Raw genomic sequence first — 56917 nt, 5'->3', positions numbered from 1 at the left:
TTCCCTTAGTATAAAAGCGGGTAATGGCTCGCAACCAACCATGCAACCACTGCAACAACAACACATTTAATCAACACTGCGCCGAGCAATGATTTCCCGCTAATTCAGACAGTTGCAGCAAAACCTTATTCTGGCCCCACAACATTTTTCACAGTGGTTAGTGATTGACTTAATAAGGAAAATTCGATGAAAAAGCAAAAAGGTTTTACGTTAATAGAGTTGATGATAGTGGTGGCGATTATTGGCACTTTAAGCGCAATAGCCATTCCTGCTTATCAAAACTATGTAAGCCGAAGTGAAGCCGCTTCTGGTTTAGGAACACTTAAAGCGCTAATTACACCAGCAGAATTGTTCATTCAAGAAAGTGGGGATCTAGAAACGACAACTACTCTCGATAATATTGGAACAACAGGTCAAGCAAACTCATTAGGAGCAGTAACAATTTCAGCTCAGAACACATTAATGTTTGAATTTAATGCAACTAGTTCAATTAATGGCGAAACATTTACTTTAGAAAGAGACCCTGATACTGGTTGGGGATGTACAGCATCAGCAACTATGCCCGATGTCGACGGCTGCTCATAATCAATGCACACCAACCTTGCCTCAATCCTGCACCAAGCTGACTTGATCAGTGCGGTGCAGCAACAACAGGTGGTGGATTTTGCCCAGGCGGAAGGTGCCTCGGTGCCTGCAGCCTTGGTGCAGCTCGGGATCATCGGCAGTACCGAGCTGGCCCGCCAGCTTGAGTTGATCTTCGCGATAGCCTTGGTGGATGTTCACCAATACGATTACGGCGCATGCTGCAAGCACCTCAACCTACGCGACTTGGTGCTTCAGCACAAAGTGCTGCCCCTGCACAGCAACGACAGCACTATCTTCCTGGGCTTGAGCGATCCCACCCAGATGCATGCGCTCGACGAGCTCCGCTTTGCCAGCGGCAAGAATATCGAGCCATTGCTGCTGGATAACAAGCAGTTGGAGGCAGCCATCCGCCGGGTGTACGGCAGCGATATCAAAGGGGCGGAGCAAAGCCAGCGCAGTGTCAGCGATGCCGACTTGGTCGAGCTGGTCGACTTGAGCGACGGCGAGCTTTTGGATGATGCCACCGATCTCAGCCAAGACAGTGCGCCTGTCACCCGCTACATTAACCAAGTGCTGATGGATGCCGTGCGCAAGAAAGCCTCGGATATCCACTTTGAGCCCTATGAAGAGACCTTTCGTATCCGCTTTCGCTGCGACGGGATCTTGCACCAGCATGCGACCCCGCCCGCCCACTTGTCCCGGCGGCTTTCAACCCGCTTAAAGGTAATGTCGCGGCTCGATATTGCCGAGCGCCGCCAGCCGCAGGACGGCCGGATCAAGCTCAAGCTTTCGGCAGCACTGGCCATAGACTTGCGGGTATCCACCCTGCCAACCCTGTGGGGCGAGAAAGTCGTATTGCGATTGCTTGATAGCTCGGGGGGCAGCCTGGATATCGATATCTTGGGCTATAACGAAAAGCAGAAAAGCGACTACCTTGCCGCCTTGCAGCAGCCGCAAGGCATGATCTTAATGACCGGGCCAACCGGCAGTGGTAAAACCGTCTCGCTCTATACCGGGTTGAGCATACTCAATACCGACGAGCGCAATATCTCAACGGCCGAGGATCCGGTTGAAATCAACCTGCCGGGGATCAACCAAGTCCAGATCAACAGCGCTATCGGGGTTGGCTTCGCCGAAGCCCTGCGAGCCTTCCTCCGCCAGGATCCGGACGTTGTCATGGTTGGCGAAATCCGTGATTTGGAAACCGGCGGCATTGCAGTCAAAGCCGCACAAACCGGCCACTTGGTACTCTCGACACTCCACACCAACTCCGCGGCAGAAACCATTACCCGTTTAACCAATATGGGGATCGAGGATTTCAACCTTGCCTCTTCCCTAAGCTTGATCATTGCCCAGCGCCTGGCGCGCCGTTTATGCCCCGGCTGCAAGGCTCCCCATCATATCGACCACTACCTTCGCCACAGCCAGTCGATCCCAGCTGACGCCAACCTATACCAAGCCAGTGATCTTGGCTGCGATGAGTGCAACAAAGGCTATATCGGGCGAGTGGGGATATATGAAGTGATGCCCTTCACCCGCCCTTTGGCCGAAGCGCTGATGCGCGGGGCGAGCACCATCGAATTACAAGACATCGCCTGCCAGCAGGGAATGCAAACCCTGCAACAATCTGGCATTGAAAAGCTGTGCGAGGGGATCACCAGCCTCAGCGAGTTGCAACGGGTACTCCATTTCAGCAACTGATACACAACCCGTAGCACTATCAATACCAGCTACATCAACCACTATTGAGGACGACCCCTATGGCACAAGCCAGTAAAATTCGCTATTACCACTGGCGTGGTGTCAACCAGGCAGGAAAAAAGCTCTCAGGTGTGATCCTCGGCTTCCAGGAGCAAGAGGTCAGGGCCAAGCTGACCGAGCAGATGATCCAGGTAAAGAAGATCAAGCACCGCAAGCCTTCTACCCTGAGTAAGCTGAAAAACCAGCTCAAGCCAACCGATATCACTGCCCTAACCCGCCAGTTATGCACCATGATCGCTTCCGGCGTGCCTGTGGTACAGGCACTAAAGCTGATGGCCGACAGCCACCATAAGGCCGAAGGGCGTGCCATCCTGTCACAGGTTACGATTCAGGTAGAAGCCGGGGCATCGCTCTCCCGGGCGATGCGCAATAGCTCACCGATGTTCGATAATTTTTATTGTGATTTGGTCAGCACGGGCGAGCAAACCGGCCACCTCGCCGAAGTCTTTGATCGTATTGCGACCTACCGGGAAAAAAACGAAGCGATGCGCAAGAAGGTGATCAAGGCCATGATATACCCCGCCATGGTCACTATCACCGCCATCGGTGTGACCATCATGATGCTGGTTTTTGTGATCCCGCAATTTTCCAACATATTTAGCAGTTTTGGTGCCGAGCTGCCTTGGTTTACCCGCCAAGTCATTATCCTGTCCGACTGGGTACTCAATCATGGGGCCTACCTGTCTGCCGCGATTGTCTTGGCCTTGTTTTGCCTAACCTACAGTTACAAGAAATCGGCACGAGCAAAATTTGGCATCCATCGGCTTAACCTCAAACTGCCAATCGTTGGCTCGGTGATCCTCAAAGCCACCATCGCCCGCTTTGCCCGTACGCTGGCAACCACATTCAGCGCCGGGATCCCGCTACTCGACGGCCTGCACGCCGCGGGCAAAACAGCGGGCAACCAATATATCGAAACTGCCATGATGGAAGCCCATGCCAACACGGCTGCGGGCATGCCCCTGCATATAGCCCTGCGCCAAAGTGATGTTTTTCCCGAGCTCATGCTACAGATGACCATGATTGGTGAAGAATCCGGCTCGCTAGATGAAATGCTCAACAAGATGGCGGCCCTGTACGAAAATGATGTCGACAATACCGTCGACAACCTTGGCAAAATCCTTGAGCCGCTGATCATTCTTTTTCTCGGCGGCTTGATCGGCGGATTGCTGATCGCTATGTATATGCCCATCTTCAAGCTAATGAGCGTCATCGGCTAGTTACAGCCCATTGAAGACAGGTGTGCATCTAGGATCTCATAGTCAATTCCCCTACAATAATCGCAACGAATGATATGAGATGTTTTTCATGGAACTACTGACATACTACCCTTGGCTATTTCCCGTTTTCGCTGCTGTTTTTGGCCTGCTGGTCGGTAGTTTTCTTAATGTGGTGATTTATCGCCTGCCAATCATGATGGAAAGGCAATGGAAGTCAGACTGCGCGGAATGCTTCCCGGAGTTTGGCAGTGCCGAAGCCACACCCACCTTCAACCTCAGTGTTCCCCGCTCCCGTTGCCCGCATTGTGAGCACCCAATCAGCATGTGGGAAAACATTCCGGTGATCAGCTGGCTATTACTCAAGGGGCGCTGTAAAAATTGCCAGGCAAAAATCAGTGCCCGCTACCCCGCAGTAGAAATACTCACGGCGGTCGTTGCCGCCACCGTTGCCATCATGATCCCGGCCTCTGAATGGTCAGTGGCGGTTATCCTGTTTAGCTTTGCCCTGATCGCCCTGACCTTTATCGATATCGATAAAATGCTGCTGCCAGACCAAATCACCCTGCCCTTGCTCTGGGCTGGCCTGCTAACCGCCACGCTTGGCTGGTCGCCGGTTTCGCTTCAAGATGCAGTCATCGGTGCAATGGCGGGCTACCTGGCCCTTTGGAGTGTCTACTGGGCTTTCAAGCTTCTGACAGGCAAGGAAGGCATGGGCTATGGTGATTTCAAGCTGCTGGCGGCACTTGGCGCATGGCTAGGCTGGCAATTATTGCCTTTTGTTGTGCTACTGTCTTCATTGGTGGGGGCTATCTGTGGCATCATCTTGATGCGCGTCCAACAGTCAGACAGCCAAACTCCTTTCTCTTTCGGCCCTTACCTTGCCATTGCCGGCTGGGTAGCCATCTTGTGGGGCGAGCCACTGCTCAACTGGTATCTGACGGCTTACTTAGGATTATAAATTATGACAATGGTCATCGGCCTAACCGGCGGTATCGGCAGCGGTAAAACAACAGTTGCCAACTTGTTTGCTGACTATCACATCGACATCATCGATGCCGATATCGTCGCAAGGGAAGTGGTCGCCCCCGGCTCCGCCGGACTGAAGGCCATCGAGGACAAACTGGGTTCTGACATCCTACTGACAGACGGCAACCTTGACCGCAGTAAGCTAAGAGCAGCAATATTCAGTGATAACACATTGAAAGATTGGCTAAATGGCCTGCTCCACCCTATGATCAGGGAAAAAATGCAGGCTGATATCCAGCAAGCCACCTCGCCGTATTGCCTATTGGTGGTACCGCTGATGGTTGAAAACAACTTGCAGGCCATGACGGATCGCCTGTTGGTCGTCGATGTCGACGAACAGACCCAAATCGCCCGAACCACCCAGCGCGACGGGGTTGATGCCGAGCAGGTAAAAAGTATTTTAGCAGCGCAAGCCTCCCGCCAGGAGCGCCTTGATGCTGCCGACGACATCATCAATAACAACAATGACGGTGCCCAGTTAAGCAGTCAGGTCGCCACACTACACCAGCAATACCTGGCCATGTGCCAGCAGCAACCATCTTAACAATGCGCCGCTACGCCCAGCGAATATTTAGCCGCGCCGACTGACACTCAGGTAAATCGTTATGCAAATTAACCGCTATGAGCACCCACTGAATGAGAAGGTTCGCATTTACCTACGTCTGGAGTATTTGATCCGCCAGATGACCCATGCCAGCCAACTTAATGATCAATGGCAGCACCAGGTCTTTTTCCGAGCCTTGTTTGATCTGCTGGAGATCCTCGATCAAATTCAACTCAAGGGCGAACTCGCCAAAGATCTTGATAAGCAGCGCGACAAGCTCAAGAGCTGGCTCAATATCGAAGGCGTGGATCAAGCGGCACTGCTTGAGCTTCTCGACCAACTGGAAGCGACCCACCACCAGCTACTAACGGCCAGCCGGTTGGGCCAGGCATTACGGGAAGATCGCTTTCTTGGCAGTATCAAGCAACGCTTCTCGATCCCCGGCGGCAGCTGCTGTTTCGATCTACCGGCATTGCACCACTGGCTGCACCTGCCGTTAGCGCATAAGCAAAGCAATATGAAGGGGTGGCTACAGCATATTCACGAGCTAACCACCGCGCTAAACTTATGGTTAAGACTGGTACGCGAGTCGAGCCATTTCCAGCCACAAGTGGCACGAGGGGGCTTTTTCCAGCATGATGCTGACGACGCCTGCCTGCTTCGCTTAGATATTTGCCCAAGCCATGGCGTTTACCCTATGATATCGGGCCACCGCAGCCGCTTTGCTGTTCGCTTCTTGCCTTTCGAAGAAGGAGCGGCCATTGCGGAAGCGATTGAATTTAAAATAGCCATTTGCTGAGGTTTACCGTGACGCAATCACATACGCCATCTGCCCAAATCACCATTGTGAAATGCCCGACCTGCCAGGCCGAGGTTGAGTGGGGAGAGCAGAGCCCTTTCCGTCCATTTTGCAGCAAACGCTGCCAGTTGATTGACTTGGGTGAATGGGCTGAAGAAGAGAAGGCGATCCCTGGCGCACCAGATATGTCTGATGCCGATGGGTGGTCTGAAGATATGGGGTACTAATAACGCCCCGTTGCACTGCAGTGCTATGGTACCCAAATACCATAGCCACTGCAGAACCCCAAAACGAGTTACAGGCTCATCAGCTTTTCAAGCACGACATCGTTCGCTTCCGGGAAGGCATAGTTGGCCAGCTCGTCCAATCGCACCCACTCGCCCGGCTGCCCTTCCTTGCCAAACGCTTCTCCTTCAAACCCCTTTACCAGAAAAAAGTCGAACTTCAGCGCCTTCTCCGGGTAATCATGCTCTAGCGCCATGAAGTGTTCCAACGCCGTCGCATGGATCCCCACCTCTTCTTCAAGCTCGCGGATCACGGCCTGCTCGGCTGTTTCGCCATCTTCCACTTTACCGCCCGCAAATTCCCAAAAGCCCCCCTTGTGGGCCTTGGCTGCGCGCTGGGTGATAAACACCTTATCCTGCTCGGCATTGAGAATGATCCCTGCCGATATCCATACTTGTTTCTTTTCCAATGCCGTACCTGTGCGTTCTACTTAAATCAATTACTAATCCAGATTGGTATAAAAAAGGCCGCTTACGCGGCCTTTCACTGTAACAAATATCAAGGGTCGATCAATTAGTTGATCTTACCGTGACACTGCTTGTACTTCTTACCAGAGCCACATGGGCAAGGTTCGTTACGGCCAACCTTGCGCTCTTCGCGCTGGTATGGTGCCGCTTCGCCTTCTTGCTCTGAGCTTTCATCGGCGATCTGGTTTTCGGCATTCTGGTGCTGGAACTGCTGGCGACGGGCTAGCTCTTCCGCTTGGCGGCGGCGCTCTTCCTCGACACGCTCAACTTCTTCCTGCTGCTGAACACGGACTTTACTCAAAATCATGATTACATCAGACTTCAAGCTCTCAAGCATCTCTTCGAACAGCTCAAACGACTCGCGCTTGTATTCCTGTTTCGGGTTCTTCTGTGCGTAGCCACGCAGGTGGATACCCTGGCGTAGGTGGTCCATCGCCGCAAGGTGTTCTTTCCACAGCGTATCAAGGTTTTGCAGCATTACCGTCTTCTCGAAGTTGCGCAGTACTTCCGCACCCACCACTTCTTCTTTCTGACGGTAAATTTCTACTGCTTGCTCGTAGATACGCTCACGCAGTGCTTCTTCGTATAGCTTCTCTTCGGTATCCAGCCACTCTTGGATAGGCAGCTCCATATCGAAGTCGGCTTTCAGGCGCTCTTCAAGGCCTGGGATGTCCCACATTTCTTCTAGCGACTGCTGAGGAATGTACGCATCGATCACCGCTTGGATCACGTCTTCACGGTTTTGCTCGATCATCTCGCTGATGTCTTCAGCAATCATCAGTTCGTCACGCAGCTCGTAGACCACCTTGCGCTGGTCGTTTGCCACGTCATCAAATTCAAGTAGCTGCTTACGGATATCGAAGTTACGGCCCTCAACTTTACGCTGGGCATTCTCGATAGCCTTGGTTACCCATGGGTGCTCAATCGCTTCGCCTTCTTCCATCCCCAGCTTCTTCATCATGTTAGACACACGATCAGAAGCGAAGATACGCATCAGGCCATCTTCCATCGATAGATAGAAGCGAGATGAACCGGCATCACCCTGACGGCCAGAACGGCCACGCAGCTGGTTGTCGATACGACGGGATTCGTGACGCTCGGTACCAATGATGTGTAGACCACCAGACGCCAATACTGCATCGTGACGCTCTTGCCACTTCGCCTTGATACCAGCAATTTGATCGTCGGTTGGATTCTCGATCGCCGCCACTTCGGTCTGCCATGAACCACCCAATACAATATCGGTACCACGGCCTGCCATGTTGGTTGCGATGGTCACCGCGCTTGGCGCACCCGCCTGGGCAACGATGTCAGCTTCACGCTCGTGGAACTTGGCGTTCAGTACTTCGTGCTTGATGCCTTGTTTTTTCAGCGCGTTAGAAAGCAGTTCTGACTTCTCGATAGAAACCGTACCCACCAATACAGGCTGGCCGTTGCCTACGCGTTCCTTGATGTCTTCGCTGATGGCAGCAAACTTCTCAAGCTCTGTCATGTAAACCAGATCACCCATATCATCACGGATCATCGGCTTGTTGGTTGGCAATACCACGGTTTCCAAGCCGTAGATAGACTGGAATTCGAATGCTTCGGTATCCGCAGTACCTGTCATGCCCGACAGTTTGTTGTAGAGACGGAAGTAGTTCTGGAAGGTAATCGAAGCCAGCGTCTGGTTCTCATTCTGGATCTTAACGCCTTCTTTGGCTTCAACAGCCTGGTGAAGACCTTCAGACCAGCGACGACCCGGCATAGTACGGCCAGTGTGCTCATCGACGATAACCACTTCGTTGTCTTTGACGATGTAGTCCACATCGCGCTCAAACAGAACATGGGCACGCAGCGCGGCATTCACATGGTGAAGCAAGCTGATGTTAGCTGGCGAGTAAAGCGTATCCGCTTCTTCCATCATGCCGTTTTGCTTGAGCAAGTCTTCCACAAACTCCTGGCCGTTCTCGGTCAAGTGGGCCTGCTTCGACTTCTCATCCACCGTATAGTGGCCTTCACCGCGGTATTCTTCGCTGTCTTCCTGATCTTGCTTCACCAGTTGCGGGATCAGGGTATTGATCTTGGTGTATAGCTCAGAGCTGTCTTCGGCAGGGCCTGAGATAATCAAAGGGGTACGGGCTTCATCGATTAGGATGGAGTCAACCTCATCGACTACCGCGAAGAATCGCTCGCGTTGTACGCGGTCTTCGGCACGGAATGCCATGTTGTCACGTAGGTAGTCGAAACCGAATTCGTTGTTCGTACCGTAAAGTACGTCGGCTTGGTAGGCTTCTTTCTTTGCCTGCGGTGGCATGTTTGGCACGTTCACGCCAACAGTCATACCCAGGAATTCAAACAGTGCACGGTTGGTTTCGGCATCACGCGCAGCCAGGTAGTCATTCACAGTAACGATGTGAACACCCTTGCCAGTCAGTGCGTTCAGGTAGGCAGGTAGCGTTGCTGTCAGGGTTTTACCTTCACCGGTACGCATCTCTGCGATCTGGCAGTTGTTCAACACCATACCGCCGATAAGCTGCACGTCGAAGTGACGCATACCAAACACACGCTTGGACGCTTCACGTACCGTGGCAAAAGCTTCAGGTAGTAGCTGGTCAAGGTTTTCACCTTGGTCTAGACGCTCACGGAACTCAACCGTTTTGGCTTTTAGCTCTTCGTCTTGCAGGCTTTCGAATTGAGGCTCTAGTTTGTTGATTTGGTCAACAATTTTGCGCATACGACGCAGTGTGCGGTCGTTACGGCTACCGATAACTTTGGTCAGTAGTTTTGATAACATGGCGATGCCGTTTTCTCTTTGTTATTTCAGCTACATAAATGGCTGAATCGCGTAAATCAGAATTTTTCAACCGGGATTGTCCGTACCAAGCAAGTGCCAGCGTGAACATTTTTCATCCCTGTCCCGTCTAAATCCGTCACTAAGGTGACAACGGAAGCCGACCCGAAAAACAGTGGTTAATAATGATATTGTGGCCTTAACCGACAATTTCAAGGGGAGTATGTAAACAAGATCAGAATTAGCTTAAAGTTGCTGCCCAACCAGGCCATCTATGCTTGCTTACAGAAGGCACTCCCTTATTGAGTAATACCCAAACAACCTCAACATACAAGTTTAAGCAGAAACACGCATCTTGAGGTAGCTTGGGTATAATAAGCCATATTGTCAGTGTCGCCTACGGCAAATCCCCTAGGTATACTTACCATATGCGAAAAATTAGAACTTAACCCCTACTTTTTGCCCAGGAACGATTAGCAATGCGCGATCATCGCCCCCAAACCACTGCCGACCTGCTCGATGACAGCCAGCTTGGCAACATCCAGCAACGTGCCATCGCTCTAAGCAAGCTCAACAAAGCGGTCAAGCAACACCTCGATTGCGCCGAGTATTGCCGGGTCAGCAACTACCGCCAAGGCACGCTAATCATCGAAACCGCCTCCGCTGCGTGGTCGATGCGGCTGAACTATGAGCGCAATAGCCTGATCAGCAAACTGAGGGAAAAGTTGCTCCCCAACCTGGTGAAGATTGACATCAAGGTGAACCCCGAACTGGCTGCGGTGAAGGTGGAAAAGAAAGACAAGACCCCGGACATTGTGCGCAAGCCCATTTCACAAAAGGCGGCCGGCTACCTGCTGCACACAGCGCAAGATGCGCCGGATAAAATCAAGAAGCGACTGGAGCGGATTGCCGCTTTGTCGGCAAAGAAAGGCTAGCCTAGTGCTGGGTGATCAGAAACAAAAACGCCGGACAGAGTCCGGCGTTTTTTAATTCTGCTGGTAAGCAAGCCTAGTTAGGCAAGTACCATGCCTGGCTGGGCAAACGTCACTGGTACTTCGTGCTCTTCGTTGAACGTTGACCACTCGTAAGCTTCCTGATCCGCCAATACTGCACGTAGCAATTTGTTGTTCAGGGCATGGCCCGACTTATATGCCACCATTTCACCAATGATGTTGTGACCACACATGTAAAGGTCACCGATAGCATCGAGTACCTTGTGTGTCACAAGCTCATTATCGAAACGCAGGCCGTCGTCGTTCAGGATGCGGTAGTCATCCAGTACGATAGCGTTATCGAAGCTACCGCCCAGTGCAAGGTTTTGCGACTGAAGGTATTCGATGTCACGCATGAAGCCGAAAGTACGGGCACGGCTAATGTCCTTCACGAAAGACTGGCTCGAGAAGTCCAACACCAAACGCTGCTGCTCTGATTCAATCGCCGGGTGATTAAAATCGATAGCAAAGTCCAGGCGGAAACCGTTATGAGGACGGAGTTCTGCCCATTTGTCGCCATCTTCGACGCGAACAGTTTTCTTGATACGCAAGAATCGCTTAGGCGCGTTCAGGGTATCAATACCGGCAGACTGAAGCAGGTAGATAAACGGGCTGGCACTACCATCCATAATCGGAATTTCTGGCGCGTCCACTTCGATAATCACGTTATCGATACCCATACCTGCCAATGCTGCGTTCAGGTGCTCAACAGTTGAGATACGTACACCGTCCTCGTTAACCAAGGCGGTACATAACATGGTGTCGCGTACAGAATCGGCGTCCGCTTGGAAGTCAACCGGTGGATTCATGTCGGTACGGCGGTAAATGACACCCGTATTGGCAGCAGCCGGACGTAGAATAAGCGTGACTTTACGCCCCGAGTGAAGTCCCACCCCGGTCGTTTGCACAATGCTTTTCAAAGTACGTTGTCTGATCATCTGCTTTTCTCAACTATTGTTTTGCCATTATGTCGACCCCTTTACCTAAAAGTTTAAGCAAAAGGGTCTACCAGTGTATCACTTTTTGACCTATATCCCAAATTTAACTAATTGTTAGTCAGCTTGCTTGCGTAAAAACGCTGGGATATCTAGGTAGTCGTGATCAGCCTGAGGCTTAGATTTTGTTGCTGCCGAACTTGCTGCAGGCTGCTGAGCACTTGGCTCTGCCGCTGGTGCAGACTGCGTTAGCGGCGCAGGCTTAGCCTCTTCCATTGCTGGTGCTGCCGGAGCCGCAGGTTTTTCCTGAGCCACCGCCTGAACCGGCTTAGATGTTGTCACCAAGGTGATATCTGGCTTCGTTTCTTTGCCGATACCCGTTGCAACAACCGTTACACGCAGTTCGTCAGACATTTCTGGGTCAAGCGAGGTACCGATAACCACTGTCGCGTTATCAGAAGCAAACGCCTTCACTGTGTTACCCACAGTCTCAAATTCGTCCAGACGCATGTCCATACCCGCAGTGATATTAACCAACACACCACGCGCACCCGCAAGGTCGATATCTTCTAGCAGCGGGCTAGAAATCGCCATTTCAGCTGCTTCTTCTGCACGGTCATCACCAGTAGCCATGCCGCTACCCATCATCGCGTGGCCCATTTCAGACATCACAGTACGAACGTCGGCAAAGTCGACGTTGATCATACCCGGACGTGTGATTAGCTCAGCGATACCCTGTACCGCATTACGCAGTACATCGTTCGCTTTAGCAAAAGCGTCAAGAAGAGTGATACCACGGCCAAGTACTTTAAGTAGCTTCTCGTTTGGAATGGTGATCAGAGAATCAACATGCTTAGAAAGCTCTTCAATGCCCTGCTCGGCAAAAGCCATACGCTTTTTACCTTCAAAGCTAAACGGCTTGGTGACAACAGCCACTGTTAAGATACCAAGCTCTTTCGCTACTTCCGCGATGATTGGTGCAGCACCTGTACCAGTACCACCGCCCATACCAGCAGCGATGAAGATCATGTCCGAGCCCTGTAGCTCAGCCTTGATAGCTTCACGATCTTCCAGTGCAGAGTCACGACCCACTTGTGGGTTTGCACCAGCACCCAGACCTTTGGTGATATCACCACCAATCTGGATCACTGTACCTACACTGCTTTTACGAAGGGCTTGGGCATCAGTGTTAACACTGATGAACTCTACGCCTTCAATCGACTCACGTACCATGTGATCGACAGCATTACCGCCGCCGCCGCCAACGCCAATGACCTTAATTACAGCTTCATCAGACATTTCCATCATCGGTTCAAACATTTGTTCTCTCCGTTCATCCTGTTCGCATCAGGTTTTAAAATTCTTTTCTTAGCCAACCACTAATCTTAGTGAAGATTCCCGTTACCGAACGCTTCGGCTCCAGGTCACTATCATCAAATGTCTGACTGTCCTTTCCGTAATGCAGTAATCCTACTGCAGTCGCATAACGCGGAGACTGAACATGTTCAGTCAAGCCCGATACTTCCAGTGGAAGCCCGACCCGGACCTGGTTACGGAAGACACGCTCTGCGCATTCTACCAAACCTTCCATCTGTGCGGCACCACCAGTCAGGACAATACCTGCAGCCAACTGGTGTTTGACACCCGCGTTACGCAATTGTTCTTGTTTTTCTATTAGCTTCTGATTAACCAGCCCAAGCAGTTCGCTATAGCGGGGCTCTATCACTTCCGCCAATGTTTGGCTTTGCAAGCTGCGAGAAGGGCGACCACCAACGCTTGGTACGTCAACCTTCGCATCCTTGCTTACCAATTCGCTCAACGCGCAACCGTATTTCACTTTAATTTCTTCGGCATCGCTCGGTGGCGTGCCGAAGGCATAAGCGATATCGCTAGTTACCACATTGCCGGCATAAGGGATCACTTCGGCGTGGCGCAAGGCTCCACCCGTCCATATGGCCAAATCCATGGTGCCACCACCAATATCGACCACACAAACCCCAAGCTCTCGCTCATCGGCCGTTAACACCGCATGACTGGCTGCCAAGCCTGAAAATATCAGGTGGTCGACTTTCAAGTCACACCGCTCTACCGCCTTGACGATATTGCGTGCCATGTCGTTATGGCAGGTAATAAGATGAACACTCGCCTCCATGCGTACCCCAGATAAACCAACAGGGTTTTTGATCCCCTCTTGATAATCAATAGCAAATTCCTGAGGAATAACATGCAAAGTTTTATGTTCATCGCTAATTTTTACTGACTTCGCTGTGTGAATAACACTATCAACGTCGTCCTGCGTCACCTCTTTATCCGAGATTGGCACCATGCCTTTCTCGTTTTGGCAACGTATATGCTTGCCGGATAATGACAAAAATACCGAGGAAATCTGGCAGTCGGCCATCAGCTCAGCTTTGTAAACCGCACTCTGAACTGACTTTACGACGGACTCAAGATCATTGACCCCGCCTTTATCCATACCGCCCGATGGGCTACTGCCCTCACCAATGACGTTTACACCGCCATCAGGCAACACTTCCCCGACCAAAGCACAGACTTTGGAAGTGCCAATATCCAGGCCTACTATCAGTTTTTTATCTGCCGCCTTCGTCATTAGCGCTTGCTCTTATTGTTCTACTCGACCAAGCCGCACCACTGTGTAGCACTAGCTGGCTTCGCTTTGCTCTGGATCATCTGTCCAGCCTACAGCAGCCCCGGTGTCGTAGCGAAGATCTACGTACTCGATGGCTTTTCCGTGCTGCTCCAATTCTGGGTATAAGCCAATAAAGCGGTTGAGCCGCTCCATTCTCGCTTCACGCCCCAGCTCAAGCCTGATCCCGTTGGTTAACCAAACGCGCCAGGCCCGACGTTCGTTTAATGCCAGCGTAGCAATTTCAAAGCCCGCAAGCTGTAATCTTGGTTGCATTTCATGCAAGGCAGCCAAAACTTGTTGGCTGGAGCCTTCAGGTCCCGCCAAGCCAACCAAGGGCTTACCGGCCTGCTCCCGGGGCGCATAAAATACGGCTCCCTCGGTATTAACCAGATATTGTCCATTCCAGAATGCCGCCGGTTCATGCTCAACCAAAAATACCTTCAAGGTATCCGGCCACTGCTTACGGACCGCGGCCCTGGCCACCCAAGGCATGGCCTCAAGCACATGCTGGATAGCATCGACATCTTGGGTCATGAAGCTGCCGAGCCGGTCAAGCTGCAAGATGCCATCTCGCACATCATCCGGCGAGAGGTAATCCAGCTCACCCTGTATAACCAGTTGCGACAGGGGCAAGCGGTTAGCATCTGTCATCCAGTTTATTGCAGCACTGAAAAGCCATGCAACAAAACCAATCACAAAAACAAAAAATGCCAATCCCCCCCAATGCCCAGTCGCAATTGAAGGAGTTCGGGGTATTCTTTTTAGGACACTATCAGCCATAAATAGTTTTAACCTTTACCAAAATAGCCGATATCTACCCAGAAAAAGTGTTGTTATCCGACTTTTTCGCCTCTGGAAGCTCGCCGCTTACTGAGTAAAGTTGATCGATTATACCGACCAAGTAGCGGCTCTCCAACACCTGAGACTCGATTCCTTACACTTCCTGAGAGCCATGCCCGTAAAACTGACCGGTTACTAACAAGCCAAATAAATCGCTAACTCTGTAACCAGCCTAGTTTTTATGCAATTTTCACGCCATAGGCATGGCATTTTGCAATCGCTATTAACTTTGACGCATTTCAGCAATATTTAGCTTTAGATCGGCTAATTGTCGTGCAATTTTGCCTACATCACCGGCACCTTGTGTCAAAAGCAAGTCGTCATCTTGTAAAATATTAGCAAGGGCAGACGGCAATGCCTCGCTGTTGGGCACAAAAATCGGATCGATCTTGCCGCGTCCGCGGATGGTGCGGCAAAGTGCGCGGCCATCCGCCCCGGCAATCGGTGCCTCCCCGGCAGAGTACACATCCAGCATCACCAGCACATCGACCTGCTCAAGCACATTGGCGAAATCATCGTACAGATCACGGGTACGGCTGTAACGGTGCGGCTGGAAAATCATCACCAGGCGCTTGTCGTCCCAACCCGCTCGCGCCGCCTGGATAGTCACGTCCACTTCACTCGGGTGGTGACCATAATCGTCCACCAGCATCACCTTGCCATTGCCGGTTTCAAATTCGCCCAGGTGGTCAAATCGACGGCCTGTGCCTTCAAATTCCAGAAGCGCACGCACAATTGCCTCGTCAGCCACACCTTCTTCGGTTGCCGCCGCCACCGCAGCCGTTGCATTCAGCGCATTGTGCTTGCCCGGAATATTCAGTTTCACATCCAGCGCAGGCTTGCCTTTGCGCAGGATAGAGAAGTGCCCTTGCTGGCCGTGCTGATGGTAGTTAGCCAAACGTACATCCGCATCTTCCGAGAAGCCGTAAGTAATAACCTGGCGGCCAATTTTTGGTAGCAACTCGCGAACCACAGGATCATCGATACACAATATAGCCAAACCGTAGAACGGCAAGTTGTGCAGGAAGTCGATGAAAGTCTGCTTAAGCACTTCGAAATCACCGCCATAGGTATCCATATGGTCGGCTTCGATATTGGTGACCACACACACCATCGGCTGCAGGTGCAAGAACGACGCATCGCTCTCATCCGCCTCAGCGATAAGATAGCGACTCGATCCCAGGCGAGCATTAGTGCCGGCACTCTTTACCAAGCCACCGTTAACAAAAGTGGGATCCAGGCCCGCTTCAGAATAAATTTGCGTCATCAAGGCCGTGGTGGTGGTTTTGCCATGGGTGCCGGCAATCGCGATGCCGTGGCGGTAGCGCATCAATTCAGCGAGCATTTCGGCCCGGCGCACCACGGGAATCCGCAATTCACGCGCGGCAACCAGCTCAGGGTTATCCTGAGCAATGGCGGTAGATACCACAACCACACTTGCCTGCTCAACATTTTGGCTTTGGTGGCCAAAGAAGATTTCGGCCCCCTTGCTTTCTAGGCGGTTCGTCACCGCGTTGGGCACAATATCGGAGCCACTGATACGGTAGCCTTCGTTAACCAAAACTTCAGCAATACCGCTCATGCCGGCACCGCCGATACCAACAAAGTGAATACGCTCAACGCGGCGCATCTCTGGGACCATGGTTCTGATTTTTGCTAATTGCTGGTTATCCAGTTTACTCATCACTTTGTCTCGTCTTATTGTTTCGCCAACGACTTAATCACCTCAGCCACCCGGCTGTCGGCATCAAGTATCGCGGCATCCCGTGCAGCAACAGCCATCTCGGCTAATTTGCCACGGTTCATCTGTTCTAATTCGTTAGCCAGCCCTTCCGGGGTAAGGTCCGGCTGCTCAATCATTTTTGCCGCGCCACACTGAACCAGGTGGTCGGCATTGAGTGCCTGCTGGCGATCTTTGTGCATAAACGGTACGAAAATCGCGCCAACGCCCGCGGCAGACAACTCCGATACGGTTAATGCGCCAGAGCGGCAAACGACGACGTCAGCCCACGCATAGGCAGAGGCCACATCGTCGATAAACTCAGTTACCTTATGCCCAGCGGCAGTATTCTCTCGGTAGGCTTGCTCGGTATCAGCTTGGGCGCCCTTGCCGGCCTGGTGCCAAACTGTCACTTTATCACCCAAGATAGCCGCTACTTTAGGCATTGTCTGATTTAGAATACGGGCACCTTGGCTACCGCCCATCACCAACACGCGAATCGCCCCCTCGCGGCCGTCGAAGCGGGCCGTTGGCTCTGCCAGTGCCACCACGTCTTGGCGTACCGGGTTACCCACGACCTCACTGTCTTTGAAGGCCCCCGGGAAGGCTTGCAGTACGCGGGCGGCAATTTTTGACAGCCACTGGTTAGTCAGGCCAGCCACGGCATTTTGCTCATGCAAGATAACCGGCACGCCAGATAGCCATGCCGCCACGCCGCCCGGCCCGCTCACATAACCGCCCATGCCAAGCACGGCATCGGGCTGCCAAGCCTTGATATACTTTCTGGCCTGCAAGATAGCATTGAAAATTTTGAATGGCGCAGCCAACAAGCGCGCAACACCCTGCCCGCGAAGGCCTTTTACTTTAATAAAGTCGATATCGATGCCGTGTTTAGGCACCAACTCTGCTTCCATTCGATCCGCGGTACCTAACCAGCGGATTTCCCAGCCTTCCTGCTGCAGTTTTTTCGCAACAGCCAAACCGGGGAAAACATGGCCGCCAGTACCGCCAGCCATCACCAGCAAGCGCTTATTCTTGTTCATCTGTGTCATCTTCTGCATCGTTCACCAGACCGTACTTCACGGCATACCGCTGCTCGTAGTCAATCCGGAGCAAGATGGCAACTGCCGTTGCCATAATAAATAAACTGGAGCCACCATAACTGATCAGTGGCAAAGTAAGGCCCTTGGTCGGTACGATCCCTGCGGCTGCCCCGACATTGACCAAGGTTTGGAATGCAAACCAAAAAGAAAAACCAAACGCGAGGAAGCCGCCAAACAGCTGCTGGCTTTCCAAACAACGGCGGCCAATGAACATCGCCTTGAACACCAAGGCAAAGATCAACAGCAGCACCACGGTAACCCCAATCAACCCGACCTCTTCGGCGAGCACCGCAAAAACAAAGTCGGTATGGGCCTCGGGTAGGTACTCTAATTTTTGGATTGAGTTGCCGAGCCCCTGACCAAACCAATCGCCCCGGCCAAATGCCATCAGGGACTGGGTAAGCTGGTAGCCACTGCCGAAGGGATCCTCCCAAGGATCCATGAACGACGTAACCCGCCGCAGTCGGTAGGGCTCGAAAATGATCAGCAAGATAATGCCGGCAACGGCGGTCACCAGCATCACCAAAAATTGCCATAATTTAGCACCGGCAATAAACAGCATCCCCACCGTGGTCACGAACATCACCACAAAGGAGCCGAGATCGGGCTGGGCCAAGAGCAAAATTGCCATTAGGCCGAGTACGACCAGTGGCTTTAAGAAACCAACAAAACTTTCCCTCACCTGCTCGTACTGGCGGACAAGGTAGCCGGAAAGGAAAATAAACAGTGATAGCTTCGCGACTTCGGCTGGCTGCAAGTTAAAGATTCCCAGCGGGATCCAACGGGCCGCACCGTTAACCGAACGACCGGCAACCAGCACCACCACCAGCAGGAGCAAGGAGACCAGCAGCATTGGCACGCTGTATTGCCGCCACTTTTCTAGCGGGATCATCACCACAAAGCTGGCAATAACCAGGGCGCACACTAAGAAGAAACCATGGCGGAAGGCGAAGTAGAACGGCATATCCGTCAGGCGCGTGGCAATCGGCACCGATGCCGATGTTACCATCACCAAGCCCGTTACCATCAACGCAAAAGCAATCCAAACCAGCTGCCTATCATAAAGGCTTGGCGTGGATGGCCTGGTTAACCAGCCCGCGGTTGACGATACTCCTTCACGCAGTGCGCCGAACATCAGCTCCCCTTACCCACGCGGTGTTGTAGCTGCTGGGCCAATTCGACGAAGGCATCCCCTCGCGCCATGAAGTTCGGGAACTGATCAAAGCTAGCACAAGCCGGAGAGAGCAACACCATATCGCCGCTGCGCGCATCATCCGCAGCGATGGCCATCGCTTCCGCCATGGTCTCAACCGCCAGGGCATCATCGGCCAGCGGCTGGAAAAGAAAACCATCGCGGCCGTAGCAATAGAGCCGCACATCCAACTGGCGGAGCACTGGCTGCAATTCGGAAAAATCGGCCCCCTTGCCATCGCCACCCACCAGCAAGTGAAGCTTGCCCGGCAACGCCAAGCCGTTCAGTGCCGCCAGGGTACTCGCGAGGTTCGTCGCCTTGGAGTCGTTGACCCATTTCACCCCGTGCTGGCTTGCGACCAACTGGCAGCGATGGGCCAGGCCGTTATAGCGGCGCAATGCACGGCAGGCTGCTTCGCGGCCAATGCCCGCAGCATCGGCCAAAGCAAGTGCCGCCAGGCTGTTGGCGACGTTATGGCGGCCAACCAAGGCAATATCATTACTCGGCATCACAGCCTCGCCATCCACCGCGAGCCATTCTTCATCACCAAAGGTGATCAAGCCATACTGCGCCGAGTCGAAGCCAAAACTGGCCATCGCGCCGGAAAATTCAGGGCGGGTCGCCAAGTCATCGCGGTTGTAAACCGCCAGCTCGGCATGGTCGAAGATCCGCATCTTGGCTTGGCTGTATTGCTCAATACCGCCAGGGTAGCGATCCATGTGATCTTCGGACAAGTTTAGGTATACCGCCGCTTTCAGCTGCAGCGATGCGGTCGTTTCAAGCTGAAAGCTCGACAATTCAAGGACGTAGAGGTCATGCTGTTGAGCGAGCATATCAAGCGCGGCAAAGCCGATATTACCACCCACGCCAACATCAATGCCTGCCTCCTTGGCCATTTCGCCCACCAGGCTGGTCACCGTGCTCTTGCCGTTGGAGCCCGTTATAGCAACCACCGGCTTGGAGACCGCGCGCGCAAAAAGCTCGATGTCGCCGACAATATCGACCCCGGCATTGGCTGCCTCGACCAATTGCGGCGTGGCAAGGGCGATCCCCGGGCTAGCCACAATCAAATCGGCAGATAGCAACCATGCCATCTGCCACTCGCCACTGCACAGCTCGACGCTGGCCGGTAGCTGTTCACGTCCCGGAGGCGCATCTCTGGTGTCGATCACCTTGATATCTAGCACCTGCGGCAAACGCAACAGGTGATTAACCACGGATAAGCCGGTCATTCCCAGACCGATTACAACAACCTTTTCTACGCCTTCCAAGCCTTTCATTTATCGAACCTTTAGTGTCGCCAATGCAATCAATACTAGCATCAAGGTAATGATCCAGAAACGCACAATCACGCGCGGCTCAGGCCAGCCCTTCAATTCATAGTGGTGGTGGATTGGCGCCATACGGAAAATACGCTGACCACGGAGCTTGTACGAGCCCACCTGCAAGATCACCGATACCGTTTCCATCACGAACACACCGCCCATGATCACCAACAGCAGCTCTTGGCGCACCAAAACCGCAATCGTGCCGAGCGCGCCGCCCAGTGCCAACGAGCCTACATCGCCCATAAACACTTGTGCCGGGTAGGTGTTAAACCACAAGAAGCCAAGGCCGGCACCCACAATCGCGGTACACACCACCACCAATTCGCTGGCATCCTTCAAGTAAGGAATGTGCAGGTAGTTCGCGAAGTTCACATTACCCGTCGCCCAGGCAATGAAAGCCATACCACCAGCAACCATCACGGTCGGCATGATGGCCAAGCCATCCAGGCCGTCGGTGAGGTTGACGGCATTACTGGTACCGACAATCACAAAATAAGTAAAAATAATATAAAACAAGCCAAGTTGCGGCATCACGTCTTTGAAGAACGGCACCACAAGCTGGGTTGCCACGGTATCCTGGCCATGGACGTATAGCGCAAAAGCGACGCCCAGCGCGATCACCGACTGCCAAAAATACTTCCAGCGCGCAATCAGGCCGTCGGTATTTTTGCGAACAACCTTACGGTAGTCATCAACAAAACCCACGGCGCCGTAGCCCAGCATCACCGTCAGCACCGCCCAAACATAAGGGTTGGTGAGATCGGCCCACAGCAAGACCGTAATCGTGATCGCTGCCAAGATCATGATACCGCCCATGGTTGGCGTACCACGCTTGCTAAAATGCGACTCTGGGCCATCGTGGCGAACCACCTGGCCAATTTGCAGCATTTGCAAGCGAGCAATCAGACGCGGCCCCATCCACAGTGACAGCAACAACGCGGTCAAAATGCTGATAATGGCGCGGAACGTCAGGTACTCAAACAGACGAAAAAATGGGAATGTAGATTCTAGTAAGTCGGCAAGCCAGTAAATCATTAGTTATTTTCCTGCAGTGCAGCAATGACATCTTCCATTCGGGAGCTACGCGCGCCCTTTGCCAATACTGTCACTTGGGTATCGTTTTCATTGTATTGCGGTTGATCTAGCAGCTGCTTGAGCAGCGCGATCAAAACCGTTTTATCTTCGAAGTGCTGGCCATTGTTCAATTCGCTCACCACTTGGCTGGCAGAACCGAAGGTCAGCACCTTGTCGAGTGCTTTGTTTTGGGCATATTCTGCCACTTCGCGGTGCAGCGATGCACTATCATCGCCCAACTCCGCCATATCGCCCAGCACAAACCAACGTTGGCCACTAAAGCTTGCCAATAAATCAATGGCCGCTTTTACCGAGGCAACGCTAGCGTTATAGGTGTCGTCAATCAGGCGCAAATGAGGTCGCGGCTGGGTCACATCAACCCGTCCCTTCACGTTCTTGGCACAACCAAGCCCAGCAATCACTTGCTCTTCAGTTGCCCCGAATGCCATCGTCAAAGCTGCAGCCGCCAAGGCGTTCGCCACATTATGGCCACCCGCCATGGTCAATTTAACCGGGAATGCACCGTGAGGGGTTCGCATTGTAAAACAAGCGAGGCCCTGATCGTTAATAATAATGTCATCGGCAGAGTAATCCGCGCTTTTCTGGGTTGCCGAGAAAGTTACGACTTGGTGGTTGGCCAGCAAAGGCTGCCAAGTATCCAGCGAATTCGAATCGAGGTTCACAATCGCCACCGTCTCGCCGTGGAGCGGGGTCAACCCTTCAAAAATCTCACCCTTGGCTTTTGCCACCCCGGCCAAAGAGCCAAAGCCTTCCAAGTGCGCGGCTGCCAGGTTGTTAATCAACGCCACCTGGGGTTTAACCAAATTGGTGGTATAAGCGATCTCGCCCTGGTGGTTAGCCCCCAGCTCGATAACGGCAAACTCATGCTCAGGCTGAAGGCGTAACAGGGTCAGCGGTACACCAATGTCATTATTGAAGTTGCCCCCCGTTGCCAGCACATTGCCTTTCTGGCTTAGGATGGCCGCGGCCATCTCCTTGACCGTGGTTTTGCCGCAGCTACCCGTTAGCGCCAGCGTCTGCAAACCATGCTTGGTTTCCATTTCAGCCTTTAGCCAAGCCCCAAGCAGGCCAAGGGCATGCAGGGTATCGTCAACCACCAGCTGAGGTAGCCCAATGGGTAAGTGCCTACTTACCAACAGCGCCTTAGCACCGTTATCCATCGCGTTTTGGCAAAAGTCATGGGCATCAAATCGCTCGCCGATCAGCGCAACGAACAAGGTCTCTGCGGCAATGGCACGGGTGTCGGTCGACACATCTGCGACAGACGTATCATTACCCACCAGCTCTGCGCCAAGTATCTCGGCGAGTTGCGACAACTGAACCTGTATCATACGCTTGTCTCCAATAGTGCCTGCACCGTCTCGCGATCAGAATAATGGATCGTGCGATCGGCCAGCACTTGATAATCTTCGTGGCCTTTACCGGCAACCAGTACGATGTCATCCGGGGCGGCATGGCTTGCAGCCCACTGGCAGGCCTGGTAACGATCGTGGTGAACAACGGCGTGTTCCGGCTGCTCTAGGCCAGCCAGCATGTCTTTAACGATAATCGCCGGATCTTCGGTCCTTGGGTTGTCGTCGGTCAAAATCACATGATCGGCCAGTTGCTCGGCAATCCGCGCCATCATTGGTCGCTTGCCGGTGTCCCTGTCACCGCCACAGCCGAAAATACACCATAGGTTGCCGCTGCAATGCACTTGGAGCGCCTGCAATGCCTTCTCCAACGCATCTGGCGTATGAGCATAGTCAACAACCATCATGGGTTTGTCAGGTGCTTGAAAAACTTCCATTCGGCCAGTCACCGCCTGCAATCGCGGGGCAACCTCCAGCAATGCCGCGAACGAATGCCCCGTCGCCAACAAGGTCGCCAACGCCAGCATCAGGTTCACCACGTTGAATGCACCGACCAAGGGTGCAGTAAATTGCCCCTTGCCCCAGCTGGAGTCGAAACCAACCGTCACGCCTTGGGTGCTGTATTCGACCTGCTCAAGCCAAAGCTTCTGGCCTTGGTGATCAATAAGGTTGCTGCCATCAGTGGCAACCGCCACCGCCTGGGGCAGTTCGGCCAACCAACTTCTGCCAACCGTATCATCGGCATTAATCACGGCGATACCAGAGTGGTGTTCAGTGAAAAGGGTTTTCTTGGCATCGGCGTAACTGGCCATATCACCATGGTAATCAAGGTGATCCCGGCTAAGGTTGGTAAAAATACTGGCTGCAAACTGCAACGACTTCACCCGGCCTTGAACCAAGCCGTGGGAGGAAACTTCCATCGCGGCATAATCCGCCCCGGCTTCGACCATTGAAGCCAGCACCTGCGGAATTTCAAGCGCGCTGCCAGTGGTATTGAGCGCAGGCTTGATATTAGCCAACAAGCCATTGCCCGTTGTGCCCATCACCCCCGCACGGTAACCGATCAACTGTGCCCACTGGGCCAAAATTTGGCTAATGGTGGTTTTGCCATTGGTCCCCGTGACGGCAACCAGGCTCAAAGCCTGATCTGGCGAGCCATAGAAACGCTTGGCGATAGCCGATAAGTGCAATGATAGTGCTGGCAGGGTGATCACCGGCACGCCATCTTGCTCTGCGATGGCAAAGTGCTCGCCCTGGGCCAAAACAGCGCTCGCCCCTGCTGCAATGGCATTGGGAATAAAGCGGCGACCATCAACGCTATGGCCACTGACCGCGACAAAAAGATCCCCACCTTCAATGTGGCGGCTATCGAGGGACATGCCCTGAATAGATAGTTCAGCTAGAGCGTCGGGTAATTGCTGTTGCTCCAACCATGGTGAAAGCAGTTCACCCAGCTTGTTATGTTGTTTAAGTACCGGCATCTGCCTTGTCTCTACGATTCACAATATTTAATTCTTCGCGGGTGCCCGCGTCAGGCGGGATATTCAGAATTTGCAGCGCACTCTCCATCACTTCGGAGAAAATAGGCGCCGCAATCGCACCACCATAATACTTGTCGCCCTGTGGCTCGTTCACCACCACCACCATGGCCAAACGCGGATCGCTAATCGGTGCCAGGCCGGCTGTCATCGCAATATATTCATCACTGTATCCGCCAGCTGCGGCCTTAACCGCCGTACCGGTCTTCGCACCGACTCGATACCCGGGCACTGCGGCCCTTACCGCACTACCACCTTTGTGGGTCACGGTTTCCATCATGTTAAGCAGCTTGCGGGTGTTGTCCGCCGAGACGACCTGGCGTCCCGGCACCACATCTTCTGTTTTCAAGATCGACAGCGGGCGGTTGACCCCCATCGCGCCCAGCGTAGCGTAAGCACGTACTAACTGGATAGGCGTCACCGAAATACCGTAGCCAAAAGAAAGGGTGGCGCGCTCAAAATCAGACCAGCGACGGCGGTCGGGGAAGAAGCCCTGCGCTTCACCGATCAGGTTGATACCCGAGGCATCCCCCAGCCCGACACTGCTATACATACCGAGCACCGCATCGATCGGCATCGCCAGCGAGAGTTTACTCACCCCGATATTACTCGACTTCTGCAGGATCTTGGTCAGGTCAGCCTTGCCGACTCGAGAGACGTCACGGACACGGCTGCCGCCCACCTGCATCAGGCCGTTACCGGTATCGATAATGGTATTCTCGTCCGCCACCCCGTTTTCCATGGCCGCCAGTACAATAAACGGCTTAATGGTCGAGCCCGGCTCCATCGCATCGGTAATCGAGCGGTTACGCATCCGGAAGCTTTGCAGTTGCTCGCGGTTGTTCGGGTTGTAGGAAGGCGCGTTGACCATCGCCAATATTTCACCGGTGCGAACATCGGCCATAATCACGGTGGCGGAGGTCGCTTGATAATCTGCCACCGCCTGCTTCACGGCCCGGTAGGCAACGGCCTGTAGGCGCTGGTCGATACTCAGGCTCAAAGGCTGGCCCGGCTCGCGCTTTTTCAGCGAGATATTCTCAACCACGCGGCCATAGCGATCTTTTCGCACCGTGCGGCGCCCCGGCTCCCCGGTCAGCCAACCGTCATAGGTCCGCTCCACGCCTTCCAAGCCGTGACTGTCGATCCCCGTCACCCCGATTAAGTGAGCACTAACCTCACCGGATGGGTAAAAGCGGCGGGATTCGTCTTTCAAGCCAACGCCTGGCAGCTTGAGCCGACTGACATAGGTTGCCATTGCCGGGCTGACCTGGCGCTGCAAATAAATAAAGCGACGTTTTTTGTTCTTTTCTAAGCGTTCTAGCAAACCGTCGCGATCAATACCGAGCACATCGGCCAACGCATACCAACGCTCGCGTTGAACAATCCCGCCGTTTTTATAGATCTGAACCGGATCGGCCCAGACCGCCTGAACAGGCACGCTGACAGCCAGCTGCTCATCGTTGCGATCGGAAATAATGCCCCGGGCAGACGGCATCGCCTTCACCCGCAGCGAGCGCATATCCCCTTCTTGGATCAACTTGCCCGGCTCAAGCACCTGAATGTAGGCAGCGCGGCCAATCAGGGCCAGCAAAGCCAAAACAACACAGCCGCATATAACACCAAAGCGCCACGGGATAAATGCCGGTGGCGCTTTTTGGCGACGCTGATTCTGCTTGGCTGAACGCTTAAATAAATTCATCAAATTCAATTACTGCACTATGACTTCACTGTCTCTAGACGGGCGGCGCATTTCGAGCTCCTTTTCTGCCAGGCGCTCGATGCGGCTATGTTCGGCAAGGGAGTTTTCTTCGAGGATTTGGTTACGCCATTCAATATCAAGCTGATCCCGCTCGATTAACAATTGCTCCTGCTGGGCGATAAGTTGACGGGAGTGGTGGGTGATCAACACCACCCCCAACGCTGAAACCAACACCAGAACCATTAGGACAAGCGGAACACGCCCGACCGACAGCAGATCTTGCCCGATCAGGCGGGCAAGGTTATCGGATGGCTCTGGTGCCTGACTCATACGCGCTCAGCCAAGCGTAATACGGAACTGCGCGAGCGAGCGTTGTCGCTCACTTCGTTTTTCGATGGCTTGATGGCCTTGCCGACAGTTTTCAGCGCCGCCGAGCCAAGCGCCTTGATCTGCTCTTCCGTTAGCGGCAGGCCAGCAGGCACTTCCGGCCCCTTGCTCTGCTTGCGGATAAAGCGCTTCACCATGCGATCTTCTAGCGAGTGGAAGCTGATCACCGACAAGCGGCCTTCAGGAGCCAAGACGTTCACGGCACCGTTCAGCGCGGTTTCGATCTCTTCCAATTCACTGTTGATATAAATTCGGATAGCTTGGAAGCTACGGGTCGCCGGGTGCTTGTGGCGATCTTTAAACGGAGAAACATCCGAGATCAGCTTAGCCAGCTGGGTGGTGCGCGTCAGCGGCTCATTCTCCGGATCTTCACGATAAGCCACAATGCCACGGGCGATGCGCTTGGCAAAGCGCTCTTCGCCAAACTCTTTCAGTACCCATGCAATGTCGTCGGCTTCGGCTTCGGCCAACCATTCTGAGGCGGGGATGCCCGACGTTGGATCCATACGCATATCCAGCGGACCGTCGCGCATAAAGCTAAAGCCACGCTCGGCATCGTCAAGCTGCGGCGATGACACGCCAAGATCAAGCAATACGCCATCCACACGGCCAATCAGATCGCGCTCTTCCATGTACTTTTCCATTCCCGAGAAAGGGCCGTGGATAATAGTAAAGCGAGGATCGTCAATCTTCTGGGCTTCAGCAATCGCCTGTGGATCACGGTCGATACTGTAAAGACGCCCATTTTCCCCGAGCTGAGACAGGATCAGGCGGCTATGGCCACCACGGCCGAAAGTACCATCAATATAAATACCGTCAGGTTTGATGGCGAGGCCATCAACTGACTCATGGAGTAAAACTGAGACGTGCTCAAACTGTTCAGACATAACGATTAATTCAGCTCTTGTAGAAGCTTGCCAAAACCCTCGACAAAACATGCGAGCATTTCAACATAAAAATATAATAGAAAGGAAATTCATCGACTTACGCTATTAAAACGATGTTTTTACAGCATTTCCCGCAAAATCCCACCGCAAAGTGTACGTATTCGGTAAAAAAGATGTCAAGCCACAGCCTACATTTCTAACAATCAATTGATAGTAGGATAGCAGCCCAGAAACGACAAAAGGCGATGCAGGCTACAAATATGTAGCACCACATCACCTTCTGTACTTAAAGAGGGGAGTTGGCTGATGAGCCGGGTTCTGTCCCGCTTACGCGGTGGTAACCATTCATCTAGGCCTGCAATCGCTCACAGGCTCAAGCAACCTACCCGTCCCCAACGCGGGCCACGCCATTAGGGACCTATTTGGTCTTGCTCCGGGTGGAGTTTACCGTGCCACGGACTATTACTAGCCGCGCGGTGCGCTCTTACCGCACCCTTTCACCCTTACCTGTTCTCGCAAGCGAGCCATCGGCGGTTTACTCTCTGCTGCACTGGTCGTGGGCTCGCGCCCCCCAGACGTTATCTGGCACCCTGCCCTATGGAGCCCGGACTTTCCTCCCCCCCGTCAGTCTCCCAAAGGACATCAACGAGGCAGCGGTTACCTTAGCCAACTCCGGGGGCAGAGTTTATCCGACTCAGGTCACAGTTGCCAGTGAAAAATCAGCCAAGCGACAAGAGCGGTCAAAAAGGCAACGATTCCCCGCCCCGGCCTAGTCTAAGTTGGCCAAGCCCCACTTGTAGAGGGCATTTTTCTTCACCCCGTGGATCTCGGCAGCCAACGCTGAAGCCTTTTTCAATGGCAGCTCCTTAACCAGCAGCGTCACAGTGCGCAGCGCATCCGCCGGCAACTCTTCTTTTTCGGCACGGTGGCCTGCCACCAACAACACCATTTCACCACGGGTACGATTGCTGTCTTCGCCCAGCCAGTCAACCAGCTCGCCCAGCGGCGCGCCGTGGATCGTCTCGTAGGTTTTGGTCAGCTCACGTGCCAACACCACTTGGCGCTCGGGGCCAAGCACAACCAGCATATCGGCAAGTGAGTCCATAATACGGTGTGGCGACTCGTAGAAAATCATGGTGCGCTCATCATTGGCCAGCGCCTGGAAGCGGTCGCGGCGCCCTTTGCTTTTCGGCGGCAGAAAGCCTTCGAAGCTAAATCGGTCCGATGGCAAGCCGGCCCCACTCAGGGCAGTAACCACCGCGCATGGCCCTGGCAGCGGGACAACTTTGACACCCGCCTGACGACAGCGGTTCACAAGATGGTATCCTGGATCGCTGATCAGCGGTGTACCGGCATCTGATACCAATGCGATGCTGGTACCAGCCTGAAGTTTTTCGATTAGGTAGTCAGCTTTTTGCTGCTCGTTATGATCGTGAAGCGCAAAGGTGCGGGTCGAGATCGAGAAGTGGGTTAGCAAGCGCGATGTATGGCGAGTATCTTCTGCGGCGATTAAGTCCACATTTGCTAATACATCCAATGCACGCTGCGTGATGTCCGCTAAATTACCGATTGGTGTAGGTACGATGTACAAAGTTGCGACATCTACCGTGCATGAATTGGTCTCACTCATTTGTCTAAGATCTCATCTGCAATTAATATAGAGAGTAATTTGTCACAGTTGAATGAATTCAATGCTCAATTTTACCCATAAGCGTAAAAGTGTATCACGACTGTTAGCACCTGTAGCCCTTGCTGTGATTTTGGCCGGCTGTAGTACAACTAACCAACAGCAGGTCGTGGCCACTGATATAACAGCAGCTGCCACCCAGAGTGCGGCTGATTATCTCATCAAAGCCGAAGCAAGCGAAGGTGCCGAAAGCGTCAACTGGCATATCCTTGCCCTGAAGGCCTTCATCAAAGAAGGACGCTGGGCACAAGCCGAGCAGCAGGCAAACCGCCTGGGCCGCATGTCGATGGACTCGCTCCAGATGGCCGAGTGGCAGCTGGCGCGCGCGACCCTGCGCTACCAACAGGGCCAGCCTAAGTCGGCACTCGAAACCCTGAACTTCCAGCCGTGGTGGACATTGGCCGACAGCCAATACCTGCGCTACCACATGCTGCGTGCTGAACTCTACGCCCAAACAGCCCAACCTCTTCAGGCGGCGAGGGAAAGAACGGCACTGGACCAGTACCTGACCAACGAGCAGAAAGCCGCCAACTGGCAAAACTTGTGGCGCGATCTGGCCAATTATAACAACAACCAGCTGCAAACCGTGACCCTCAGCGACAGTGACACGGTACTGCGTGGTTGGATCCAGCTTAGCATCCTGAAAAACACCTACTCGCAGCGCCCTGCGAAATTGAAGGGAATGGTAGAAGACTGGCTGGCAAGCAACCCGTACCACCCGGCAAACCAGTACCTGCCAGCCGAGCTGCAAGCCATCATGGAGCTGGAGATTGCCCAGCTCAACAATGTTGCCTTGCTACTGCCGCTTTCTGGCCGCTATGAAAAATCAGGCAAGGCCGTGCGCGATGGTTTTATCAACGCCATGCTGGATGACACCGGTCGCGATGCCAGTACCGAGCTTGCGGTATACGACACCGAGGCCGAGCCAATGTCAGCCATCGTCAGCCAGCTAGAGCAGGACGGGGTGGAGTTGGTTATTGGTCCGTTGCGCAAAAACAAGATCACCGAATTCCAGCGCGCCAACCAGGGTAACATCACCTTGCTGGCACTCAACGAGCCTGAGCAAAGCAGCATGACGCAAGGCAATGCCTGCTATTTCTCGCTGTCACCAGAGCAGGAAGCCGAGCAAGCCGCCCGCCACCTGTTTGCCAAGGGGCACCAATCCCCAATGGTACTGGCGCCGGGCAACAGCTTTGGCCGCCGCGTGACAGATGCGTTTACCGAGCAGTGGCAGCAGCTGACTGGCGACTCGCCGACAACCCGCCAATTCAGCTCGCGCAAGCAAATCCAGCAAGAGGTCGCAGCGGTATTTGGCCTGACCGAAAGCCAGGCGCGCATTGACCAAATGCAGCAGTTGCTTGGCATTGAGCTGGAAGGCCAGCCGCGTAGCCGCCGCGATACCGATGCGGTCTACCTGATTGCCAACATGAACGAACTGACGCTGCTTAAGCCGTTTATCGATGTGGCTATCAACCCAGACGTCCAGCCGCCGAAATTGTACGCCAGCTCACGCAGCTACCCTGATAGAGAGGGCGACACCAGCGAGTTGCGCGGTATTGAGTTTAGCGATATCCCGTTGTTGGTGGATGCGAACCATAATTTCATGACCCGTTTTGACGAGCTGTGGCCTCAGGCTAAAAATACCGACCTGCGCTTGCATGCCTTCGGTATGGACGCTTACAAAATGATTGCCGAATTGCCGCAGATGCGTGTCGTGGATAACTACACCACCCAGGGCAAGACCGGTCAGCTAAGCCTGGATGATCAATGTGTTATCCAACGCCAGCTAAGCTGGGCTATCTTCTCGGGCAATGGTGTTGAACCAGCCCAATAAGCGCCTCAAGGGGCAAGCCTACGAAGCCATGGCCGAGCAGTTTCTCTGCCGCCATGGCTTGTTGCCCTGTACCAGAAACTTCCAATGCCGCAGTGGTGAAATCGACCTCATCATGCGCGATAAAACCTGCTGGGTCTTTATCGAAGTCAAATTCCGCAAAAACAACCATTACGGTTCCGCCGCAGAAGCGGTAAACTGGCGAAAGCAACAACGGCTTAAACGTGCGGCGTTGTTTTGGCTACAAAAAAATGGCCATGCCATTGAACATACAGAATTTCGATTTGACGTTGTCTCTATCGAAGGGGCCCAACCACCGAAAATCGAATGGTTTACCAATACCCTAGTTGAAGGTTAATCCATGCTAGAGAGCATCAAAGAAAGTTTCACCGAAAGCATCCAAACCCAAATTGCCGCCGCAGAGGCACTGCCCGACGCGATTTCGCAGGCAGCTCAGGTGATGGTGCAAAGCCTGCTCAACGGCAATAAAATCCTTTGCTGCGGTAACGGCGGCTCAGCGGCGAACTCCCAACACTTCGCTTCTTGCCTGATCAACCGCTTTGAGACCGAACGCCCTAGCCTGCCAGCGCTGGCGCTGACAGCCGACACCACCACGTTAACGGCGGTAGCCAATGACTACCACCACGACGAAGTGTTCTCGAAGCAAGTACGTGCACTCGGCCAGGCCGGCGATATTCTTTTCGTTCTATCAACCAGCGGCAACAGCAAAAACATCATCAAGGCGATGGAAGCAGCGCTGACACGCGATATGACCATCATTGCCCTGACAGGTAAAGATGGTGGTGAAATGGCGGGGTTGCTTGGGATCCAGGATGTTGAAATCCGCATTCCTTCACAACGTACCGCACGCATTCAAGAAGGCCACCTACTGACGGTACACTGCCTGTGTGATCTGATTGACAAGGTGCTCTTCCCTCAACACGAAGGTTAATTTTACAAGGACAGTAAGCATGAAGGCGGTCAGCCAACTTTTTGTTATTCTATTTTTGACCCTGACACTTCAGGCATGCTCGCTGGTCAACCCGGACGATCCGCGTTCCACGACCCAGCAATGGCATGATCAGCAAATCGAAATGGAGATCGCAGGGCTTGCCAGCAAACCACCTTTCCGCCAGCAGGCACGGGTTAATGCCGTCTCGACCGAAGGCAAGGTACTGCTTGTTGGCCAAGCCGTGGATCGCAGCACCAGCCAGCAAATAGAAAAGCAGGTAAGGGAGCTCAAAAATGTCAACACCGTCTATAACCAGTTGCAAATTAGGTCACTGCCGCAACTTGGCGACGTCAGCAAGGACGGTTGGCTTACCACCAAGGTGAAAACCCAGCTGATCGGCAGCAAGCAACTAAACGATGCGACGATTAAGGTGATCACCGAAGGTGGGGAAGTATACCTGCTCGGCTACATCACCCGCGAGCAAGCGGATATTGCCACCGAGATAGCCCGCAATGTTTCAGGCGTTAAGAAGGTGGTTCGGGTATTCGAATACCCGCAACAATAAGCACCAGCTAATAGGCAACGCAGATAAGAAAAAACGCAGCCAAGGCTGCGTTTTTTTATGCTTGAAGCGAGAGTTACTTCACCACTCGCAGGCTTGGTCGGCCACGAGGACGAGGCGGCTCGTCATCCGGTGTCGGCTCCGTGGACGCTTCCGTCACTTCGGCTACCGGCGACAGCACTTCTACAGTTTCTGCTTCGAAGGCTTCGTCATCACCTTCCAGCTCTACGATATCCGACATATCTGTCGCATAGGCAGGCTCAGGTTCAAACATGGTACCGGCACCGTTTTCACGGGCATAGATAGCCAGCGCAGCATACAGAGGGACGATCACCGAATGTGGGCGGCCACTAAAGCGGGCGTTGAAGCTAACCGCCTCGTTACCCAGCTCTAGGTTACCAACCGCACGTGGGGCAATGTTTAGCACGATCTGGCCGTCGCTAACAAACTCCATCGGCACTTTTACGCCAGGCAAAGTGGCATCCACCACAAGGTGTGGCGTCAAGTCGTTATCCACCAGCCAGTCGTAAAACGCGCGCAGCAAATAAGGGCGGCGCGGCGTCATTTTTTCCATATCCATTACTTGCCAGCCAAGCGCATTTCGCGCTCTGCTTCAGTCAATGATGCTAGGAATGAATCACGCTCGAATACACGAGTCATGTATGCTTTCACTTCTTTCGCGCCAGCACCAGTTAGCTCGATACCCATTTCAGGCAAACGCCATAGTAGCGGTGCCAGGTAGCAATCAACCAGGCTGAACTCATCGCTCATGAAGTATGGGAACTCAGCAAACACAGGTGCTAGAGCCAATAGCTCTTCACGAAGCTGCTTGCGTGCTTTCTCTGCTTCTTCAGCATTACCCTTGTTTACTTTCTCAGCAAGGGTGTACCAGTTGCGCTCAACACGGTACATCATCAGACGGCTGTTACCACGAGCAACCGGGTAAACAGGCATCAGCGGCGGATGAGGGAAACGCTCATCCAAGTACTCCATAATGATACTTGCTTGGTAAAGTGCAAGCTCACGGTCAACCAGGGTTGGCACTGAGTTGTACGGATTCAGGTCAAGCAGATCTTCTGGCAGGTTGTTTGGATCAACCAGCTCGATTTCAACGCTTACACCTTTTTCTGCTAGTACGATACGCACCTGATGGCTGTAGATATCCGAAGCATCAGAATACAGAGTCATCACAGAGCGTTTATTGGCAGCAACAGCCATTAACCCCTCCAGTATACTTAAATACACAAAAAGCAACGGGGGCGCCTGCCCCCATTGCGAGATCCTAACCCACTAGATTACCTGATCAGTGGACATCACGCCAATATTCTTTCTTCAACAGTAATGTTAGTACAAAGAATACCGCAATAAAGCCCATCACCCAGTAACCCAAGCGCTGACGCTCAAGCTTCATCGGCTCGCCCGAATACTCGAGGAAGTTGACCAGATCACGCACGACTTCGTCGTATTCTTCATCGTTCAACTCACCCGTACCATCAGACTTGATACCAACGTATTCCTGCACTTCTTCACCGTCGATCAGGCGAGTTTCGTACACTTTGGTTGGTACACCCTGAAGCTCTTCTAGCACATGCGGCATACCCACACTTGGGAATACGACGTTGTTAACACCAAACGGGCGGCTTGGGTCAGCATAGAAAGAGCGCAGGTAGGTATAAAGCCAATCAGTACCGCGAACACGGGCCACCATGGTCAGATCCGGCGCAGGCGCACCGAATGACGCCGCCGCGTATTCAGTCGGGATAGCATTCACCATCAGATCACCGATCTTCCCTTCCGGATCAAACAGCATATGCTCTTTCATCAGGTCCGCAGGAATACCGAGATCCGTCGCCACACGCTCATAGCGTTGGTATTGGGTCGCGTGACAGCCGAAGCAGTAGTTCATGAACGTCTGGGCACCACGCTGCAACGAGGCCTTATCAGACAGGTCATTGTTGGCTGCATCCAGTGGCACAGCAGGACCCGCTGCCATAGCCAGAGACGGCAGCAGGGCGAATAGCATTACAATCAACTTCTTCATTTGAATGTCACCCTCTCTGGTAATGGTTTCGTCGCCTCGTTCTTACTGTAGAAATACAGCAGTACGAAGAACATGAAGTAACCCAGGCTGAAAATCTGAGCCAAAATGGTGTAGGTCGGTGTTGCCGGCAACGCACCCAAAATACCCAATGCAATAAAGCTGATAGTAAACTGGATGATGTTTGCCAGGTGCAGCTTGCTACGGTAGCGGTATGAACGCACTTTACAGCGATCAAGCCAAGGTAGCAGGAATAGCACCACAATCGACGCGCCCATGGCGACAACGCCCAACAGCTTGTCTGGTACCGCACGCAGGATCGCGTAAAACGGAGTAAAGTACCAAACCGGCGCGATGTGCTCAGGTGTCTTCAGCGGGTTGGCCGCCTCGAAGTTAGGTGGCTCAAGGAAGAAACCGCCCATCTCCGGGTTGAAGAACAACACGTAACAGAAGAAGAACAGGAAGACGGCAACACCCACCATGTCTTTCACCGTACCGTATGGGTGGAACGGGATAGAGTCGATGATGTCGTATTTCTTGCTGTAGTACTCATGGAACGGGAACTGGGTCTTGTAGCCTTCACCCTTGGTGCCCTTAGGCAGCTTGGTTTCGATACCATCCGGGTTGTTCGAGCCAACTTCGTGCAACGCCAATACGTGCAGTACGACAAGTAGCAATAGGACAATCGGCAACGCAATAACGTGCAGGGCAAAGAAGCGGTTCAACGTTGCACCAGAGATCACGTAGTCACCACGGATCCAAAGTGTTAGGTCGTCACCAATCACAGGGATCGCGCCAAATAGCGAGATGATTACCTGTGCACCCCAGTATGACATCTGGCCCCATGGTAGCAGGTAGCCCATGAAGGCTTCAGCCATCAATACCAAGAAGATCAGCATACCGAACAGCCAAAGCAGTTCGCGTGGCTTCTGGTAAGAACCGTAGATCAAACCACGGAACATATGCAGGTACACCACAACGAAGAAGGCAGACGCCCCTGTTGAGTGCATATAACGGAGCAACCAACCGTACTCTACATCACGCATGATGTATTCGATGGAGGCAAAAGCCCCATCACCCGATGGTACGTAGTTCATGGTCAGCCAGATACCGGTCACAATCTGGTTCACCAGAACCAGCATGGCCAGTGAGCCAAACAGATACCAGAAGTTAAAGTTCTTCGGCATCGGGTATTCCGACAAATGCTTTTTATAAGCATTCATCGCTGGCAGACGTTTTTCAATCCAACCGAGTAGCGCTTCCATTATGCGGCCTCCTCGTCTACACCAACCAGAATGGTATTGTCATCCAGGAATGTATGAGGCGGCACAACTAGGTTTAGTGGCGCCGGCACCCCTGCAAATACACGACCAGCCATATCGAACTTGGAACCATGACATGGGCAGAAGAAACCTGCCGAAATGCCACTTACCTGCTCGTTAAAGGTGTTCGGTAAATAGGTAGGGGAACAGCCTAAATGGGTACAAATACCTACGGCTAGAAAGATTTCAGGTTTAACTGAACGAAATTCATTTTGGGCATATTCGGGTTGCTGCGGTTCCGCCGACGACGGATCACGAAGCTGGCCATCATGGCCACCCAATTCTTTTAAAACAGCATCACTACGGCGGACGACCCAAACAGGTTTCCCTCGCCACTCGACGCGAACCATCTGGCCGTCTTCTAATTTGCTAATATCAACTTCTACTGGCGCACCGGCGGCTTTTGCTTTCGCGCTCGGGTTCCAAGATTTGATAAAAGGTACGGCTACAGCGGCTGCACCTAAGCCTCCAACAACCGAAGTCGTCGCAGTCAGGAAGCGGCGTCGGCCGTTACTTACTGGCGCATTGCTCATCCAACATTCTCCCATGTGCTCCCGCTCTGGCATTATTATTATGTCCTTGTGCGTCCCTGGAGCTTACGGCTAACTTTCAACGGAAAGAAACAACAGATCTAGGTCATTCTAAACCTATTGTTTATCACGCCAAATGATAAAGAAAACGCCACTTTATGACAAGATAAAGCTACCTTTTCGCAACAAATGTGAGAGGTATGTTCTTTTTGTTATTTTTATCCATCAAACACAGGGTTAATTAATGTGTTTTCAGGATAATTAACGGCAAGTGAGTACAGGAAACTAGGAAGGAGAATCACCGGAGTTGTTACTTTTTTGTAACACAGCAGCGCCCAGTCAGGTATTGCGCCCAGTATTTGCCATAAAAGCAAACTTAAGCAGCTCTGGATATTAAGGCGTCTCCCCTACCAGCCGTTGGATTGGCCGGCCTACCCGTTGGCACAGGCATAAAAAAAGCCCAACCCGAAGGTTGAGCTTTTTGCACACAGTAACCAGATAAAAATCTGGAGCGTTGAAATTAACGCTTAGAGAACTGTGGACGACGACGTGCTTTACGTAGACCAACTTTCTTACGTTCAACGCGACGAGCGTCACGAGTAACGTAGCCAGCTGCACGTAGAGCAGGACGTAGAGTTTCATCGTACTCCATTAGAGCGCGAGTGATACCGTGACGGATAGCACCAGACTGACCAGTGATACCACCACCTTTAACAGTGATGTATAGGTCTAGTTTCTCAGTCATTTCAACTAGCTCTAGTGGCTGACGAACAACCATGCGAGCAGTTTCGCGGCCGAAGTATTCTTCGATGCTGCGCTTGTTGATTACGATGTTGCCAGTACCCGGTTTAATGAAAACGCGAGCAGCTGAGCTTTTGCGGCGACCAGTGCCGTAGTATTGATTCTCTGCCATTGTCATCTTCCCCAATTAGATGTCTAGAACTTTAGGCTGCTGTGCAGCATGGTTGTGCTCAGTACCTGCGTAAACTTTTAGCTTACGGTACATAGCACGGCCTAGAGGACCTTTAGGAAGCATGCCTTTAACAGCAGTTTCGATAACCATTTCTGGCTTCTTATCGATAAGCTTCTCGAAGCTGATTGACTTCAGACCGCCGATGTAACCAGTGTGGTGGTGGTACATTTTGTCAGTCTTCTTAGCGCCAGTTACAGCAACTTTTTCAGCGTTGATAACTACGATGTAGTCACCAGTGTCAACGTGCGGAGTGTACTCCGGCTTGTGCTTACCACGTAGACGAGATGCGATTTCAGTTGCTAGACGACCAAGAGTTTTACCTTCAGCGTCAACAACGTACCAGTCACGTTTTACAGTTTCTGGTTTAGCAACGAAAGTTTTCATGCTAATTCTTACCCAAAATTAAATAGTTTCACTTTACAAGAACAATAAATGTTCCATCTGTACAGAGCCCCAGTCATCACCCCTTCGAGTGGTTGGCACTCCCGGCTTCTGCCGTTACAGGTACGGTGGGTCGCAAGATTATAGGGAAGGGTGGAGAAAAAATCACCTTTTTTTCAAAAAAAAATGCGATTTTTTCTTTTCAGCCGCTTCTGGCTAAAAAAAACTGTTTTCCCGGCCATTTTCCCTTAGGAAACGGCCGGGAAAGCCATCATCAGGCCAAATGCGGCAATGCCAGATAATCATGGCTTTGCATCTCAACAATACGCGAGCAACAGCGCTTGTATTCAAATGCCAAACGCTGGCCGTTATATAACGGCTCCCAGTGTGTCTCTGCCGAAATAATCAGTTTGACATTGCGCTCATAAAATTCGTCGACCATGGCGATAAAGCGCCGTGCGGCATCGCTTTCGTCCTCGCCCATCTGCCTGACGTCTGACAGTAGGACCGTATGGTAAAGCTGGGCTATTTCCATGTAGTCCGACTGGCTGCGCGCACTTTGGCACAGGGTGGCAAAATCAAAATGCACCACCCCATCGGCTTCGTGCCGGGTGGGCAGCATCCGGTGGTTAATTTCGATTTCTTTCCCGGTTGTTCTCGGTTCAACCGTCAGTTGCTCGAAATAACGCAACATGTTCTGCTCAGCGGCACTATCGAGCGGGGAATGATAGATTTCGGCCTGCTCCAAGGTACGCAAGCGGTAGTCGACGCCCGAGTCCACATTCACGACCTCGCAGTGGGTGTTAATCAGCTCGATGGCGGGCAGGAAACGGGCCCGTTGCAAACCATTGCGGTAAAGCTCATCCGGCGGAATGTTCGAGGTCGCTACCAGCGTGATCCCTCGTTCGAATAGTGCCTCGAATAACGTGCCAAGCAGCATTGCATCGGTAATATCCGAAACAAAAAACTCATCAAAGCAAATAATATCTGCTTCCGCCTTGAAGCGGTCGGCAACCACTTGCAGCGGGTCGACTTGCTGCTCGAGTTGCTTGAGCTCATCGTGAACCCGGTGCATAAAGCGGTGAAAGTGCACCCGCATTTTACGTTCTGTTGACAGGCAGTCGAAGAAGGTATCGACCAAATAGGTTTTGCCTCGCCCGACCCCGCCCCAGAAATAGAGCCCTTTTACCGGCGCATTGGGGGTTGGCTTTGATCGCTTAAAAAACCGTGAGAAAAGCGACTTCTCCGGCTCGGCCGCCTGCTTGGGTGCAGACAACAAACGTTGGTACAAATCCTCTAGGTGGCCTACCGCCATTGCTTGCGCTGAGTCGGCATAAAAATCCGGGCGCTGGAGATCTTGTTGGTATTTTTGTTGCGGCGTCATCCCTACTCGTGCCTCATTATTCTCCCTTCCTTATTTTTGATAGTACCACGGCCGCGACAGAGCATGTATAGTAACTAAACAAATACGATTTATTTGGTGATTATTCAGCATCAATTAAATCTCAATGGTATACAACAAGGGTACAACATACTCGGCTACTACTTCCCCTCCGGCGAATACCGGGGTTTTAGCCACCCTTGTTTTATTGAGTCAAAAGGAGTTTTTCATGACTTGGTTTTATGCGCTTCTTATCTTCATCGCGGGGGCGGCTATCGGCGCTTTCGCTGCTCGCCTAGGCAACAAGAGCCTTAAGCAGCAGAAAGAACTACAAAAAGACTTGGACAAGTCTAAGTACGAACTTGAGCAATTCCGCCAAGAGCTGGTCGATCACTTCGCACAAAGCTCTGAGCTACTGGAAAATATCGCCAAAGACTACAGCAAGCTCTACGATCACATGTCGAAGACCTCGACGGAGCTTATGCCTAACCTACCTGAGCAAGACAACCCGTTCTCGCCTCGCGTTAGCAAGCTAACCGCTGTGAAAGAAGTGGCCGACGATGTTCAGGGTCAACCACGCGATTACGCTAACGGTGCAACTGGTCTTCTTAAAGATGAACCAGAACAAGTAGTTGAAGCACCAAAAGCCAGCTAGTAGATAGCGAATATCTCATTTCTTATGAACTAAACACTGGTTTTCAAGTCAGACCTAATGCAGACAAGGAATAATCTCCAGACTGCTTTATGACTTGAAAACCGGAGTTTAGTAATAATGAAAAAACCTTTGCTTGTTTTAAGTGCCCTCGCACTCGGCATCAGTTCTGTTATTACCCCAGTGACAGCGACAGCCGCCCTTCCTCAAACAGTCAATAACCAACAGCTTCCTAGCCTTGCCCCAATGCTAGAACAAGTGACGCCTGCCGTTGTGAGTATTGCAGTCGAAGGCAAACAAGTCTCAAAGCAGCGCTTGCCCGATTCATTCCGTTTCTTTTTCGGCCCAGACTTTCCTGAAGAACAAGTTCGTGAACGCCCATTCCGTGGCCTCGGCTCCGGTGTCATCGTCGATGCCGATAAGGGATATATCGTCACTAACCACCACGTTATTGGCGGCGCGGATAAAATCATGGTCCAGCTTCATGATGGCCGCGAGTTAACCGCCGAGTTGATTGGCAGCGATCAAATGTCAGATATTGCCCTGTTGCAACTCAAAGACACCGACAACCTAACCGAAATCAAGCTTGCCGACTCAGACCAACTGCGCGTCGGTGACTTCGCGGTCGCTATCGGCAACCCGTTTGGCCTCGGCCAAACCGTCACGTCCGGCATCATCTCGGCACTGGGACGCAGCGGGCTCAATATCGAAAACTTCGAAAACTTTATCCAAACCGATGCCGCCATCAACAGCGGTAACTCGGGCGGCGCCTTGGTTAACCTCAATGGCGAGTTGGTTGGTATCAATACCGCTATCTTGGGGCCTAACGGGGGCAATGTCGGTATCGGCTTCGCTATCCCAGTCAACATGGTGCGCAACCTAACTGAGCAAATCCTGGAGTTTGGCGAAGTGAAGCGTGGCGTCCTCGGTGTCCAAGGCGGCGAGCTCACTTCCGAGCTGGCCGATGCCTTTGGCTATGAGACCAACCACGGCGCCTTTGTTAACCAGGTAATGCCAGACTCGGCAGCAGAAAAAGCCGGGCTGAAAGCCGGCGATATTATTGTCTCGGTCAACGGCAAGCAGATCAGAACCTTCGGTGAGCTGCGTGCCAAGATAGCTACCCTCGGCGCGGGTAAGCAGGCAACCTTGGGGCTGGTGCGTGATGGCAACGAGAAGAAAACAGTGACAGTGACGTTGCAAGAAGCCACCCAGAACAAAGTTAAGGCCGACAGCCTCCACCCAGGCCTTGCCGGTGCCGAGTTTGCCAACACCACGTCCAATGACAGCGCCAAAGGCATCAAGGTGACCAACATTGAGGAGAACTCAATGGCTGCCCGCTACGGTCTGCAAAAAGACGACATTATCCTGGGGGTTAACCGCCAAGGGGTACGCAACCTTGGCGAACTGCGAAAAGCCCTTGAAGCCAAGCCGAATGTACTGGCCCTTGAAATACAGCGCAATGACAACATCCTGTATCTGATCATCCGCTAATTTTCGGCGTAAACCGGGCCATTTGGCCCGGTTATTTTGCCCATATCCCCAACCTTCCCCTATATTCAACAAAATACAGCCGAAATTTGGTATCTGGCGACGGTAATGGTACCCTCAACGGCGATACTGGGTGGTTTATTTAGGGGTGCGTTCATGCTGGCTTTTTTTCGTCGATCCATCATTATTGGTGTCGTCACAGCCGTCGCCCTGCTCGCCCTGTTTCCCGATCTCCGTACCCAGATGATTGATACCCCGGTTAACTTGGTGCCGTTAGAACCATCAACCCAGGCCCAGGTCTCCTTTAACTACGCCGTAAGACGTGCCTCCCCAGCCGTCGTCAACATCTACAATCGTCGCTATAACGCTGAAGACCGCCTCAAGCTCAGTACCCAAGGGCTTGGCTCCGGGGTAATAATGAGCGACAAGGGCTATATCGTCACCAACTACCATGTGGTGGCAGAAGCGGATCAAGTCATTGTCGCCCTTCAAGATGGCCGGATTTTAACCGCCCAACTGATAGGTAAGGATCAGCGCACTGATCTGGCAGTCTTGAAGATTCAGGCGGAAAACCTGCCGGTGATCCCGCTTAGCCCGCAATACAAGCCCGCGGTGGGCGATGTTGTGCTGGCTATCGGCAACCCGTACAACCTCGGCCAAACCACCACTTACGGCATTATTTCTGCCACGGGCCGTGCGGGGATGAGCTTCTACGGCCGACAGGACTTCTTGCAAACCGATGCGGCGATTAACGAGGGCAACTCGGGCGGTGCCTTGGTCAACACCCGCGGTGAGTTGGTGGGAATTAACACCGCCTCCTTCCAGCAGGCCACGGATATCGAAACCTACGGTATCTCGTTTGCCATCCCTTACGAGCTAACCCATAAGATCATGAACAAGCTCATTGCCGACGGCCGGGTGATCCGTGGTTACATTGGTATCGAAGCGCGGGATATTAATCCGGTCATGGCCCGCTTGTACGACGCAGAGCAGATCAGCGGGATCATTGTGATGGGGATGGATCCAAACGGCCCCGCCGCCAAGGCTGGCTTCAAGGTGCAGGATATCCTGATTGAGGTGGCAGGCAAGCGTGTGACCGACCGCCGCAACGTGCTTGATATTGTTACGGAGCTTCGCCCAGGTACCGAAGTCGAAATGAAAGTGCTGCGCAACGGCCAACCGACCTCCCTCAACGTGCTCATCGGCGACGAGCCCGCCGACTATTAATCGGCATCCGCCCAACATGCCAGACAAAGGCGATAATTTGCGCCGCCCCATACAAAAAAACCTCGCATGGCGAGGTTTTTTTATTGTTTCTATAACGAGTTAGCAATTACTCGCTGAAACGCTCAATCTTCATGCCCAGGGCGCTGAACTTATCTTCGATATGCTCGTAGCCGCGGTCGATGTGATAGATACGGTCAACAATGGTTTCGCCTTCGGCAATGCTACCGGCAATCACCAAGCTTGCGGACGCACGCAAATCCGTCGCCATTACCTGAGCACCGCTCAAACCCTCGGTATCACCGCAAATCACCGTGTTACCTTCGATTTCAGCGTGAGCGCCCATACGGATCAGCTCAGGGATGTGCATGAAACGATTTTCAAAGATCGTTTCGGTGATGATCCCAGTCCCTTTAGCAATCAGGTTCAATAGCGAGAATTGAGCCTGCATGTCTGTTGGGAAGCCCGGGTGCGGAGCCGTGCGGATGTTTACCGCCTTCAACTCGCGATCAGTCATATCTAGGCTGATCCAGTCTTCACCCGTCTCAATCTCGGCACCCGCTTCTTCAAGCTTTGCCAGTGCTGCTTCAAGCAGCGAAGGGCGGGTGTTACGGCACATGATCTTGCCGCCCGAAACCGCTGCCGCAACAAGGAAGGTACCTGTCTCGATACGATCGGCAACCACTTCGTGGTAGCCGCCACCTAGGCGCTCAACGCCTTCGATAGTGATCGTGTCAGTACCAGCGCCGCTGATTTTTGCACCAAGGGTGTTCAGGAAGTCTGCAGTATCAAGAATTTCAGGCTCACGTGCTGCATTCTCGATAACCGTTGTGCCTTCCGCCAGGGTTGCCGCCGACATGATAGTCACAGTCGCGCCAACGCTCACTTTGTCCATGACAATATGCGCACCTTTCAGGCGGCCATCGACAGTGGCTTTGACATAACCTTCTTCCAGCGTGATTTCCGCACCCAGCTGCTCTAGGCCATGGATGTGCAGGTCAACCGGGCGAGCACCGATTGCACAACCGCCAGGTAGCGACACTTGGCCTTGGCCAAAACGAGCCACCAAAGGACCCAGCGCCCAAATCGAGGCACGCATGGTTTTAACCAGATCGTACGGCGCACAGAACTCGTTTACCGGGCCCGCGTCGACATGCACCGAACCATTACGGGATACTTTTGCGCCAAGGCGGCTCAGTAGCTCCATAGTGGTGTCGATATCACGTAGCTTAGGTACATTTGCTACCTCAACCGGCTCTTCAGCCAATAGCGAAGCAAAAAGAATAGGCAATGCTGCATTTTTAGCACCAGAAATGGAGACTTCGCCACTTAATGGGCCACCGCCCTGGATTCGAAACTTCTGCATCATCAACCTCTTAGGACAGCGACATCAACTTTTTATCACGCGCCCACTCGTCTGGCGTGAAAGTCTTGATGCTCAACGCATGGATCTCGTTGGCTGCAATCTGTCCCATTAGCGGGCCGTAGATGGCCTGCTGCTTCTTAACACGGTTCATGCCTTCGAAAATGGCGCCTACAGCGATCACTTCATAGTGGCTGCCGTCGCTTTTTACAATAACTTCATCAAGTTCTAGAGCATTTTCCAGAATTTCTTTAATTTCAGAGATTTCCACAAGCTATCCTCTTTGCTGCTCAATCAACACAAGCAGCTAACATTGTTTCGATATGGCTCAGGCGCAACAAGGTTTTTAGTTGTTCTGGCACATTCAATAATGTCAGCTCAGCGCCATTTTGGCGGAGCTGTTGGTATACATGCAGCAGCATCACCATGCCGGCAGAATCGACCCGGGTTAAAGCGGCAAGATCCAGCTTTACCTTGGGCTCCTGTGGCATCCACTCATGCTTTCGCTGCCAAAAAGCTGGAACTGTGTCACGTTCCAATACCCCTGACAAGCAATAATAGCCATTTTCCTGAACTCGCCACTCAATATTTGGCTTAATCATTGATTTTCTGCCTCACGGCGGATCGGCTTCGCTGCTAGCTTTTTAAGATCGGCAGTAACGGCATCGACACCTTGGCTTCGAAGTTGGCCGCTCCACTCGCTTTGCTTGGTAGAGATCATACTGACCCCTTCGGCCACCATGTCAAATCCCTGCCATTCTTTGGTCTTTTTATTCTTTCTTAGCTTGAAGTCCAGCCGAATTGGCGGACGCTTGGTATCAAGTATATCAACTCGTACCGAAACAATCGTACGATCAGCGGGTACCGACTTCGCCGACTCGACCTTGATATCCTGATCCGTGTATTGGGTCAGTACCTGTGCATACGATGCCACCAGGTAATCGGTAAATGCCGCCACAAAGCTATTGCGCTGCTCTTTACTGGTTTTTTTCAAGTGGGGGCCAAGCACCTTATAGGCGGCATATCGGACATTGATATAAGGCAGCAGCTCTTCTTTTACTATTTGGCGCAATACCTCGGGGTTTTGCTGGATCCTTGGTTGCTCTGCCTTGATGCGAGAAAATGTCTCCTTCGATACGCCCTGGATCATCAGGTAAGGATCGGTTTTATTGATTGCCGCCACCGACAACAACGGTAAGCAAGCCAACAGCGCAATTACAAAACGAAATAACTTCATGGTTTATCCCCTATTCGCTATCACCGCCAATGCTATAGAGCACTTGGCCTATCATATCTTCCAATACCAACGCTGAACGGGTGTCTTCGATAAAATCACCGTTGCCCAACATATCAATATCCTCATCGACAAAGCCGGGTTCGATCCCCAAGTACTGCTCACCCAGCAAGCCCGATGTCAAAATCGCTGCCGAACTGGTTTCGGGAAAATAGCCATACTTTTTCTCGATGGCCAATGTCACGACCGGCACATAAGTTTCGGTATCGAGGGTGATATCAGAAATTTTACCCACCGTGACACCACCCACCTTAATCGGTGAACGTACCTTCAAGCCGCCGATATTGTCGAACTGGGCCTTCAAGTTATAAGATTCTGCCCCGCCAAGGTTCTGGACATCAGCGACCTTGAACACCAATACCAGCAGCGCAGCGACACCAGCCAAGATAAAGCTGCCCACCCATAATTCTAGTTTCTTTGTTTGCTGCATTTGAACATTCCTGTTTACAAAGCCTGACGGCCAATTAATTACCAAACATCAGGGCCGTCAGGACAAAGTCCAACCCCAAAACTGCCAACGATGAATTCACAACAGTTCGCGTTGTCGCACGGCTGATCCCTTCCGAGGTAGGCACCGCGTCATAGCCGTTAAATACTGCAATCCAAGTAACGGTAATGGCAAAAACAACAGACTTAATGATGCTATTGCCGATATCGTAGCCCAGCTCAACCGATGACTGCATGACCGACCAAAAGCTGCCATGGTCAATCCCTTTCCAGTCGACGCCAACCAACTGGCCGCCCCAAATACCCACGGCGCAGAACAGCAGGGCCAGCAACGGCATGGAGATCACCCCCGCCCAAAAACGTGGCGCAATCACCCGGCGCAACGGATCGACGGCCATCATCTCCATACTGGAAAGTTGCTCGGTGGCTTTCATCAAACCAATTTCAGCGGTCAGGGCCGACCCCGCCCGCCCGGCGAACAACAACGCCGTCACAACCGGGCCGAGTTCACGTAACAGCGACAATGCCACCATCTGGCCAAGGCTAGTCTCGGCGCCGAAATCCACCAATACGATGTAGCCTTGCAGGCTAAGCACCATGCCGATAAACAAGCCCGACACCAAAATAATTGCTACCGATAGTACGCCTACCGAATAGAGCTGCTTCATTAGCAAGGGAAACATCTTGCCTGGCTGGGGGCGGCTCACCAAGGCCCCGTATAACAGCAAGCTTGCCCGCCCCATGGCTTGGCACTTTTCAATCCCCCGCCGCCCTTGTCGGGCAATAAAGTCCGCTATCATGATTCTACTTCCTTGCTTTGGGAGACCGGCACTGCACCACTTTCCTTTCCTAAGCCAAACAAATCCTGCTCGATAGGCTGGGCCGGGAACTTAAACGGCACAGGGCCGTCGGCATCCCCATCCAGAAACTGGCGAATTTGCGGATCAGGGTTTTGCCTTAACTCATCAGGCGAGCCCTGGCCGATAATTTTGCCGCCCGAAAGCAGGTACACATGATCGGCAATACTCATGACTTCGGGGACATCGTGTGAAACAATCACCGAGGTGATCCCCAGAGCTTGGTTCATATCCCTGATAAGCTTCACCAACACCCCCATGGTGATCGGGTCTTGGCCAACGAAAGGCTCGTCGTACATGATTAAATCGGGATCGAGGGCAATCGCCCGGGCAAGGGCCGCCCGCCGCGCCATACCACCAGACAGCTCGTTGGGCATCAGCGCTGCCGCGCCGCGCAAGCCAACTGATTCCAGCTTCAATAGAACGAGGGTCCTTAGTAGGTCTTCTGGCAAGTTGGTATGTTCGCGCAGCGGAAACGCGACGTTGTCGAACACATTCATATCAGTGAACAATGCACCAGACTGGAATAGCATGCTCATCTTTTTGCGCGCTCGATAAAGCTCGGACCGGCTCAAGGTAGGTATATTGTCGCCATCGAACCAAACCTCTCCCTTATCTGGCGGAATTTGGCCGCCTATCAGGCGTAGCAAAGTTGTTTTGCCAATACCGGAAGGCCCCATAATGGCAGTGACTTTTCCCTTCGGCACGTCAAGCGAGACATCATCAAATATTTTTCGCTCGCCACGGGAAAACGTTACGTGGCGAATCGATACCAGCGCATCCGTATGCTTCATAGTCCCCCTAAATCGCCTTTTCGGCACTTCCTCCAGCCCCAAAAGCTAAAGGAAAGGAATAATTAATAGAATTAATATGTTATCAGTTTTTTATTGATCATAGGTAGATTATGCAACCAACTCAAGGCACTGACTGTAAGAACTCTGTTATTTCTTGTTCAGGTGCGAAACACCGCTTACCGGGCACCGCCAAGATACACCTGTTTCACCCGATATCCTGCTATTTTCGGGTCACTAAAGGCCACTTTCTATATAAAAAAAATCAATAAATAAAAAACTTATCGCTCTCGTGAATTAATCACGCCTTTTGCTTTCTTTTTCATGGCTGAACCGTCAAAATTAGTCTCTTAACTTGCGATTAACCCCATTGGATCAATTGTCATCTGGTGTCTGTACCATAGCATTTGATTCAATCAATATAACTAGAGATAAGGGAAAACAATGCTCGAAGCCATCGTGTTGCTTTGTATCGGTTTGGCGTTACTGGTGTGGAGTGCAGACAGACTTGTTTATGGTGCCGCGGCACTGGCAAAAAACCTCGGTGTAACACCATTGGTGATTGGTATGACCATATTGGCGATGGGCTCATCAGCACCTGAAATGATGGTCTCAGCCACCGCTGCCCTAGAAGGCAAGACCGACACCGCCGTCGGTAATGTACTGGGCTCAAACATTGCCAACATTGCCCTTATCTTAGGCCTTACTGCGATACTCAAGCCGCTTGCGGTTAGCTCGGGGATCATCCGCCGAGAGCTACCATTGATGATGGGTGTCACCCTAGTAGCCGGTGTCTTGCTGTGGGATAGCTACCTTGGTTTCTACGAAGGGGTATTGCTAGTTGTTCTATTCGTCGCTTTCCTGCTGACCATGCTTAAGATCAGCCGCAACGCCAAGGCCGAGGGCAACGATCCCTTGGTTGAAGAACAGGAGTCGGAGATTCCAGACGGCGTCAGCAACCCTGCCGCGCTAATCTGGGTGGCGATTGGCCTTGTCCTGCTTCCCTACGCTGCCAGCATGCTGGTCGACTCGGCTGTCACAATCGCCAAATACTTCGGTATGAGTGATTTGGTGATCGGCCTGACCATTATCGCTATCGGTACCAGCTTGCCAGAGTTGGCGGCTTCTATTGCCAGCCTATACAAGGGTGAGGACGACATGGCCGTGGGTAACATCATTGGCTCGAACGTATTCAACATCCTGGCGGTGATGGGTATCCCAGGATTGCTCAACCCGTCCGCGCTTAGCCCGCTAGCAATGGGGCGTGATTATTATGTCATGCTGGCCGTCTCTGTGCTGCTTGTACTGATGGCTCTTGGAAAGCGCCGTGTTATCAACCGCCTAGAAGGTGGCGTACTTGTTCTCTGCTTTATCGCCTATCAAGCTTATCTGTTTTATAATATGGCGGCTTAACGGAGACCCGAACTATGTCTAATACGTTTGACTATTGCGCCCATGGCCGCAAAGTTATTGAAATTGAAGCAGAAGCACTGCAAAACCTGACCCAGTACATCAATGGAAGCTTTACCGAAGCTTGTGAGCTTATCGCCCGCTGCCCGGGTAAGGTGATCGTGATGGGGATGGGTAAATCCGGCCATATCGGCAATAAAATTGCGGCTTCACTCGCCAGTACCGGCACACCGGCATTTTTTGTTCATCCCGGCGAAGCCAGCCATGGTGATCTGGGTATGATCAAGCAAGGCGATGTGGTACTCGCCATTTCAAACTCTGGTGAAGCCTCAGAAGTATTGGCGCTACTGCCAGTTATCAAACGTTTAGGCATCCCGATGATCAGCATGACCGGCAAGCCTGAATCGAGCATGGCCAAGCTGTCTCAAATCCACTTGCAAATTACGGTCAAGAAAGAAGCTTGCCCATTGAACTTGGCGCCAACCTCCAGTACCACGGCAACCTTGGCGATGGGTGATGCCCTTGCAATTGCCTTGATGGAATCACGCGGCTTTACCGCGGATGACTTTGCCCTGTCCCACCCGGGCGGTGCTTTAGGCCGTAAATTACTGATGCGCATTAGCGATGTGATGCACAGCGGTGAGCTGCTGCCAGTCATCACCGAAGAGGCTTCTATTAAAGACGCATTGCTCGAAGTCTCTCGCAAAGGCTTGGGAATGACGGCTATCATTGATAATGACCAGCAATTGCTTGGCATTTTCACCGACGGTGACCTTCGCCGCCTGCTGGATAACCGTGTCGATATCCATAGCACTAGCATTGGTGAGGTCATGACCCGCAACCCGGCCACTATCGCGCCGCAGCTATTGGCCGCAGAAGGCTTAAAGCTAATGGAAGATAAAAAAATCAATGGTCTACTGGTTACCGACAATGGCAAACTGGTGGGAGCGCTCAATATGCACGACCTACTGAAAGCAGGAGTCATGTAATGCAGGTAGATACGCTATATGGCCCGGTCTGCGCCAGTAACTTTGCCAAGGCAAAAGAGATCAAGCTGCTAATATGCGATGTTGACGGTGTGTTTTCCGATGGCCGAATTTACATGGGCAATGCCGGCGAAGAGCTAAAAACCTTCCACACCCGTGACGGCTACGGCATTAAGTCTTTGATGGGGGCAGGTATCGAAATCGCCATCATCACCGGCCGTCAATCTGCCATCGTTGAAAATCGCATGACCGCGCTGGGCATCAAGCATATCTACCAGGGGCAGGACAACAAGCTTGCCGCCTACGAAGACATTTTATCCAATCTGGCGATTGCGCCAGAACATACCGCCTACATCGGCGACGACTTAATTGACTGGCCAGTCATGGAGAAAATCGGCCTGTCTGTTTGTGTGGCTGATGGCCACCCGCTACTCGCCCGCCGCGCCGACTTCGTCACCCGCATCCAAGGTGGATACGGTGCCGTTCGTGAAGTGTGTGATCTTATTCTTGAGGCACGTGGCGAGCTTGATAAACATAAAGGCTTAAGTATATGACCTTACAGAGGCTACTCTATGTACTGCTAATCGCAATTTGTGCATGGACTGGCTACTACCTGCTGGATAAGCACTGGCAGGAAGATGTTCAAGTGGCGCCGGATGCGGAAAAGCCGCTGTTTACTGGTAGCAGTGTTGTGAATACGGCATTCAATGAATCCGGCTTGCGCAGCTACCAGATTGACGCCGACTACCTTGAGCACTTTAGCAATAGTGGCAATACTGACTTTGTAGAGCCCGTGCTATGGGTATACCGCGACGGGACTGAAACCGAATGGCGGATCAGCTCTAACACTGCGCGATTAGATAAAGACCATGTATTGCAAATGACCGGTAATGTCCGTATTTTCAACTTATTACCTGAGTCTGCAGTCAAAGTTATCCAGACAGATACCCTGCGTCTAGACCTAGTGAGCAAAGATTTTGACACCCCGGATCACGTGACCATCACCGGTGACGCCTTCCAAAATGAAGGAACCGGGATGAAAGGGAACATGGATCGCAGCATCGCCACCTTATTAGAAAATGTGAAAGGTAGATATGAAGCTTTATAAACTGACTACCCTGCTCTGCCTTTGCCTAAGCGCACCTAGCTGGGCACTTAGCACCGATACCGAGCAGCCGATTTACATCGACTCTGACAACCAAGAACTTGATATTCAAAAAAATATCGTCACTTTTACTGGCAATGTTATCCTGCGTCAGGGCAGTATTGATATCCGTGCAGACAAAGTGGTTGTTACCCGTCCCGGTGGCAACGAAGGCCAGGAGACCATTGATGCCTACGGCAACCCGGCGACTTTCCACCAGCTGATGGATGACGGTAAGCCAATTGATGGTGCGGCGAAGAAAATGCGCTATGAAACCGCGATCGAGTTTTTGAAGATGACCGATGAGGCCATCTTGATCCAAGACGGCAGCGAGATCCAGGGCAAGGTGATCAGCTACAAGATCGACGAGCAAAAGTTGGTTGCAGAGAGCGGCGAGAAAAAGCGCGTGACCACCATTTTGCAGCCAAACCAAATGAACCAGAAGAAGAAGTAACCACGACATGGCAACGCTAAAAGCCCAACATCTCGCAAAAAGCTATAACGGCCGCAAAGTGGTGTCTGACGTTAGCCTCGAAGTGCAATCCGGCAAAATCGTTGGCTTGCTCGGCCCTAACGGTGCAGGCAAAACCACGTCGTTCTACATGATTGTCGGTCTCGTGGCGCGTGATGAAGGCACCATTACCATCGACGGTGAAGACATCAGCTTACAGCCGATGCATAACCGCTCCCGCATGGGTATCGGCTACCTGCCGCAGGAAGCTTCTATTTTCCGGAAACTCTCCGTACACGACAACCTGATGGCGGTGTTGCAGACTCGAAAAGAGCTAAGCAAAGCCGAACGCCAAGATAAACTCGAAGAATTATTGGATGAATTTAACATTCAGCACATTCGTAACAGTTTAGGTATGGCACTATCAGGGGGTGAGCGACGTCGAGTTGAGATCGCCCGCGCGCTGGCGGCAAACCCAAAATTCATCCTGTTGGACGAACCTTTTGCCGGGGTGGACCCAATATCGGTCATTGATATCAAGAAGATCATCGAACACCTTCGTGACCGAGGGCTTGGCGTATTAATTACCGACCACAATGTAAGGGAAACACTGGATGTGTGTGAACAAGCCTACATTGTGAGCCAAGGGCAATTGATTGCCCACGGTAGCCCAAGCGAAGTGTTAAATGATGAACATGTAAAACGAGTCTATCTGGGTGACCAGTTCCGTCTATAGTTATAAATAAGGACGTACCAGGAGCTAGCACCGAGAAGCGGATGATGGATCCCGTATCACACAGTGGTGCTATGCAGCCAACACCAAAGATAACAACAAGGTACATACATATATATGAAAACCTCGCTCCAGCTTAAACTTGGCCAACAATTGGCAATGACGCCGCAACTGCAGCAAGCCATTCGGCTGTTGCAATTGTCGACCTTGGATCTTCAGCAAGAAATTCAAGAAGCCTTAGATGCCAACCCGTTGCTGGAGCTAGAAGAAAGTGCCCATGAAACCCTAACCGGTGAAGAGCACAAAGCTGACAGCAGCGAACAGCCTGAAGCGTCGGCTCAAGAAACCGAGGCTGTAGAGCCAGAGCCTTTCGATACCTCCGAGGTTATCGAACAGCAAGAAATGCCGGAAGAACTACCGGTTGATACCACTTGGGATGATGTCTATAGCGCAGGTACCGGCAGTACCGGCATTGCCCTAGACGACGACATGCCCGTCTACCAAGGCGAGACCACCGAAAGCCTGCAGGATTACCTGATGTGGCAGGTTGAACTCACGCCGTTCAGCGATACCGACCACACCATTGCCACAGCCATCATCGACGCCATTGATGAGAAGGGCTACCTGACTTGCTCTACCGAAGAGATCCTTGAGAGCTTGGGCTCCGAAGAGGTCGAGCTGGACGAAGTCGAAGCCGTGCTCAAGCGCGTTCAGCAGTTCGATCCGCTAGGCGTCGCTTCGCGCAATTTGCAAGAGTGCTTGTTGCTGCAGCTCGCTACCTTCCCGGAAGACACACCGTGGCTGAGCGAAGCCCGCATGCTGCTAACCGATGGTATCGACCTCCTGGCAAACCGCGACTATCGCCAACTCATGCGCGACACCAAGCTAAAAGAGCCGGAGCTAAAGGCAGCCATGCAGCTTATTCATGGCTTGGACCCAAGGCCTGGCAACCGTGTGGTGGCCTCTGAGACCGAATATGTCGTGCCGGATGTCTCGGTATTCAAAGACCACGGCAAATGGGTGGTTACCATCAACCCAGACAGCGTACCGCGCATCCGCGTGAACGAGCAGTACGCCGCGCTGGGCAAAAGCACCCGCAACTCCTCGGCCGACAGCCAGTTTATCCGTACCCATCTGCAAGATGCGAAATGGTTAATCAAGAGCCTGGAAAGCCGCAACGAAACCCTATTGAAAGTCGCCCGCTGTATCGTCGAGCACCAGCAAGACTTCTTCGAATACGGTGAAGAAGCCATGAAACCCATGGTACTCAACGATATCGCGCTGGCGGTTGATATGCATGAATCCACGATATCACGGGTGACGACGCAGAAATACATGCACACCCCTCGTGGTATTTTTGAACTGAAATACTTCTTCTCAAGTCACGTAAGTACCGATAACGGCGGCGAATGCTCGTCAACCGCTATCCGCGCCTTGGTGAAAAAGCTGGTAGCAGCTGAAAACCAAGTCAAGCCACTGAGTGACAGTAAAATAGCGACATTACTGGCGGAGCAAGGGATCATGGTGGCAAGACGGACCATTGCCAAATACCGAGAGTCCCTGGGTATCCCGCCGTCTAATCAGCGAAAACGTCTGCTCTAACAGGCGCCAACAGAAGGAAGATGTCTATGCAAATTAACCTAACCGGGCACCATGTCGAAATTACCCCGTCAATGCGCGAATACGTGATGACGAAGTTCGATAAGCTAGAGCGCTTTTTCGATAAAATAAATAATGTCCACGTTGTCCTCAACGTCGAGAAGCTTCAGCAGGTTGCCGAAGCCACGCTACATATTAACGCTGGTGAAATCCACGCCAAGGCGGATTCTGAAAATATGTATGCCGCTATTGATGCATTAACTGATAAACTGGTGCGTCAACTAAACAAACATAAAGATAAACTCAATAGCCACTAATCATGCAACTGAGTAATGTATTGAGCCTGGACTGCACTAAAAGTGCAGTCCCTTGCTCCAGCAAAAAGCGTGCTCTGGAAATTATCAGCGAAATCGCTGCCAAGCACCTAGACCAAAATCCCCAGCCCCTTTTTGAATGTATGCTGAGCCGGGAAAAGATGGGCAGTACCGGTATCGGTAACGGCATCGCTATCCCCCACGGCCGCATCAACAACAGCGAGCAAGCCATTGCGGTATTGATCCAGTGCCAGGACCCAATTCAGTTTGATGCTATCGACAACCAACCTGTCGATCTCCTTTTTGCCTTGCTGGTGCCTGACGCGCAATGTAAAGAGCACTTGCAAACCCTATCCTGCATGGCTGAGAAGCTCAGCAACAAGCAGGTTTGTAAGCAGCTACGCACCGCAAAAAGCGACGAAGAGCTTTATCAAATTCTTACCTGTGATTCATAATGAACATCACACCCTTTCCGATTGTTGAGGTATATCAGCCATGATGTTAATGGTCGTGAGCGGGCGCTCAGGCTCTGGTAAATCCATCGCCCTGCGTGTGCTTGAAGATCTCGGGTACTACTGTGTCGATAATCTGCCGGTCACCCTACTCCCGCAGTTCATCAAAACCCTGGAAGGTAACCAGCAAAACGTTGCCGTCAGCATTGATGTGCGCAATATGCCCTCCAACCCGGAAGTGATCCGCGAGACGCTGGATTCCCTGGGTGATGATGTCGATGTCAATGTCCTGTTCCTTGATGCCGAAGACAAGGAGCTGATCAAGCGCTACAGTGAAACCCGCCGCTTGCACCCGCTATCACGCAACGACATGACATTGGAACAAGCTATCCTATCGGAAAGCGATCACTTGGCGGAGCTGAAAGAACACGCCGATCTGGTGATCGACACCACTAGCAAGTCGATCCATGATCTGAGCGAGACAGTACGCTCGCGCGTGTTGGGCCGTGATGCCCGAGAGCTGATCATGGTATTTGAGTCGTTTGGCTTTAAGCACGGCTTGCCTACCGATGCCGACTACGTCTTCGACGTGCGCTTTTTGCCTAACCCGCATTGGATCCCCGAGCTGAAGCCGCAAACCGGCCTCGACCAAGAAGTGAAGGAGTACCTCGCGGCCCAACCGGAAGTTAACCAGCTGATCTACCAAGTGCGTAACTTTATCGAGACTTGGCTACCGATGCTGGAGAAAAACAACCGCAGCTACCTCACGGTGGCCATTGGCTGTACCGGCGGCCAGCACCGCTCGGTCTATGTCGCGCAAAAACTGGCTGAGCACTTCAAGTACGAGGGCCACCAAATCCAAGTCCGTCACCGTACGCTGGAAGCGAAGAAATGACGCTACTATCACGCGAGCTATTTATAAAAAACCGCTTGGGCTTGCATGCCCGGGCGGCCATTAAGCTGGTTGAACTGGCACAGAGCTTCGAATCAAGCATCACCATCAGCAACGGTGAGAAGAGCGCCACGGCCGATAGCGTCATGGGACTGCTGATGCTCGAGTCAGCCCAAGGCCAGCAGATTTGTGTCCATGCTGAGGGCAATGACGCCGAAACCGCGCTAAATGCCGTCAGCGAGCTTATCGAAGCGGGCTTTGACGAAGAAAACTAGCTCAATCATTGCGCAAAATAATTAAATCTTTATTTCCTCTCAGTTCTGGTGAGACAACCGTGTCACTATTGCGTTAAAATTCAGCTTATTGCATTGTTATACCTCATGGTATTGCTGGCCTGTGACACTGCCATCAATACCATGAGGTATATCTGCATCACGGTTATTTGGGGTATCGCAAGCAATGGCGGATGTAATAGAACAAGACCAAACCCATCAGACGCTGCAAGAAGTCAATCAAGCACTGGAAAACGGCATGTTTGTCCATGTCCGCCGAATGCTCCAAGATATGGAGCCGGAGGACATTGCGCACCTGCTTGAAGCCTCGCCCCCCAAAGAACGCCAAGTCCTATGGCAACTAACCGATCCCGAAGAGCAAGGTGAGATCCTTGACGAACTTTCGGAAGACGTAAAAGACGGCATTGTCGACCAGATGGCACCAGAGAAACTGGCAGCCGTCACCGAGGGCATGGAAACCGATGACGTCGCCTACGTCCTGCGTAGCCTGCCTGATGAAAAGTACCAGGAAGTACTGGCGCAAATGGACGCCACCGACAGGCACCGGGTTGAAAAGGCACTCGCCTACCCGGAAGAATCTGCCGGCGGTATCATGAGCACCGACTTCATCACCATCCGTGGTGATGTGACGGCCGACGTGGTACTGCGTTACCTGCGTATGAAAGGCGAACTTCCCGAAGCAACCGATGCCCTGTATGTTGTCGACCAAAACGAAAAGCTGATTGGCCACCTGTCTCTGGCAACCCTGATCACCACCCAGCCGGACATCGAAATCCACGATGTGATGGACGATGCCGACGAGGCGATCCCGGTTGATATGGACGACGGTGAAGTCGCGACCCTGTTCGAGCGTCGTAACTGGTTGTCGGCCCCGGTGGTCGATGCCAACGAGCAGCTGGTCGGCCGTATCACCATCGATGACGTGGTCGATATCATCCGTGAGGACGCCGAACATACCATGATGAGTATGGCCGGTATGGACGATGACGAAGATACCTTTGCCCCGGTGGTCAAATCGGCCAAGCGACGTAGCATCTGGCTTGGGGTTAACGTACTGGCAGCGCTGGCAGCGGCTTCGGTCTCGAACTTGTTCGAAGACACCCTGGAGCAAATGGCAGCGATTGCGATCCTGATGACCATCGTGCCGTCGATGGGCGGGGTAGCCGGCAACCAGACCGTCGCACTGGTGATCCGTGGCTTGGCCGTGGGCCACATCGGTGAAACCAATACCCGCTGGCTATTGAGCAAAGAAGCGCGCGTCGGCCTGATCAACGGTATCCTTTGGGCCATGATCATTGGCGGTGTGGTGGTACTCTGGAAAGGAAACCTGTTGCTGGGCGCCATCATCGCAGGCGCCATGCTCACCAACTTGTTGGTGGCCGGTATCGCCGGGGTTTGCGTGCCTATCTTCCTCAAGAAAATGAATATCGACCCAGCCTTGGCCGGCGGTATGGCCCTGACCACCATTACCGATATTGTCGGCCTGTCGGTGTTCTTGGGCCTGGCTACGGTCTTTTTGGTTTAGGTTCAGTGTCGCCCAAGGCAACCGTTGCCAAAAACAGAGCACATAAAGTAGGGTGAGGCGTTACCGCCTCATCCCTCTTACAGAACCGTACGTACGGACCTCGTATACGGCTCATGCACGTTTCCATTCAGCGTAATTGCTGAACACATACCCTGTCTTTACATGTT

General features: G+C 52.5%; 59 protein-coding genes and 1 other RNA gene. 27 read left to right on the top strand and 33 right to left on the bottom strand.

The features are described from left to right. Positions 1 to 186 precede the first annotated feature (186 nt). From C9I98_RS15655 to yacG, 7 genes are all read left to right on the top strand, one after another. Positions 187 to 585: a pilin gene (locus C9I98_RS15655; RefSeq protein ID WP_036825255.1), complete on the top strand. Its 399-nt coding sequence runs from the start codon at positions 187 to 189 to the stop codon at positions 583 to 585. Between the two features lie 3 nt (positions 586 to 588). Continuing rightward, positions 589 to 2286 (top strand): type IV-A pilus assembly ATPase PilB, encoded by a 1698-nt coding sequence (gene pilB / locus C9I98_RS15650; RefSeq protein WP_036825258.1) that lies wholly within the window; start codon positions 589 to 591, stop codon positions 2284 to 2286. A 59-nt stretch (positions 2287 to 2345) separates the two neighbouring features. Next, positions 2346 to 3566, top strand: coding sequence for a type II secretion system F family protein (locus C9I98_RS15645; protein WP_036825259.1), 1221 nt, complete (start codon positions 2346 to 2348; stop codon positions 3564 to 3566). Positions 3567 to 3654: 88 nt separating this feature from the next. Further along, positions 3655 to 4524, top strand: coding sequence for a prepilin peptidase (locus C9I98_RS15640; RefSeq protein ID WP_107272217.1), 870 nt, complete (start codon positions 3655 to 3657; stop codon positions 4522 to 4524). Positions 4525 to 4527: 3 nt separating this feature from the next. Beyond that, positions 4528 to 5136 carry a dephospho-CoA kinase gene (coaE, locus tag C9I98_RS15635; RefSeq protein ID WP_107272194.1) on the top strand — a complete coding sequence of 203 codons (609 nt, stop codon included), beginning with the start codon at positions 4528 to 4530 and terminating at the stop codon, positions 5134 to 5136. A gap of 61 nt (positions 5137 to 5197) precedes the next feature. Then, on the top strand, positions 5198 to 5935 hold the full coding sequence (zapD, locus tag C9I98_RS15630) for a cell division protein ZapD (RefSeq protein WP_036828106.1): 738 nt from the start codon (positions 5198 to 5200) through the stop codon (positions 5933 to 5935). Between the two features lie 8 nt (positions 5936 to 5943). Then, positions 5944 to 6162: a DNA gyrase inhibitor YacG gene (yacG, locus tag C9I98_RS15625; RefSeq protein ID WP_036828109.1), complete on the top strand. Its 219-nt coding sequence runs from the start codon at positions 5944 to 5946 to the stop codon at positions 6160 to 6162. A 68-nt stretch (positions 6163 to 6230) separates the two neighbouring features. Here yacG and mutT read toward each other — a convergent pair whose 3' ends face one another. After that, a complete protein-coding gene (gene mutT / locus C9I98_RS15620) occupies positions 6231 to 6629 on the bottom strand; it encodes an 8-oxo-dGTP diphosphatase MutT (protein ID WP_036828112.1) in 399 nt (132 codons plus the stop codon). Between the two features lie 104 nt (positions 6630 to 6733). Then, positions 6734 to 9463, bottom strand: a complete 2730-nt coding sequence (gene secA / locus C9I98_RS15615) for a preprotein translocase subunit SecA (RefSeq protein WP_107272193.1) — start codon at positions 9461 to 9463, stop codon at positions 6734 to 6736. A 476-nt stretch (positions 9464 to 9939) separates the two neighbouring features. On the opposite strand from secA, the gene C9I98_RS15610 reads away from it, so the two are divergent. Further along, positions 9940 to 10395, top strand: coding sequence for a DUF721 domain-containing protein (locus C9I98_RS15610; protein ID WP_107272192.1), 456 nt, complete (start codon positions 9940 to 9942; stop codon positions 10393 to 10395). A gap of 77 nt (positions 10396 to 10472) precedes the next feature. On the opposite strand, the gene lpxC is transcribed toward C9I98_RS15610, so the two are convergent. The 16 genes from lpxC to rsmI all read right to left on the bottom strand — a co-directional run bounded on the left by lpxC (position 10473) and on the right by rsmI (position 28808). Then, positions 10473 to 11390, bottom strand: a complete 918-nt coding sequence (lpxC, locus tag C9I98_RS15605) for a UDP-3-O-acyl-N-acetylglucosamine deacetylase (RefSeq protein WP_107272191.1) — start codon at positions 11388 to 11390, stop codon at positions 10473 to 10475. 114 nt (positions 11391 to 11504) lie between these two features. Then, positions 11505 to 12707, bottom strand: coding sequence for a cell division protein FtsZ (gene ftsZ, locus C9I98_RS15600; RefSeq protein ID WP_036829685.1), 1203 nt, complete (start codon positions 12705 to 12707; stop codon positions 11505 to 11507). Between the two features lie 34 nt (positions 12708 to 12741). Then, positions 12742 to 13998 (bottom strand): cell division protein FtsA, encoded by a 1257-nt coding sequence (ftsA, locus tag C9I98_RS15595; protein ID WP_036829683.1) that lies wholly within the window; start codon positions 13996 to 13998, stop codon positions 12742 to 12744. A gap of 51 nt (positions 13999 to 14049) precedes the next feature. Beyond that, a complete protein-coding gene (locus tag C9I98_RS15590; protein ID WP_036829681.1) occupies positions 14050 to 14817 on the bottom strand; it encodes a cell division protein FtsQ/DivIB in 768 nt (255 codons plus the stop codon). Positions 14818 to 15100: 283 nt separating this feature from the next. Next, the gene (murC, locus tag C9I98_RS15585) at positions 15101 to 16561 is read right to left on the bottom strand and encodes a UDP-N-acetylmuramate--L-alanine ligase (protein ID WP_036829677.1); all 1461 of its coding nucleotides are present in this window, start codon (positions 16559 to 16561) and stop codon (positions 15101 to 15103) included. A gap of 14 nt (positions 16562 to 16575) precedes the next feature. After that, positions 16576 to 17640 (bottom strand): undecaprenyldiphospho-muramoylpentapeptide beta-N-acetylglucosaminyltransferase, encoded by a 1065-nt coding sequence (gene murG / locus C9I98_RS15580; RefSeq protein WP_036829675.1) that lies wholly within the window; start codon positions 17638 to 17640, stop codon positions 16576 to 16578. Further along, positions 17627 to 18835: a cell division protein FtsW gene (gene ftsW, locus C9I98_RS15575; protein ID WP_107272190.1), complete on the bottom strand. Its 1209-nt coding sequence runs from the start codon at positions 18833 to 18835 to the stop codon at positions 17627 to 17629. The genes murG and ftsW overlap by 14 nt, the downstream gene beginning before the upstream one ends. Further along, positions 18835 to 20172: a UDP-N-acetylmuramoyl-L-alanine--D-glutamate ligase gene (gene murD / locus C9I98_RS15570; protein ID WP_107272189.1), complete on the bottom strand. Its 1338-nt coding sequence runs from the start codon at positions 20170 to 20172 to the stop codon at positions 18835 to 18837. Before murD ends, ftsW begins: the two co-directional genes overlap by 1 nt. Next, the gene (mraY, locus tag C9I98_RS15565) at positions 20173 to 21255 is read right to left on the bottom strand and encodes a phospho-N-acetylmuramoyl-pentapeptide-transferase (protein WP_036825221.1); all 1083 of its coding nucleotides are present in this window, start codon (positions 21253 to 21255) and stop codon (positions 20173 to 20175) included. It abuts the gene before it with no gap. Then, a complete protein-coding gene (gene murF, locus C9I98_RS15560; protein WP_107272188.1) occupies positions 21255 to 22646 on the bottom strand; it encodes a UDP-N-acetylmuramoyl-tripeptide--D-alanyl-D-alanine ligase in 1392 nt (463 codons plus the stop codon). Before murF ends, mraY begins: the two co-directional genes overlap by 1 nt. Next, on the bottom strand, positions 22643 to 24148 hold the full coding sequence (murE, locus tag C9I98_RS15555; RefSeq protein ID WP_036827135.1) for a UDP-N-acetylmuramoyl-L-alanyl-D-glutamate--2,6-diaminopimelate ligase: 1506 nt from the start codon (positions 24146 to 24148) through the stop codon (positions 22643 to 22645). The genes murF and murE overlap by 4 nt, the downstream gene beginning before the upstream one ends. After that, positions 24135 to 25904, bottom strand: a complete 1770-nt coding sequence (gene ftsI, locus C9I98_RS15550; RefSeq protein ID WP_107272187.1) for a peptidoglycan glycosyltransferase FtsI — start codon at positions 25902 to 25904, stop codon at positions 24135 to 24137. Before ftsI ends, murE begins: the two co-directional genes overlap by 14 nt. A gap of 9 nt (positions 25905 to 25913) precedes the next feature. Next, positions 25914 to 26234, bottom strand: a complete 321-nt coding sequence (gene ftsL / locus C9I98_RS15545; RefSeq protein ID WP_036824529.1) for a cell division protein FtsL — start codon at positions 26232 to 26234, stop codon at positions 25914 to 25916. After that, complete coding sequence (rsmH, locus tag C9I98_RS15540; protein ID WP_036824532.1) at positions 26231 to 27178, bottom strand: 16S rRNA (cytosine(1402)-N(4))-methyltransferase RsmH; 948 nt, start codon at positions 27176 to 27178, stop codon at positions 26231 to 26233. Before rsmH ends, ftsL begins: the two co-directional genes overlap by 4 nt. 291 nt (positions 27179 to 27469) lie before the next feature. Then, an RNA gene (gene rnpB, locus C9I98_RS15535) (RNase P RNA component class A) lies at positions 27470 to 27852 on the bottom strand. A gap of 95 nt (positions 27853 to 27947) precedes the next feature. Next, a complete protein-coding gene (gene rsmI, locus C9I98_RS15530; protein ID WP_036819616.1) occupies positions 27948 to 28808 on the bottom strand; it encodes a 16S rRNA (cytidine(1402)-2'-O)-methyltransferase in 861 nt (286 codons plus the stop codon). 61 nt (positions 28809 to 28869) lie between these two features. Between rsmI and C9I98_RS15525 the strand changes: the two genes are divergently transcribed. From C9I98_RS15525 to C9I98_RS15510, 4 genes are read left to right on the top strand one after another with little or no spacing between them, the layout of a single operon-like run. Continuing rightward, positions 28870 to 30699 (top strand): penicillin-binding protein activator, encoded by a 1830-nt coding sequence (locus C9I98_RS15525; protein ID WP_036819613.1) that lies wholly within the window; start codon positions 28870 to 28872, stop codon positions 30697 to 30699. Beyond that, the gene (locus C9I98_RS15520) at positions 30683 to 31054 is read left to right on the top strand and encodes a YraN family protein (protein ID WP_420848083.1); all 372 of its coding nucleotides are present in this window, start codon (positions 30683 to 30685) and stop codon (positions 31052 to 31054) included. Before C9I98_RS15525 ends, C9I98_RS15520 begins: the two co-directional genes overlap by 17 nt. Positions 31055 to 31057: 3 nt before the next feature. Continuing rightward, entirely contained in the window at positions 31058 to 31648 is a 591-nt protein-coding gene (locus C9I98_RS15515; protein WP_107272186.1) for a phosphoheptose isomerase, read from the top strand. Between the two features lie 19 nt (positions 31649 to 31667). Further along, positions 31668 to 32213: a BON domain-containing protein gene (locus tag C9I98_RS15510; RefSeq protein WP_036819361.1), complete on the top strand. Its 546-nt coding sequence runs from the start codon at positions 31668 to 31670 to the stop codon at positions 32211 to 32213. A gap of 73 nt (positions 32214 to 32286) precedes the next feature. Here C9I98_RS15510 and sspB read toward each other — a convergent pair whose 3' ends face one another. The 8 genes from sspB to zapE form a co-directional block, all read right to left on the bottom strand. After that, positions 32287 to 32790, bottom strand: a complete 504-nt coding sequence (sspB, locus tag C9I98_RS15505) for a ClpXP protease specificity-enhancing factor (protein WP_036819363.1) — start codon at positions 32788 to 32790, stop codon at positions 32287 to 32289. Further along, positions 32790 to 33428, bottom strand: coding sequence for a stringent starvation protein SspA (gene sspA / locus C9I98_RS15500; protein WP_036819364.1), 639 nt, complete (start codon positions 33426 to 33428; stop codon positions 32790 to 32792). Before sspA ends, sspB begins: the two co-directional genes overlap by 1 nt. Positions 33429 to 33513: 85 nt before the next feature. Beyond that, a complete protein-coding gene (locus tag C9I98_RS15495; RefSeq protein WP_036819365.1) occupies positions 33514 to 34251 on the bottom strand; it encodes a cytochrome c1 in 738 nt (245 codons plus the stop codon). Beyond that, positions 34248 to 35513 carry a cytochrome b gene (locus C9I98_RS15490; RefSeq protein ID WP_107272185.1) on the bottom strand — a complete coding sequence of 422 codons (1266 nt, stop codon included), beginning with the start codon at positions 35511 to 35513 and terminating at the stop codon, positions 34248 to 34250. The genes C9I98_RS15495 and C9I98_RS15490 overlap by 4 nt, the downstream gene beginning before the upstream one ends. Then, positions 35513 to 36103 carry a ubiquinol-cytochrome c reductase iron-sulfur subunit gene (gene petA / locus C9I98_RS15485; protein ID WP_107272184.1) on the bottom strand — a complete coding sequence of 197 codons (591 nt, stop codon included), beginning with the start codon at positions 36101 to 36103 and terminating at the stop codon, positions 35513 to 35515. The genes C9I98_RS15490 and petA overlap by 1 nt, the downstream gene beginning before the upstream one ends. Positions 36104 to 36620: 517 nt before the next feature. Continuing rightward, positions 36621 to 37013 (bottom strand): 30S ribosomal protein S9, encoded by a 393-nt coding sequence (gene rpsI, locus C9I98_RS15480; RefSeq protein WP_007464367.1) that lies wholly within the window; start codon positions 37011 to 37013, stop codon positions 36621 to 36623. Between the two features lie 15 nt (positions 37014 to 37028). Further along, positions 37029 to 37457, bottom strand: a complete 429-nt coding sequence (gene rplM, locus C9I98_RS15475; RefSeq protein WP_075762377.1) for a 50S ribosomal protein L13 — start codon at positions 37455 to 37457, stop codon at positions 37029 to 37031. Positions 37458 to 37728: 271 nt separating this feature from the next. Continuing rightward, positions 37729 to 38838, bottom strand: coding sequence for a cell division protein ZapE (zapE, locus tag C9I98_RS15470; protein WP_036823432.1), 1110 nt, complete (start codon positions 38836 to 38838; stop codon positions 37729 to 37731). A gap of 226 nt (positions 38839 to 39064) precedes the next feature. Here zapE and zapG point away from each other — a divergent pair, with 226 nt between their 5' ends. From zapG to degS, 3 genes are all read left to right on the top strand, one after another. Then, positions 39065 to 39490, top strand: coding sequence for a Z-ring associated protein ZapG (gene zapG / locus C9I98_RS15465; RefSeq protein WP_036823430.1), 426 nt, complete (start codon positions 39065 to 39067; stop codon positions 39488 to 39490). Between the two features lie 114 nt (positions 39491 to 39604). After that, complete coding sequence (locus C9I98_RS15460; RefSeq protein WP_158262691.1) at positions 39605 to 40978, top strand: Do family serine endopeptidase; 1374 nt, start codon at positions 39605 to 39607, stop codon at positions 40976 to 40978. 153 nt (positions 40979 to 41131) lie between these two features. Then, complete coding sequence (degS, locus tag C9I98_RS15455; RefSeq protein ID WP_036821576.1) at positions 41132 to 42202, top strand: outer membrane-stress sensor serine endopeptidase DegS; 1071 nt, start codon at positions 41132 to 41134, stop codon at positions 42200 to 42202. Between the two features lie 106 nt (positions 42203 to 42308). Here the strand turns inward: degS and murA are convergent, their stop codons facing one another. Genes murA through mlaF form a run of 7 tightly spaced genes read right to left on the bottom strand, consistent with a single transcriptional unit; the run spans position 42309 to position 46954 of the window. Then, positions 42309 to 43565, bottom strand: a complete 1257-nt coding sequence (murA, locus tag C9I98_RS15450; RefSeq protein ID WP_036821577.1) for a UDP-N-acetylglucosamine 1-carboxyvinyltransferase — start codon at positions 43563 to 43565, stop codon at positions 42309 to 42311. 10 nt (positions 43566 to 43575) lie between these two features. After that, the gene (gene ibaG, locus C9I98_RS15445) at positions 43576 to 43833 is read right to left on the bottom strand and encodes a BolA family iron metabolism protein IbaG (RefSeq protein WP_036821581.1); all 258 of its coding nucleotides are present in this window, start codon (positions 43831 to 43833) and stop codon (positions 43576 to 43578) included. 19 nt (positions 43834 to 43852) lie between these two features. Further along, on the bottom strand, positions 43853 to 44164 hold the full coding sequence (locus C9I98_RS15440) for an STAS domain-containing protein (protein ID WP_036821583.1): 312 nt from the start codon (positions 44162 to 44164) through the stop codon (positions 43853 to 43855). Then, entirely contained in the window at positions 44161 to 44799 is a 639-nt protein-coding gene (gene mlaC, locus C9I98_RS15435) for a phospholipid-binding protein MlaC (protein WP_107272182.1), read from the bottom strand. Before mlaC ends, C9I98_RS15440 begins: the two co-directional genes overlap by 4 nt. A 10-nt stretch (positions 44800 to 44809) precedes the next feature. Then, positions 44810 to 45286, bottom strand: coding sequence for an outer membrane lipid asymmetry maintenance protein MlaD (gene mlaD, locus C9I98_RS15430; RefSeq protein WP_036825739.1), 477 nt, complete (start codon positions 45284 to 45286; stop codon positions 44810 to 44812). 34 nt (positions 45287 to 45320) lie between these two features. Beyond that, positions 45321 to 46103, bottom strand: coding sequence for a lipid asymmetry maintenance ABC transporter permease subunit MlaE (gene mlaE / locus C9I98_RS15425; RefSeq protein WP_036825742.1), 783 nt, complete (start codon positions 46101 to 46103; stop codon positions 45321 to 45323). Next, the gene (mlaF, locus tag C9I98_RS15420) at positions 46100 to 46954 is read right to left on the bottom strand and encodes a phospholipid ABC transporter ATP-binding protein MlaF (RefSeq protein WP_107272181.1); all 855 of its coding nucleotides are present in this window, start codon (positions 46952 to 46954) and stop codon (positions 46100 to 46102) included. The genes mlaE and mlaF overlap by 4 nt, the downstream gene beginning before the upstream one ends. Positions 46955 to 47395: 441 nt before the next feature. On the opposite strand from mlaF, the gene C9I98_RS15415 reads away from it, so the two are divergent. The 12 genes from C9I98_RS15415 to mgtE all read left to right on the top strand — a co-directional run bounded on the left by C9I98_RS15415 (position 47396) and on the right by mgtE (position 56750). Continuing rightward, positions 47396 to 48364 (top strand): calcium/sodium antiporter, encoded by a 969-nt coding sequence (locus C9I98_RS15415; RefSeq protein ID WP_036820238.1) that lies wholly within the window; start codon positions 47396 to 47398, stop codon positions 48362 to 48364. A 14-nt stretch (positions 48365 to 48378) separates the two neighbouring features. Continuing rightward, positions 48379 to 49350, top strand: coding sequence for a KpsF/GutQ family sugar-phosphate isomerase (locus C9I98_RS15410; protein WP_036820235.1), 972 nt, complete (start codon positions 48379 to 48381; stop codon positions 49348 to 49350). Next, complete coding sequence (gene kdsC / locus C9I98_RS15405) at positions 49350 to 49901, top strand: 3-deoxy-manno-octulosonate-8-phosphatase KdsC (RefSeq protein ID WP_036820232.1); 552 nt, start codon at positions 49350 to 49352, stop codon at positions 49899 to 49901. Before C9I98_RS15410 ends, kdsC begins: the two co-directional genes overlap by 1 nt. Further along, entirely contained in the window at positions 49898 to 50455 is a 558-nt protein-coding gene (gene lptC / locus C9I98_RS15400) for an LPS export ABC transporter periplasmic protein LptC (RefSeq protein ID WP_036820230.1), read from the top strand. Before kdsC ends, lptC begins: the two co-directional genes overlap by 4 nt. Next, positions 50442 to 50945 (top strand): lipopolysaccharide transport periplasmic protein LptA, encoded by a 504-nt coding sequence (lptA, locus tag C9I98_RS15395; protein WP_036820227.1) that lies wholly within the window; start codon positions 50442 to 50444, stop codon positions 50943 to 50945. Before lptC ends, lptA begins: the two co-directional genes overlap by 14 nt. A gap of 7 nt (positions 50946 to 50952) precedes the next feature. Further along, a complete protein-coding gene (gene lptB, locus C9I98_RS15390) occupies positions 50953 to 51678 on the top strand; it encodes an LPS export ABC transporter ATP-binding protein (RefSeq protein WP_107272180.1) in 726 nt (241 codons plus the stop codon). 114 nt (positions 51679 to 51792) lie between these two features. Beyond that, positions 51793 to 53277 (top strand): RNA polymerase factor sigma-54, encoded by a 1485-nt coding sequence (locus C9I98_RS15385; RefSeq protein ID WP_036822356.1) that lies wholly within the window; start codon positions 51793 to 51795, stop codon positions 53275 to 53277. 26 nt (positions 53278 to 53303) lie between these two features. Continuing rightward, positions 53304 to 53591: a ribosome hibernation promoting factor gene (hpf, locus tag C9I98_RS15380; RefSeq protein WP_036822354.1), complete on the top strand. Its 288-nt coding sequence runs from the start codon at positions 53304 to 53306 to the stop codon at positions 53589 to 53591. A 2-nt stretch (positions 53592 to 53593) separates the two neighbouring features. After that, complete coding sequence (ptsN, locus tag C9I98_RS15375) at positions 53594 to 54043, top strand: PTS IIA-like nitrogen regulatory protein PtsN (protein WP_036822352.1); 450 nt, start codon at positions 53594 to 53596, stop codon at positions 54041 to 54043. 40 nt (positions 54044 to 54083) lie between these two features. Beyond that, entirely contained in the window at positions 54084 to 54935 is an 852-nt protein-coding gene (gene rapZ / locus C9I98_RS15370) for an RNase adapter RapZ (RefSeq protein WP_036822349.1), read from the top strand. Continuing rightward, a complete protein-coding gene (locus C9I98_RS15365) occupies positions 54932 to 55207 on the top strand; it encodes an HPr family phosphocarrier protein (protein ID WP_036822346.1) in 276 nt (91 codons plus the stop codon). Before rapZ ends, C9I98_RS15365 begins: the two co-directional genes overlap by 4 nt. A gap of 184 nt (positions 55208 to 55391) precedes the next feature. Next, entirely contained in the window at positions 55392 to 56750 is a 1359-nt protein-coding gene (mgtE, locus tag C9I98_RS15360) for a magnesium transporter (protein ID WP_107272179.1), read from the top strand. Positions 56751 to 56917: the final 167 nt, after the last annotated feature.

The organism is Photobacterium sanctipauli, assembly GCF_003026495.1.
Lineage (GTDB): Bacteria > Pseudomonadota > Gammaproteobacteria > Enterobacterales > Vibrionaceae > Photobacterium > Photobacterium sanctipauli.
Note: the sequence above shows the minus strand (reverse complement) of the source record. Positions and strands in the feature narration are given on the sequence as shown.

What these genes read in the sequence shown, in the direction of transcription:
- zapD (WP_036828106.1), top strand. Translation starts at nt 5,198, where the DNA reads ATGCAAATTAACCGCTATGAGCACCCACTGAATGAGAAGGTTCGCATT.
- murC (WP_036829677.1), bottom strand. Translation starts at nt 16,561, where the DNA reads ATGAGTAAACTGGATAACCAGCAATTAGCAAAAATCAGAACCATGGTC.
- zapG (WP_036823430.1), top strand. Translation starts at nt 39,065, where the DNA reads ATGACTTGGTTTTATGCGCTTCTTATCTTCATCGCGGGGGCGGCTATC.
- mlaC (WP_107272182.1), bottom strand. Translation starts at nt 44,799, where the DNA reads ATGAAGTTATTTCGTTTTGTAATTGCGCTGTTGGCTTGCTTACCGTTG.
- secA (WP_107272193.1), bottom strand. Translation starts at nt 9,463, where the DNA reads ATGTTATCAAAACTACTGACCAAAGTTATCGGTAGCCGTAACGACCGC.
- C9I98_RS15385 (WP_036822356.1), top strand. Translation starts at nt 51,793, where the DNA reads ATGAAAACCTCGCTCCAGCTTAAACTTGGCCAACAATTGGCAATGACG.
- ftsI (WP_107272187.1), bottom strand. Translation starts at nt 25,904, where the DNA reads ATGAATTTATTTAAGCGTTCAGCCAAGCAGAATCAGCGTCGCCAAAAA.
- mlaF (WP_107272181.1), bottom strand. Translation starts at nt 46,954, where the DNA reads ATGAAGCATACGGATGCGCTGGTATCGATTCGCCACGTAACGTTTTCC.
- C9I98_RS15610 (WP_107272192.1), top strand. Translation starts at nt 9,940, where the DNA reads ATGCGCGATCATCGCCCCCAAACCACTGCCGACCTGCTCGATGACAGC.
- murA (WP_036821577.1), bottom strand. Translation starts at nt 43,565, where the DNA reads ATGCAGAAGTTTCGAATCCAGGGCGGTGGCCCATTAAGTGGCGAAGTC.
- lptB (WP_107272180.1), top strand. Translation starts at nt 50,953, where the DNA reads ATGGCAACGCTAAAAGCCCAACATCTCGCAAAAAGCTATAACGGCCGC.
- C9I98_RS15640 (WP_107272217.1), top strand. Translation starts at nt 3,655, where the DNA reads ATGGAACTACTGACATACTACCCTTGGCTATTTCCCGTTTTCGCTGCT.
- murD (WP_107272189.1), bottom strand. Translation starts at nt 20,172, where the DNA reads ATGAAAGGCTTGGAAGGCGTAGAAAAGGTTGTTGTAATCGGTCTGGGA.
- hpf (WP_036822354.1), top strand. Translation starts at nt 53,304, where the DNA reads ATGCAAATTAACCTAACCGGGCACCATGTCGAAATTACCCCGTCAATG.
- C9I98_RS15440 (WP_036821583.1), bottom strand. Translation starts at nt 44,164, where the DNA reads ATGATTAAGCCAAATATTGAGTGGCGAGTTCAGGAAAATGGCTATTAT.
- C9I98_RS15525 (WP_036819613.1), top strand. Translation starts at nt 28,870, where the DNA reads ATGCTCAATTTTACCCATAAGCGTAAAAGTGTATCACGACTGTTAGCA.
- lpxC (WP_107272191.1), bottom strand. Translation starts at nt 11,390, where the DNA reads ATGATCAGACAACGTACTTTGAAAAGCATTGTGCAAACGACCGGGGTG.
- petA (WP_107272184.1), bottom strand. Translation starts at nt 36,103, where the DNA reads ATGAGCAATGCGCCAGTAAGTAACGGCCGACGCCGCTTCCTGACTGCG.
- rplM (WP_075762377.1), bottom strand. Translation starts at nt 37,457, where the DNA reads ATGAAAACTTTCGTTGCTAAACCAGAAACTGTAAAACGTGACTGGTAC.
- lptC (WP_036820230.1), top strand. Translation starts at nt 49,898, where the DNA reads ATGACCTTACAGAGGCTACTCTATGTACTGCTAATCGCAATTTGTGCA.
- lptA (WP_036820227.1), top strand. Translation starts at nt 50,442, where the DNA reads ATGAAGCTTTATAAACTGACTACCCTGCTCTGCCTTTGCCTAAGCGCA.
- ftsZ (WP_036829685.1), bottom strand. Translation starts at nt 12,707, where the DNA reads ATGTTTGAACCGATGATGGAAATGTCTGATGAAGCTGTAATTAAGGTC.
- degS (WP_036821576.1), top strand. Translation starts at nt 41,132, where the DNA reads ATGCTGGCTTTTTTTCGTCGATCCATCATTATTGGTGTCGTCACAGCC.
- C9I98_RS15410 (WP_036820235.1), top strand. Translation starts at nt 48,379, where the DNA reads ATGTCTAATACGTTTGACTATTGCGCCCATGGCCGCAAAGTTATTGAA.
- murE (WP_036827135.1), bottom strand. Translation starts at nt 24,148, where the DNA reads ATGCCGGTACTTAAACAACATAACAAGCTGGGTGAACTGCTTTCACCA.
- rsmI (WP_036819616.1), bottom strand. Translation starts at nt 28,808, where the DNA reads ATGAGTGAGACCAATTCATGCACGGTAGATGTCGCAACTTTGTACATC.
- coaE (WP_107272194.1), top strand. Translation starts at nt 4,528, where the DNA reads ATGACAATGGTCATCGGCCTAACCGGCGGTATCGGCAGCGGTAAAACA.
- C9I98_RS15645 (WP_036825259.1), top strand. Translation starts at nt 2,346, where the DNA reads ATGGCACAAGCCAGTAAAATTCGCTATTACCACTGGCGTGGTGTCAAC.
- C9I98_RS15415 (WP_036820238.1), top strand. Translation starts at nt 47,396, where the DNA reads ATGCTCGAAGCCATCGTGTTGCTTTGTATCGGTTTGGCGTTACTGGTG.
- C9I98_RS15490 (WP_107272185.1), bottom strand. Translation starts at nt 35,513, where the DNA reads ATGGAAGCGCTACTCGGTTGGATTGAAAAACGTCTGCCAGCGATGAAT.
- rsmH (WP_036824532.1), bottom strand. Translation starts at nt 27,178, where the DNA reads ATGTCTGAACAGTTTGAGCACGTCTCAGTTTTACTCCATGAGTCAGTT.
- ptsN (WP_036822352.1), top strand. Translation starts at nt 53,594, where the DNA reads ATGCAACTGAGTAATGTATTGAGCCTGGACTGCACTAAAAGTGCAGTC.
- zapE (WP_036823432.1), bottom strand. Translation starts at nt 38,838, where the DNA reads ATGACGCCGCAACAAAAATACCAACAAGATCTCCAGCGCCCGGATTTT.
- sspA (WP_036819364.1), bottom strand. Translation starts at nt 33,428, where the DNA reads ATGGCTGTTGCTGCCAATAAACGCTCTGTGATGACTCTGTATTCTGAT.
- ftsA (WP_036829683.1), bottom strand. Translation starts at nt 13,998, where the DNA reads ATGACGAAGGCGGCAGATAAAAAACTGATAGTAGGCCTGGATATTGGC.
- kdsC (WP_036820232.1), top strand. Translation starts at nt 49,350, where the DNA reads ATGCAGGTAGATACGCTATATGGCCCGGTCTGCGCCAGTAACTTTGCC.
- C9I98_RS15515 (WP_107272186.1), top strand. Translation starts at nt 31,058, where the DNA reads ATGCTAGAGAGCATCAAAGAAAGTTTCACCGAAAGCATCCAAACCCAA.
- mgtE (WP_107272179.1), top strand. Translation starts at nt 55,392, where the DNA reads ATGGCGGATGTAATAGAACAAGACCAAACCCATCAGACGCTGCAAGAA.
- ftsL (WP_036824529.1), bottom strand. Translation starts at nt 26,234, where the DNA reads ATGAGTCAGGCACCAGAGCCATCCGATAACCTTGCCCGCCTGATCGGG.
- ftsW (WP_107272190.1), bottom strand. Translation starts at nt 18,835, where the DNA reads ATGTTCGGCGCACTGCGTGAAGGAGTATCGTCAACCGCGGGCTGGTTA.
- C9I98_RS15495 (WP_036819365.1), bottom strand. Translation starts at nt 34,251, where the DNA reads ATGAAGAAGTTGATTGTAATGCTATTCGCCCTGCTGCCGTCTCTGGCT.
- mlaE (WP_036825742.1), bottom strand. Translation starts at nt 46,103, where the DNA reads ATGATAGCGGACTTTATTGCCCGACAAGGGCGGCGGGGGATTGAAAAG.
- rpsI (WP_007464367.1), bottom strand. Translation starts at nt 37,013, where the DNA reads ATGGCAGAGAATCAATACTACGGCACTGGTCGCCGCAAAAGCTCAGCT.
- mlaD (WP_036825739.1), bottom strand. Translation starts at nt 45,286, where the DNA reads ATGCAGCAAACAAAGAAACTAGAATTATGGGTGGGCAGCTTTATCTTG.
- murF (WP_107272188.1), bottom strand. Translation starts at nt 22,646, where the DNA reads ATGATACAGGTTCAGTTGTCGCAACTCGCCGAGATACTTGGCGCAGAG.
- rapZ (WP_036822349.1), top strand. Translation starts at nt 54,084, where the DNA reads ATGATGTTAATGGTCGTGAGCGGGCGCTCAGGCTCTGGTAAATCCATC.
- pilB (WP_036825258.1), top strand. Translation starts at nt 589, where the DNA reads ATGCACACCAACCTTGCCTCAATCCTGCACCAAGCTGACTTGATCAGT.
- sspB (WP_036819363.1), bottom strand. Translation starts at nt 32,790, where the DNA reads ATGGATATGGAAAAAATGACGCCGCGCCGCCCTTATTTGCTGCGCGCG.
- C9I98_RS15365 (WP_036822346.1), top strand. Translation starts at nt 54,932, where the DNA reads ATGACGCTACTATCACGCGAGCTATTTATAAAAAACCGCTTGGGCTTG.
- murG (WP_036829675.1), bottom strand. Translation starts at nt 17,640, where the DNA reads ATGAACAAGAATAAGCGCTTGCTGGTGATGGCTGGCGGTACTGGCGGC.
- C9I98_RS15510 (WP_036819361.1), top strand. Translation starts at nt 31,668, where the DNA reads ATGAAGGCGGTCAGCCAACTTTTTGTTATTCTATTTTTGACCCTGACA.
- C9I98_RS15590 (WP_036829681.1), bottom strand. Translation starts at nt 14,817, where the DNA reads ATGGCTGATAGTGTCCTAAAAAGAATACCCCGAACTCCTTCAATTGCG.
- mraY (WP_036825221.1), bottom strand. Translation starts at nt 21,255, where the DNA reads ATGATTTACTGGCTTGCCGACTTACTAGAATCTACATTCCCATTTTTT.
- C9I98_RS15655 (WP_036825255.1), top strand. Translation starts at nt 187, where the DNA reads ATGAAAAAGCAAAAAGGTTTTACGTTAATAGAGTTGATGATAGTGGTG.